The 54,808-nt window shown below is 67.5% G+C and carries 53 protein-coding genes and 1 pseudogene (1 of these 54 cut by a window edge); 25 read left to right on the forward strand and 29 right to left on the reverse strand.

Annotated elements, in window-relative coordinates:
• From ACCC97_RS13230 to ACCC97_RS13245, 4 genes and pseudogenes are all read right to left on the reverse strand, one after another.
• Window positions 1-301: pseudogene (locus ACCC97_RS13230) on the reverse strand (hypothetical protein); the annotation flags it as partial.
• Window positions 302-425: 124 nt separating this feature from the next.
• On the reverse strand, window positions 426-1,400 hold the full coding sequence (locus tag ACCC97_RS13235; protein ID WP_413333234.1) for a Bug family tripartite tricarboxylate transporter substrate binding protein: 975 nt from the start codon (window positions 1,398-1,400) through the stop codon (window positions 426-428).
• A 57-nt stretch (window positions 1,401-1,457) separates the two neighbouring features.
• Entirely contained in the window at window positions 1,458-2,402 is a 945-nt protein-coding gene (locus ACCC97_RS13240) for a hydroxymethylglutaryl-CoA lyase (RefSeq protein WP_413333235.1), read from the reverse strand.
• Entirely contained in the window at window positions 2,395-3,561 is a 1,167-nt protein-coding gene (locus ACCC97_RS13245; protein ID WP_413333237.1) for a CaiB/BaiF CoA transferase family protein, read from the reverse strand. The genes ACCC97_RS13240 and ACCC97_RS13245 overlap by 8 nt, the downstream gene beginning before the upstream one ends.
• A 132-nt stretch (window positions 3,562-3,693) precedes the next feature.
• Here ACCC97_RS13245 and ACCC97_RS13250 point away from each other — a divergent pair, with 132 nt between their 5' ends.
• The 7 genes from ACCC97_RS13250 (at window position 3,694) to ACCC97_RS13280 (ending at window position 8,727) form a co-directional block, all read left to right on the forward strand.
• Window positions 3,694-4,593 (forward strand): LysR family transcriptional regulator, encoded by a 900-nt coding sequence (locus tag ACCC97_RS13250; RefSeq protein ID WP_413333239.1) that lies wholly within the window; start codon window positions 3,694-3,696, stop codon window positions 4,591-4,593.
• 47 nt (window positions 4,594-4,640) lie between these two features.
• Window positions 4,641-5,381 (forward strand): glutamine amidotransferase, encoded by a 741-nt coding sequence (locus tag ACCC97_RS13255; RefSeq protein WP_413333241.1) that lies wholly within the window; start codon window positions 4,641-4,643, stop codon window positions 5,379-5,381.
• Between the two features lie 107 nt (window positions 5,382-5,488).
• Window positions 5,489-6,127, forward strand: a complete 639-nt coding sequence (locus ACCC97_RS13260; RefSeq protein ID WP_413312158.1) for a CDP-alcohol phosphatidyltransferase family protein — start codon at window positions 5,489-5,491, stop codon at window positions 6,125-6,127.
• A gap of 26 nt (window positions 6,128-6,153) precedes the next feature.
• Complete coding sequence (locus ACCC97_RS13265; protein ID WP_413333243.1) at window positions 6,154-6,735, forward strand: glutathione S-transferase family protein; 582 nt, start codon at window positions 6,154-6,156, stop codon at window positions 6,733-6,735.
• 12 nt (window positions 6,736-6,747) lie between these two features.
• Entirely contained in the window at window positions 6,748-7,389 is a 642-nt protein-coding gene (locus ACCC97_RS13270; RefSeq protein WP_413333245.1) for a histidine phosphatase family protein, read from the forward strand.
• A gap of 55 nt (window positions 7,390-7,444) precedes the next feature.
• Window positions 7,445-8,407, forward strand: a complete 963-nt coding sequence (locus tag ACCC97_RS13275; protein ID WP_413333246.1) for a DnaJ C-terminal domain-containing protein — start codon at window positions 7,445-7,447, stop codon at window positions 8,405-8,407.
• Between the two features lie 2 nt (window positions 8,408-8,409).
• Window positions 8,410-8,727: a chaperone modulator CbpM gene (locus ACCC97_RS13280; RefSeq protein WP_413333248.1), complete on the forward strand. Its 318-nt coding sequence runs from the start codon at window positions 8,410-8,412 to the stop codon at window positions 8,725-8,727.
• 2 nt (window positions 8,728-8,729) lie between these two features.
• On the opposite strand, the gene ACCC97_RS13285 is transcribed toward ACCC97_RS13280, so the two are convergent.
• Window positions 8,730-10,463, reverse strand: a complete 1,734-nt coding sequence (locus ACCC97_RS13285; RefSeq protein ID WP_413333250.1) for a dipeptidase — start codon at window positions 10,461-10,463, stop codon at window positions 8,730-8,732.
• Window positions 10,464-10,523: 60 nt separating this feature from the next.
• Between ACCC97_RS13285 and ACCC97_RS13290 the strand changes: the two genes are divergently transcribed.
• Complete coding sequence (locus ACCC97_RS13290; protein ID WP_413333251.1) at window positions 10,524-11,096, forward strand: DNA-3-methyladenine glycosylase I; 573 nt, start codon at window positions 10,524-10,526, stop codon at window positions 11,094-11,096.
• Window positions 11,097-11,177: 81 nt separating this feature from the next.
• On the opposite strand, the gene ACCC97_RS13295 is transcribed toward ACCC97_RS13290, so the two are convergent.
• From ACCC97_RS13295 to ACCC97_RS13315, 5 genes are all read right to left on the reverse strand, one after another.
• Entirely contained in the window at window positions 11,178-11,531 is a 354-nt protein-coding gene (locus ACCC97_RS13295; protein WP_056522489.1) for a hypothetical protein, read from the reverse strand.
• Window positions 11,532-11,695: 164 nt separating this feature from the next.
• Complete coding sequence (locus ACCC97_RS13300; protein WP_413312163.1) at window positions 11,696-12,574, reverse strand: isocitrate lyase/PEP mutase family protein; 879 nt, start codon at window positions 12,572-12,574, stop codon at window positions 11,696-11,698.
• 3 nt (window positions 12,575-12,577) lie between these two features.
• Window positions 12,578-14,032, reverse strand: a complete 1,455-nt coding sequence (locus tag ACCC97_RS13305; RefSeq protein WP_007834558.1) for a bifunctional 2-methylcitrate dehydratase/aconitate hydratase — start codon at window positions 14,030-14,032, stop codon at window positions 12,578-12,580.
• A gap of 14 nt (window positions 14,033-14,046) precedes the next feature.
• The gene (prpC, locus tag ACCC97_RS13310; protein ID WP_007834557.1) at window positions 14,047-15,204 is read right to left on the reverse strand and encodes a 2-methylcitrate synthase; all 1,158 of its coding nucleotides are present in this window, start codon (window positions 15,202-15,204) and stop codon (window positions 14,047-14,049) included.
• The gene (locus ACCC97_RS13315; RefSeq protein ID WP_042673565.1) at window positions 15,201-15,605 is read right to left on the reverse strand and encodes an acyl-CoA thioesterase; all 405 of its coding nucleotides are present in this window, start codon (window positions 15,603-15,605) and stop codon (window positions 15,201-15,203) included. The genes prpC and ACCC97_RS13315 overlap by 4 nt, the downstream gene beginning before the upstream one ends.
• A 109-nt stretch (window positions 15,606-15,714) precedes the next feature.
• Here ACCC97_RS13315 and ACCC97_RS13320 point away from each other — a divergent pair, with 109 nt between their 5' ends.
• Entirely contained in the window at window positions 15,715-17,211 is a 1,497-nt protein-coding gene (locus tag ACCC97_RS13320; protein WP_413333254.1) for a short-chain fatty acyl-CoA regulator family protein, read from the forward strand.
• Here ACCC97_RS13320 and ACCC97_RS13325 read toward each other — a convergent pair.
• A complete protein-coding gene (locus tag ACCC97_RS13325; RefSeq protein ID WP_413333256.1) occupies window positions 17,153-17,965 on the reverse strand; it encodes a hypothetical protein in 813 nt (270 codons plus the stop codon). The two genes, ACCC97_RS13320 and ACCC97_RS13325, sit on opposite strands and share 59 nt — an antisense overlap.
• 81 nt (window positions 17,966-18,046) lie before the next feature.
• Window positions 18,047-20,389 (reverse strand): 5-methyltetrahydropteroyltriglutamate--homocysteine S-methyltransferase, encoded by a 2,343-nt coding sequence (gene metE / locus ACCC97_RS13330; protein ID WP_413333258.1) that lies wholly within the window; start codon window positions 20,387-20,389, stop codon window positions 18,047-18,049.
• Window positions 20,390-20,488: 99 nt separating this feature from the next.
• Here metE and ACCC97_RS13335 point away from each other — a divergent pair, with 99 nt between their 5' ends.
• Both ACCC97_RS13335 and ACCC97_RS13340 read left to right on the forward strand, forming a co-directional pair.
• Window positions 20,489-21,415, forward strand: coding sequence for a LysR family transcriptional regulator (locus tag ACCC97_RS13335; RefSeq protein ID WP_007834548.1), 927 nt, complete (start codon window positions 20,489-20,491; stop codon window positions 21,413-21,415).
• Window positions 21,416-21,470: 55 nt separating this feature from the next.
• The gene (locus ACCC97_RS13340) at window positions 21,471-21,911 is read left to right on the forward strand and encodes a hypothetical protein (RefSeq protein WP_413333260.1); all 441 of its coding nucleotides are present in this window, start codon (window positions 21,471-21,473) and stop codon (window positions 21,909-21,911) included.
• Here the strand turns inward: ACCC97_RS13340 and gcvA are convergent.
• A complete protein-coding gene (gene gcvA / locus ACCC97_RS13345) occupies window positions 21,812-22,795 on the reverse strand; it encodes a transcriptional regulator GcvA (protein ID WP_413333262.1) in 984 nt (327 codons plus the stop codon). The genes ACCC97_RS13340 and gcvA overlap by 100 nt on opposite strands.
• Before the next feature lie 160 nt (window positions 22,796-22,955).
• On the opposite strand from gcvA, the gene ACCC97_RS13350 reads away from it, so the two are divergent.
• On the forward strand, window positions 22,956-24,239 hold the full coding sequence (locus ACCC97_RS13350) for an MFS transporter (RefSeq protein ID WP_413333264.1): 1,284 nt from the start codon (window positions 22,956-22,958) through the stop codon (window positions 24,237-24,239).
• A 144-nt stretch (window positions 24,240-24,383) separates the two neighbouring features.
• Here the strand turns inward: ACCC97_RS13350 and mmsB are convergent, their stop codons facing one another.
• Genes mmsB through ACCC97_RS13370 form a run of 4 tightly spaced genes read right to left on the reverse strand, consistent with a single transcriptional unit; the run spans window position 24,384 to window position 29,160 of the window.
• A complete protein-coding gene (mmsB, locus tag ACCC97_RS13355) occupies window positions 24,384-25,280 on the reverse strand; it encodes a 3-hydroxyisobutyrate dehydrogenase (protein ID WP_413312174.1) in 897 nt (298 codons plus the stop codon).
• A gap of 44 nt (window positions 25,281-25,324) precedes the next feature.
• Complete coding sequence (locus ACCC97_RS13360; protein WP_413333266.1) at window positions 25,325-26,440, reverse strand: enoyl-CoA hydratase/isomerase family protein; 1,116 nt, start codon at window positions 26,438-26,440, stop codon at window positions 25,325-25,327.
• Window positions 26,441-26,469: 29 nt separating this feature from the next.
• The gene (locus tag ACCC97_RS13365) at window positions 26,470-27,624 is read right to left on the reverse strand and encodes an acyl-CoA dehydrogenase family protein (protein ID WP_007834531.1); all 1,155 of its coding nucleotides are present in this window, start codon (window positions 27,622-27,624) and stop codon (window positions 26,470-26,472) included.
• A gap of 12 nt (window positions 27,625-27,636) precedes the next feature.
• Complete coding sequence (locus ACCC97_RS13370) at window positions 27,637-29,160, reverse strand: CoA-acylating methylmalonate-semialdehyde dehydrogenase (protein WP_413333268.1); 1,524 nt, start codon at window positions 29,158-29,160, stop codon at window positions 27,637-27,639.
• Window positions 29,161-29,337: 177 nt separating this feature from the next.
• Between ACCC97_RS13370 and ACCC97_RS13375 the strand changes: the two genes are divergently transcribed.
• Window positions 29,338-30,291 (forward strand): LysR family transcriptional regulator, encoded by a 954-nt coding sequence (locus ACCC97_RS13375; RefSeq protein ID WP_007834527.1) that lies wholly within the window; start codon window positions 29,338-29,340, stop codon window positions 30,289-30,291.
• A 30-nt stretch (window positions 30,292-30,321) separates the two neighbouring features.
• Entirely contained in the window at window positions 30,322-31,488 is a 1,167-nt protein-coding gene (locus tag ACCC97_RS13380) for a pyridoxal phosphate-dependent aminotransferase (protein WP_413333270.1), read from the forward strand.
• Here the strand turns inward: ACCC97_RS13380 and ACCC97_RS13385 are convergent.
• Genes ACCC97_RS13385 through ACCC97_RS13395 form a run of 3 tightly spaced genes read right to left on the reverse strand, consistent with a single transcriptional unit; the run spans window position 31,485 to window position 34,526 of the window.
• A complete protein-coding gene (locus ACCC97_RS13385; RefSeq protein ID WP_007834523.1) occupies window positions 31,485-32,888 on the reverse strand; it encodes an amino acid permease in 1,404 nt (467 codons plus the stop codon). The two genes, ACCC97_RS13380 and ACCC97_RS13385, sit on opposite strands and share 4 nt — an antisense overlap.
• Before the next feature lie 25 nt (window positions 32,889-32,913).
• Window positions 32,914-33,306 (reverse strand): RidA family protein, encoded by a 393-nt coding sequence (locus tag ACCC97_RS13390; protein WP_413333273.1) that lies wholly within the window; start codon window positions 33,304-33,306, stop codon window positions 32,914-32,916.
• A 20-nt stretch (window positions 33,307-33,326) separates the two neighbouring features.
• Window positions 33,327-34,526, reverse strand: coding sequence for an aromatic amino acid transaminase (locus tag ACCC97_RS13395; protein ID WP_193386559.1), 1,200 nt, complete (start codon window positions 34,524-34,526; stop codon window positions 33,327-33,329).
• A 194-nt stretch (window positions 34,527-34,720) separates the two neighbouring features.
• Here ACCC97_RS13395 and ACCC97_RS13400 point away from each other — a divergent pair, with 194 nt between their 5' ends.
• Entirely contained in the window at window positions 34,721-35,209 is a 489-nt protein-coding gene (locus tag ACCC97_RS13400; protein WP_007834520.1) for an Lrp/AsnC family transcriptional regulator, read from the forward strand.
• A gap of 32 nt (window positions 35,210-35,241) precedes the next feature.
• Here ACCC97_RS13400 and ACCC97_RS13405 read toward each other — a convergent pair whose 3' ends face one another.
• The 3 genes from ACCC97_RS13405 to ACCC97_RS13415 form a co-directional block, all read right to left on the reverse strand.
• Window positions 35,242-36,636, reverse strand: coding sequence for a CoA transferase (locus tag ACCC97_RS13405; protein WP_007834519.1), 1,395 nt, complete (start codon window positions 36,634-36,636; stop codon window positions 35,242-35,244).
• A 75-nt stretch (window positions 36,637-36,711) separates the two neighbouring features.
• Window positions 36,712-37,350, reverse strand: coding sequence for a 3-oxoacid CoA-transferase subunit B (locus ACCC97_RS13410; protein WP_007834518.1), 639 nt, complete (start codon window positions 37,348-37,350; stop codon window positions 36,712-36,714).
• Between the two features lies 1 nt (window position 37,351).
• The gene (locus ACCC97_RS13415; protein WP_007834516.1) at window positions 37,352-38,152 is read right to left on the reverse strand and encodes a CoA transferase subunit A; all 801 of its coding nucleotides are present in this window, start codon (window positions 38,150-38,152) and stop codon (window positions 37,352-37,354) included.
• A 93-nt stretch (window positions 38,153-38,245) separates the two neighbouring features.
• Between ACCC97_RS13415 and ACCC97_RS13420 the strand changes: the two genes are divergently transcribed.
• Window positions 38,246-38,812: a LuxR C-terminal-related transcriptional regulator gene (locus ACCC97_RS13420; protein WP_007834514.1), complete on the forward strand. Its 567-nt coding sequence runs from the start codon at window positions 38,246-38,248 to the stop codon at window positions 38,810-38,812.
• 110 nt (window positions 38,813-38,922) lie between these two features.
• Entirely contained in the window at window positions 38,923-39,306 is a 384-nt protein-coding gene (locus ACCC97_RS13425) for a hypothetical protein (protein WP_413333275.1), read from the forward strand.
• A gap of 61 nt (window positions 39,307-39,367) precedes the next feature.
• Here the strand turns inward: ACCC97_RS13425 and ACCC97_RS13430 are convergent, their stop codons facing one another.
• The 3 genes from ACCC97_RS13430 to adh are packed head-to-tail and all read right to left on the reverse strand — an operon-like array spanning window position 39,368 to window position 41,510.
• Window positions 39,368-39,640: a tripartite tricarboxylate transporter substrate-binding protein gene (locus ACCC97_RS13430; RefSeq protein ID WP_413333277.1), complete on the reverse strand. Its 273-nt coding sequence runs from the start codon at window positions 39,638-39,640 to the stop codon at window positions 39,368-39,370.
• Window positions 39,607-39,990 (reverse strand): DUF779 domain-containing protein, encoded by a 384-nt coding sequence (locus ACCC97_RS13435; protein ID WP_413333279.1) that lies wholly within the window; start codon window positions 39,988-39,990, stop codon window positions 39,607-39,609. Before ACCC97_RS13435 ends, ACCC97_RS13430 begins: the two co-directional genes overlap by 34 nt.
• Window positions 39,990-41,510 carry an aldehyde dehydrogenase gene (adh, locus tag ACCC97_RS13440; protein WP_413333281.1) on the reverse strand — a complete coding sequence of 507 codons (1,521 nt, stop codon included), beginning with the start codon at window positions 41,508-41,510 and terminating at the stop codon, window positions 39,990-39,992. The genes ACCC97_RS13435 and adh overlap by 1 nt, the downstream gene beginning before the upstream one ends.
• A gap of 214 nt (window positions 41,511-41,724) precedes the next feature.
• Between adh and ACCC97_RS13445 the strand changes: the two genes are divergently transcribed.
• The 3 genes from ACCC97_RS13445 to ACCC97_RS13455 all read left to right on the forward strand — a co-directional run bounded on the left by ACCC97_RS13445 (window position 41,725) and on the right by ACCC97_RS13455 (window position 46,312).
• Window positions 41,725-43,596: a sigma-54-dependent Fis family transcriptional regulator gene (locus tag ACCC97_RS13445; protein WP_413333283.1), complete on the forward strand. Its 1,872-nt coding sequence runs from the start codon at window positions 41,725-41,727 to the stop codon at window positions 43,594-43,596.
• Window positions 43,597-43,693: 97 nt separating this feature from the next.
• The gene (locus ACCC97_RS13450) at window positions 43,694-44,536 is read left to right on the forward strand and encodes a class I SAM-dependent methyltransferase (RefSeq protein WP_086012109.1); all 843 of its coding nucleotides are present in this window, start codon (window positions 43,694-43,696) and stop codon (window positions 44,534-44,536) included.
• Window positions 44,537-44,710: 174 nt separating this feature from the next.
• A complete protein-coding gene (locus ACCC97_RS13455; RefSeq protein WP_413333285.1) occupies window positions 44,711-46,312 on the forward strand; it encodes a glucan biosynthesis protein in 1,602 nt (533 codons plus the stop codon).
• A 25-nt stretch (window positions 46,313-46,337) separates the two neighbouring features.
• Here ACCC97_RS13455 and ACCC97_RS13460 read toward each other — a convergent pair whose 3' ends face one another.
• Entirely contained in the window at window positions 46,338-46,748 is a 411-nt protein-coding gene (locus ACCC97_RS13460) for an FKBP-type peptidyl-prolyl cis-trans isomerase (RefSeq protein WP_007834494.1), read from the reverse strand.
• A gap of 145 nt (window positions 46,749-46,893) precedes the next feature.
• Between ACCC97_RS13460 and eat the strand changes: the two genes are divergently transcribed.
• From eat to ACCC97_RS13485, 5 genes are all read left to right on the forward strand, one after another.
• Window positions 46,894-48,321, forward strand: coding sequence for an ethanolamine permease (gene eat, locus ACCC97_RS13465; RefSeq protein WP_413312196.1), 1,428 nt, complete (start codon window positions 46,894-46,896; stop codon window positions 48,319-48,321).
• Between the two features lie 3 nt (window positions 48,322-48,324).
• The gene (locus ACCC97_RS13470) at window positions 48,325-49,719 is read left to right on the forward strand and encodes an ethanolamine ammonia-lyase subunit EutB (RefSeq protein WP_413333288.1); all 1,395 of its coding nucleotides are present in this window, start codon (window positions 48,325-48,327) and stop codon (window positions 49,717-49,719) included.
• Complete coding sequence (eutC, locus tag ACCC97_RS13475) at window positions 49,716-50,504, forward strand: ethanolamine ammonia-lyase subunit EutC (RefSeq protein WP_007834489.1); 789 nt, start codon at window positions 49,716-49,718, stop codon at window positions 50,502-50,504. The genes ACCC97_RS13470 and eutC overlap by 4 nt, the downstream gene beginning before the upstream one ends.
• A gap of 193 nt (window positions 50,505-50,697) precedes the next feature.
• Window positions 50,698-51,960 (forward strand): HAD family hydrolase, encoded by a 1,263-nt coding sequence (locus ACCC97_RS13480; RefSeq protein ID WP_007834479.1) that lies wholly within the window; start codon window positions 50,698-50,700, stop codon window positions 51,958-51,960.
• Window positions 51,961-52,036: 76 nt separating this feature from the next.
• A complete protein-coding gene (locus tag ACCC97_RS13485) occupies window positions 52,037-52,618 on the forward strand; it encodes a peroxidase-related enzyme (RefSeq protein ID WP_007834477.1) in 582 nt (193 codons plus the stop codon).
• A gap of 106 nt (window positions 52,619-52,724) precedes the next feature.
• Here ACCC97_RS13485 and ACCC97_RS13490 read toward each other — a convergent pair whose 3' ends face one another.
• Window positions 52,725-54,476, reverse strand: coding sequence for a phosphoethanolamine transferase (locus tag ACCC97_RS13490; RefSeq protein ID WP_413333290.1), 1,752 nt, complete (start codon window positions 54,474-54,476; stop codon window positions 52,725-52,727).
• A 46-nt stretch (window positions 54,477-54,522) separates the two neighbouring features.
• Window positions 54,523-54,808: the 3' portion of a phosphatase PAP2 family protein gene (locus ACCC97_RS13495; RefSeq protein ID WP_007834473.1), read on the reverse strand. It continues 305 nt past the right edge of the window; 286 of the gene's 591 nt are visible here — the last part of the coding sequence; the start codon falls outside the window, past its right edge; the stop codon is at window positions 54,523-54,525.

A 54,808-nucleotide genomic window follows, 5' to 3' on the forward strand; every position in this document is an offset into this window, starting at 1 on the left:
GTTCCTGCATGCCGGCGGGGTAGCGCGGAATGATGGCGGGGCCCGACGGCGGGTTGGCGGCCACCTGGGCGGGCGGCGGGGTGGATGGCGCAGCGCCTTGCGGTGGCGCGTAGTCGGGCCGGCGGTTGGGGACGGGCACCGGCGCTTCCAGGATCTGCACCTGGCGCGACTGCTTGCTACCCGCCGGGCATTCGACGTTGGTGTACGAGATGGCCCCATTGGCATCGGTGCAGCGAACCACTTCCGCGTGCGCGCCTGCCGCGGTGGCGAAGATCGACAGGAAGAGTGCCAGGGAACGCATCGGTGAATGGGCCAGTGAGGTGAGGTCGGGTCGGGTTGCAGGTCGGCTGCGAAAGATGCACCAACTGTAGCCGCACCCTGCCCGCCTTGCGAGCCCCCGGCACCCGCCCCCACTCACGGCATCGTCATTCCGGCTGGATGCCGGCCGCGCGAATCACCTGGCCCCACTTCTGCGACTCGGCCGCCTGGAACTGCGCGAGCCCCTCGGGCGTGCTGGTCACGGCCTCGCCGCTGGTGGTGGTCTGGTAGGCGACTACGGCGGGCGCGGCGGAGACCTTGATCATCATCTCGTTGACCTTGTTCGTCACGGCCGCGGGCGCGCCCGGCGGCAGGTACACGGCCGTCCAGTACGACATGTCGTAGCCCTTCACGCCGGCCTCTTCCACGGTGGGCAGCGCCGGCACGGCGGCAAGTCGCTTGTTGCCGCTGACAGCCAGCGCGCGCAGCTTGCCGCTCTTGACCTGCGGCAGTGCGGTGGGCGCATCGGCGAACATGAAGTCGACCTGCCCGCCCAGCAGGTCGGTGATGGCCAGCGGGTTGCTCTTGTAGGGCACGTTCACCATGTCGATGCCGGCCATCTGCTTGAGCAGTTCGCTGGCCACGCGGCTCGACGAACTGCCGCTGCCGAAATTGAGCTTGCCGGGCGACTTCTTCGCCGCGGCCACGAGATCTGCCACCGACTTGATGGGCGACTCGGCATTCACCAGCAGCAGCATGTGGCCTTTGGACAGCAGCGTGACCGGGGTGAAGTCTTTCACCGGGTCGTAGGGCAGCTTCTTGAACAGGTGCTCGTTGGCCGCGTGGGTAGTGTTGGTGGTCATGAGCAGGGTGTAGCCGTCGGGCGCGGCCTTGGCCACGTACTGCGCGGCAATGAAGCCGCTGGCACCGGCCCGGTTGTCCACGATGACGGGCACCTTGTACTCGGCGCCCAGCGCCTGCGCCATGCTGCGCGCCTGCTGGTCGGTGCCGCTGCCGGCGCCGAAGGGCACGACGATGGTGATGGGCTTGCTCGGGTACGGCTGCGCGTGCACCGGGCCGGCGGCCAGCACGGCCGCGCAGAGCGCCGAGACGGCGCAGAGTCGGGAGAAGAAAGTCGGCATGTCGTTGTCTCTTGTGGAATGTTTTTTTCTTCGGCTTGCAAGGGGGCCGTCAAGCGCTCAGTGCCGGAACCGGCCCAGCGTGCCGGCCCGCATGAGTTTGCCCGGCAGCGGATGGCTGACGATTTCTTCGGCCAGCTGCGCGCAGCCGATGAGCGCGTCGAGGTCCACGCCGGTCTCGATGCCCATCTCCTCGCACATGAAGGCCAAGTCTTCGGTGCAGATGTTGCCGGCCGCACCGGTGTGGCCCGCGAACGGGCAGCCGCCCAGGCCGGCGCAGGCGCTGTCGAAGGTGTCGATGCCCATCTGCAGGCCCATCAATGCATTGGCCATGGCGGTGCCGCGCGTGTCGTGCAGGTGCAGGCCCAGCCGCAGCTCGGGCCAGCGCTCGCGCACGGCGCCCACCACCGCGGCAATGGCGTTGGGCTGCGCCCAGCCCACGGTGTCGGCCAGCCGCAATATCGGCAGGCGCAGGCCGAACTCGGCCATGGTGTCGAGCATCTGCGCCACGCGCTCGACCACGGTGGCCGGGGCGATCGTGCCTTCGAGGTTGCAGCCGAAGGCCGTGGTGACGATGCCGCGCGTGACCGCAATGCCGTGATCCACGCAGAACGCCAGCGTTTCGCGCTGGGCCTCGCGCAGCGCGGCCAGGCCCTTGCCGTTGTTGCGCACCGAAAAGGCCTCCGACGCGCTGGTGCCGATGGTGCCTTCGATGTCGAGCTGCGTGCGCATGGCGCGCTGCATCCCGCGCAGGTTGAGCCACAGGCCCGAGTAGCGCACGCCTTCGCGCTTGCGGATCGACTGGGCGACCAGTTCGGCGTCGGCCATGCCGGGCACGCGCTCGGGGTTGACGAAGGACACGCATTGCACCTCTTCGAGCCCGGTCTCTGCCAGCGCCTCGATGAGGCGCACCTTGTCGGCTGACGCGATGGGGCCGGCCTCGATCTGGAAGCCCTCGCGCGGGCCTTCCTCGTGCAAGTGAACGCGGCGCGGCAAATCAGACATGTGCGGCTCCCTGGTCTTTCTGTGGCGGTATGGCGGGCGCGCCGAACTCCGCGTTGTGCTGGCCCAGCCGCGGCGCCGCCGCGCGGTGCCGCGGCCGCGCGCCGTCGATCGACAGCGGCAGCGCGGTCAGCCTGAAGTCTTCGCCCGGCACGGCCTGCAGCATGCCCAGTGCCTCGACCTGCGGGTGCGCGATGGCCTCGGGCACGGTGTGCACCGGCGCGCAGGGCACGCCGGCCGCGGCGAAGCGCGCAGCCCAGTCGTCGCGGGTGCGTGCGCGCAGCAACGGCACGATCTGCTCGAACAGTGCCGCCTTGTGGCGCAGCCGCTGGCGGTTGGTGGCAAAGCGCTCGTCGCCGGTCCAGTCGCCGCGGCCGAGTTCGTGTGCGAATTTGGCGAACAGCCGGTCGTTGCCGCAGCACACGAGCAGCGGCGCGTCGGCGGTGTCGAAGGATTCGTAGGGCACAAAGCCCGGGTGGCCCGAGCGGTGGCGATCGGGCAGGCGGCCTTCGTTGGCATAGGCGTCGGCCTTCTGACCGGTCCAGACCAGCGCCGTCTCGAGCAGCGAGGCGCTCACCACGCCGCCCTTGCCGGTGACGTGGCGCCGCTGCAGCAGCGCCAGCGCGCCGATCACGGCCCACATGCCGGTGCCCTGGTCGCACACCGAGGCGCCGGTGCGCAGGGGCGGGTCTTCGGGGCCGCCGTTGATGCTCGACAACCCGCTGAAGGCCTGTATCAGCGGCTCGTAGCCCGGCTGCATGGCCAGCGGCCCGGCGTGGCCGAAGGCGGAGATCTCGCAGTAGACGAGGCGCGGATGGCGCGCACACAACGCCAGTCCGTCGATGCCCATCGATTGCGTGACGCCCGGGCGCAGGTTGTGGATCAGGATGTCGGACTCGCCCGCCAGCCGCTCGAACACCGCCATGCCGTCGGCGCCCTTGAGGTCGATGGCCACCGACTTCTTGCCGCGGTTGAACACATGAAAGTTGAGCGCGTCGCCGTGCCGGAACGCGGGGCCCATGTGGCGCGCGTCGTCGCCGCCCTCGGTGCGTTCGAGCTTGACCACGTCGGCCCCCAGGTCCGCAAGGATCGCCCCCGCGAACGGCCCGGCCAGCACCTGTCCGAGTTCGAGCACCCGGATGCCTTCCAGTATTTTTTGCATGTCTCGCGCCTGTTGCCAGGCCCGTTGTCTCGTTTCAGTGGCGCCAGTCTGGGCTTCCCGCATTGATCTGGGAAGACGAATATTTCTATATCTGTGATAACTTGGATGGATCAATCCACAAGGGATGCACCGATGCGAATCGACATCACGCTGCAGCAGCTGGAGGCCTTCGCCGAAGTGGCGAAGACCTCGAACTTCCGCGCCGCCGCGCTGGCGCTGCATGTGTCGCAGCCCGCGCTGAGCCGCACCATCCGCATCGTCGAAGACCTGGCCGGCGCGCGGCTGTTCGACCGCGACACGCGCCACGTGGAACTCACGCCCGCCGGGCGCGAGCTGCTACCGATTGCGCTGCGCATCCTGGAGAACTTTCACAGCTCGTTCAGCGAGCTGTCGCAGTTTCTCGAAGGCCGAAGCGGCCACCTGACCATTGCGTCGCTGCCGTCCACGGGCGCGGCGCTGCTGCCGAACGCGATCGTGGAATTCCGCTGCAGCCACCCGCAGGTAGAGTTCTCGCTGATCGAAGGGCCGGCGGAGCTGGTGCGCTCGGCCGTGGACGAAGGCCGGGCCGACTTCGGCATCAGCGTGCGCCCCGGGCCTCAGGAACCGATGCTGTACCGCCACCTGATCGACGACCCGTTCATGCTGCTGTGCCGGCGCGACGATCCGCTGGCGGCGCGGACGACGGTGGCATGGTCGGTGTTCGCGACGCGGCCCTTCATTGCCAGCGGCTTTCGCAGCAGCATCCGCCCGATCACCGACGCGGCCTTTCTCCAGCGCGGGCTGCAGGTGGTGCCGGCGCTGGAGTACCCGAGCGTGGCCGCGGCCGGCGCGCTGGTGGCCGCGGGTCTGGGCATCACGGCGCTGCCGCGGCTGGCGCTGCAGCTCACGCGCAACGACGACCTGGTGACGGTGCCGCTGCAGCGCCCAGCCATGTCTCGGCCCATCGGGCTCATCACGCGCGCGGGCCGGTCGCCCTCGCCGGTGGGCCGGGCCTTCATGGACCTGCTGCACAGCAGGGAAGCCTCGCGCTGAAACCGCACGTCGAAACCTCGCTTTCGGTCTGCGGCATGATCGGGGGCATGGAAAAAACGCCCCCGAATCCGCTGGTCATCGTCAAGGTTGGAAGCACTTTCGAAGCCCTTCGCGCAGAGCGCGGCGACTTCGAGAACTGGATTGCCGACGGGCTGGACACGCAGGCGCTGCCGATCCTGGTGATCGACCCGCGCCGCGGCGACACACTGCCCGACGCGGAAGCGGTCTCCGGCGTGGTGGTGACCGGCTCGCACGCAATGGTGTCGCACCGCGAGCCCTGGAGCGAAACCACCGCCGCGTGGCTCGCGCAGCTGGTGGCGCACGACACGCCCGTGCTCGGCATCTGCTACGGCCACCAGCTGCTCGCGCATGCGCTCGGCGGCGAAGCAGGCAATCATCCGGCGGGCGTGGAGGTCGGCACCGTCACGGTCACCCTCGAAGAGGCGGCCGCCACCGACCCGCTGTTGCGCGGCCTGCCCGCGCAGTTTCCGGCGCACGTGGTGCACTGGCAGAGCGCGCTTCGCCTGCCCAAAGGCGCGGTGCGGCTGGCCGGCAACGACCACGAGCCGGTGCACGCCTTCCGCATCGGCAAGCACGCCTGGGGTGTGCAGTTCCACCCCGAGTTCGACGGCGAGGCCATGCGCGGCTACATCGACCTGCTGGCCGACGACCTGGCTTCCGCCGGCGTCGATCCGGCCGCGCTGCGCGAGCGCGTAGGCCCTACCGACGCGGCGGCCGGGCTGCTCGGGCGCTTCGCGCGGATTGTCGAAGCGCACCACGGCAGCTGAGCTTCGGCGGCCCGAAAGCGCCGCCGGGCCGTCGGACCGCGACTACAGGAAGCGCCGCGCGCTTCGGTTAAGGTGCGGTCCATTCGCCGTTTGCCAACCCTTCTTTCATGACCACTCCTTCCACCGCGCCAGCCCGCAAGCATTTTTCGATGATCCGGGGGTTCCACCTCGCCGATGCGTTCACGCTCGGCAATGCGGCCTGCGGAGTGGGCGCGGTGTTCCTGGCGATGGCCTTCATGGCGAGCCATTCGCTCGCGCAGTTCCTGTGGGCGGCAGCGCTCGCGCCGGCCGCCTTCATCTTCGACGTGCTCGACGGCCGCATCGCGCGCTGGCGCCAGACCCAATCGGCCCTCGGGCGCGAGCTCGACTCGCTCGCCGATGTGATCTCGTTCGGCGTGGCGCCCGCCGCGCTCGGCTTCGCGGCCGGGCTGAGCGGCGGCTGGGACTGCGTGATCCTGATCTATTTCGTGGGCTGCGGCGTGAGCCGGCTCGCGCGCTACAACGTCACGGCCGAAGCCCTGTCGGCCGGCGCCGACAAGGTGAAGTATTTCGAGGGCACGCCCATCCCGACCAGCGTGGTGCTGGTGGGCGTGCTGGCGTACGCGGCCTGGCAGGGCCGCATCGGCGACGCGCTGTGGGGCGCCGCCTGGGCCGTCGGCCCGTGGCAGCTGCATCCGCTGGTGTTGCTGTTCGCCTTGTCGGGCACGCTCATGATCAGCAAGACGCTGCGCATCCCCAAGTTCTGACCGTTCAACACGAAGGAAACACGCCGATGACGATGAAGCTGTATTTCGACCCTCAGAGCCGCTCGCAGGTTGCCAGATGGATGCTCGACGAAGCCGGCGTCGACTACGAGATCGTGACCACGCTCATCAAGGACAAGGCCCACAAGACGCCCGAGTTCCTGAAGATCAACCCGGCGGGCAAGCTGCCGGCGCTGGTCGACGGCCGCACGCGCGTCTTCGAGAACGCGGCCATCTGCATGTACGTCGCCGAGAAGTTTCCCGGCAAGCGGCTCGCGCCTTTCCCCGGTTCACCAGATCGTGGCCGCTACCTGTCGCTGATGGTCTATTCGACCTCGCAGCTGGAGCTTGCGATGGGCGACAGCCTGCTGAAGATCCGCAGCAACAACAGAGCGCGCGGCTGGACGGACTTCGAGGCGGCCAAGGACGCGGTCGAGCGCGAACTGGGCGATGGCCCCTACCTGTTCGGCGCGCAGTTCACCGCGGCCGACGTGATGATCGGCTCGATGCTCATCTGGCACCGCGCGTTCGGCGGCATCCTGAACCGGCCCAAGCTCGACGCCTACGTCAACCGGCTGCAGGGCCGCCCCAAGGGCATGAAGTTCGGCTGAAAGCGACACGCCATGTCACAAACCACGTCCGTTCACATCGGCACCGGCGGCCTCGATCAGCTCGTCCGCATCGCCGAGACGCAACCGCTGTCGCCCGACTGCGATCACTTCTACTTCCTGCGCCATGGCCAGACCGGGCGCAATGCGCAGCGCATCTTCCAGGCGGTGGACGAACCCCTGAGCGAGCTCGGCCTGCAGCAGGCCGCGCGCGCTGCCGGGCTGCTGGCGGGCGAGCCCATCCGCACCGTCGTGTGCAGCGATGCGCGGCGCGCGAACGACACCGCCCACGCCGTTGGCACGGCGCTGAAACTGGTGCCGGCCGCGCAGGCAGCGCTGCGCGAGCGCAACTTCGGCGCGCTGATCGGCACCTCGTCCGCCAACATCGACTGGGCCTGCGAGCCCGAGGGCGGCGAGACGCTCACGCAGTTCGTCGCGCGCACGCGCGCCGCCCTCGACGAGGCACTGCGGCTGCCCGCCCCGGTGCTGGTGGTGGCGCACGGCGGCACGCTCTATGCGCTGGCTGCACTGCTGGGTGTACCTATCGACCTCGGCCTGCTCGGCAACGCACAGCCATTGCGTTTCGAGCGCACAGGCCCCACATGGGGCGTAACGCCGCTGCTGCGGCAAACTGACGGAAACGCAGCCCTGGCTTAACCAACCCCGGCGCCCCGGGCCCTGATGCCGTCCACACAACGAACTGCCACACACCATGGAATTCAAGGACTACTACAGCGCACTGGGCGTCGACCGCACCGCGTCCGACGACGAAGTGCGCAAGGCCTACCGCAAGCTCGCCCGCAAGTACCACCCCGACGTCAGCAAGGAGTCCGACGCAGAGCAGCGCATGCGCGACATCAACGAGGCCAAGGACGTGCTGGGCGACAAGGAAAAGCGCGCGGCCTACGACGCGCTGGCCGACCGTGTCGCACGCGGCGGCCACCCCGAGGGCGGCTTCCAGCCGCCGCCGGGCTGGGACCAGGGCTTCGAGTTCCACCGCGGCCCGCGCCAGGGCCCGGCCGACCACGCGGACTTCAGCGAGTTTTTCTCGTCGCTGTTCGGCGAGGCCGAGCGGCGCGACGCGGCGCGGCGGAACTACAAGGCGCGCGGCGAAGACCATCATGCGGCCATCGAGATTGCACTCGAAGACGCGCTCAACGGCGCCGAGCGCGAGATCACGCTGCGCGCCCAGACCGTCGACGCTCAGGGCCACCCGCAGTGGCAGAACCGCACGCTCAGCGTGAAGATCCCGCCGGGCGTGCACCCGGGCCAGTTCATCCGCCTCGCGGGGCAAGGCATGCCCGGCCACGGCGGCGCGCCGCCGGGCGACCTGTATCTCGAAGTGCGCATTGCGCCGCACAAGCTGTACCGCGTGGAAGAGCGCGACCTGTACATGACGCTGCCCGTCACACCCACCGAGGCGGCACTGGGCACGCAGGTGCAGGTGCCGACGCCGACCGGCGGCGTGGTCGAGGTGACCGTGCCGCGCAATGCGCGCAACGGCCTGAAGCTGCGGCTCAAGGGCCGGGGCCTCGCGGGCAAGACGCCCGGCGACCTGTACCTGCTGCTCGACATCGCCCTGCCGCCGGCCGACAGCGACGATGCGCGCAAGGCCTACGAGCAGCTGGCGCAAGCCACGGCATCGTTCCACCCACGCCAGCATCTGGGAGTCTGAGCATGGTGAACTTCACCCTTACGACCGCCACCGCCATCAGCGCCTCGCAGCCGCTCGCGGCGAGCGAACTGGCGCACGCCGTCGGCGCCGACACCGCCTGGATCGTGCAACTGGTCGAGGTCGGCATCCTGCAGATCGAAACGGCCGAGACCCAGCCCGAGCGCTGGCAATTTTCCAGCACAGACCTGCAGCACGCGCTCGAAGTGCGCCGGCTGGAGCGCGACTTCGGCGTGGGGCTCGATGCCGCCGCGCTGATCCTCGACCTGGAGCACGAAGTGCGGCGGCTCAAGGCCGTGCTGCAGGCACACGGCCTGCGCTGACGCTACTGCATCTGCTGCAGGTTGCCGATGCGCACCAGCATCTCGGTGAACATCTGCATGTCGGCGTCGAGGTCGGGCACTTCCTTGTATTCCTTGGCGTTGTGCGCCGTGTACTTCTTGCCTGGCATGGCGGGACCGAAGTTGATGGCGTTGGGCATCAGCTTCGCAGTGGTGCTGCCGGCCGTGGGCACGGGCTTGGCTTCAAGGCCGGTGGTGTCACCGTAGATGTCGAGCAGCGTCGACAGCCATGCGCCCTTGGGGTCGCGCGCCATCCAGTTGCCCTGGTCGTAGACCACATCGAGCTTCACGTTGTTCGCGCTCGCCCAGGCGTTGACCTTCGAGGTGACCTGCGCCTTCAGTTCGTCGGGCGTGCGGCCGCGCGGCATGCGCACGTTGACCGTGACCTCCAGCCTGCCATCGTTGCCCATGCGCACGAGGTTCGGCGACAAGGTCAGCGGGCCCATGAAATCGTCGGCGTAGCCCAGGCCCATCTTCTCGCCGAGGTAGCCGGTGCCGTAGAGCGCGTCGATGTACTTCGCGGCCTTCAGGTACTGGTTGGCGGCCAGCGGCACGCCAGACTCCTCCAGGAACAGTGCAAGGCGCGGCAGCGGGTTGACGCCTTCTTCCGGGCGCGAGCCGTGGGCCGAGACGCCTGTCACCTTGAGCTCGATGCTGTCGGCGCCGCGTGCGATGTCGATGGCGAACTTGCCGCCCTGCGCTTCGTACTTCTGCAGGAAGGCCGGCTTTGCTGCTTCGAGCTTTGCGAGCACGCCTGCAAGGTCGCCGCCTTTGAGCGTGGCGGTTGCCGTCTGCGAGATCGCGTTGGCCGATGCGGCGCCGGCCATGGCCGTGATCGCCGTCGATGCGCCATCGGCCGTTTCCGCCGGGAACAGCACCTTCAGCGCGCCCGAGCCCTTCTCCGCCACCACGGCCGGGTACTTGCTGTCGAGCACGATGTTGTAGGCCGGCAGCTGCGTCTTCGCGCGGTAGTACTGCATGGCGTCGCCACCGGTTTCCTCGGTGGTCTCGATCATCAGGCGGATGCTTCGCTCGATGGGCAGGCCGCTGTCCTTCACGGCCTTCATCGCGTAGAGCACGGCGGCGATGGAGCCCTTGTCGTCGATGGTGCCGCGGCCATAGAGGAAGTCGCCCACGCGGGTCATCTTGAACGGGTCGAGCCGCGTGCCGTCGTCGAGCACCCATTCGGACAGCACCGCAGGCACCACATCGGCATGCGTGAGGATGCCGAATTCTTCCGTACCCTTGCCCTTGAGGCTGACTTCGAAGATGCGGTTGTCGACATTGCGGTAGGCAAGGCCGAAGTCGCCCGCCATCTTCTCGACCAGCTTGCCGAACTCGATGATCGGTGCGCTCTCGTGGGGCGGAACCTGCACGTTGCGTACCGTCGGAATCGCCACCATGGTGCCGATGCTCGCGATCACGGCCTGCTGGTTCTGCAGGCGGTTGTACAAGCCGAGCAGGCGCGCGATGTTGACGAGGTCGTCCCCGGCCAGCGGTTTCTTCGCGCGATAGGCGGCCACGCTGGCTTGCAGCGCGGGGTTGCTCCTGGTTGCCTGCGCGAGGAAGGCATTGAAATCGGCCGGGGCCTTGCCGGCTTGCCATGCGGCGGCGAGCTGATCGAGCTGGGGCTTCCTGAGTGCTTCGGCGTGCACGCTCGCACCAAGGCCGAGCACGACCATCGACAGGGCCGACAATGAAAATCGAAAATGCTGCATCAGGGTGACCTCCTCATTCTGAAAAACATTCCCGACGATAGCCGAGCGAAATACCGAACGATGAACAACAGCAACGCCAAGATCCGCTGCGCATGGGCCCAGACCGACCCGCTGCTGGCCGCCTACCACGACGCCGAATGGGGCGTTCCCGAGCGCGACAGCCGTGCGCTGTGGGAAAAGCTGATGCTCGACGGCTTCCAGGCCGGCCTCTCGTGGCTCACCATCCTGCGCAAGCGCGATGCGTTCCGCAAGGCCTTCAAGGGCTTCGTGCCGGAGAAGATCATCAAGTTCACCGAGGCCGATGTCGAACGGCTCATGCAGGACGCCGGCATCGTGCGCTCGCGCTCGAAGATCGAAGCCACCATCGGCAATGCGCGCGCCTACCTTGCGATGCAGGCGGCGGGCGAAGACTTCTCGGAATTCATCTGGGGCATGGCTGGCGGCAAGCCCATCGTCAACCGCACGGGCAGCGTGCCCGTGAAGACGCCGCTGTCGGAAGACATTTCGGCTGCGCTCAAGAAGCGCGGCTTCAAATTCGTCGGCCCCGTCATCGTCTACGCGTGGATGCAGGCCACGGGCATCGTGGACGACCATGCGCACGACTGCCATCGGCACGAGGCCAAGCTGAAATGACGCAATAAAAAAACCGGGCCACGCTTTCGCATGGTCCGGTTTTGTCTGGCTGCTAAGTGAAGCGGCTTGCGCCGCGACAATTTACAGGCCGGCTTGGCGCGTGAAGGCCAGGCCCTTCGCTTGCGCGGGGATCACGCTGCCGGCGAAGGTTTCGGGGCGCAGGTTCTGGCCCGGTGCATGTGCAGCGGCAACAGCTTCATTGCGGACGGCGGCGCGGTCGGCCGAAGCAGTCAGCGCGGGCGTTGCGGTCGAAGCAGCGCCGTCGTTGTCGCCATATGCATTGCCGGCGCGGGCCGCAGCAACTGCCTGGGGCGCCACGTCGGCGCGGCTGTAGCCGGAAGTCAGGGGCTGCACGCCTTCGTAGCTTTCTGCGTGAGCGCCAGCAGCGGCGAGCAGGGACAGAGCGGCGGCGGCGAGGATGTTCGAGGTCTTCATTTCAATTCCTTATTCATTGGGCCTTTGGGTGCCTCAAGTGTGCATCACGATTACTAGGGCAAACCCCTATACAACCGAATCGCAGTGTTCATGAAATCGAAACAATGACGAGGAACTTTCTGACGAAGCTAACTCAACCGCCTTCTTCGCCGTCAAAACTGCGGCTAATTCGTGTACTTTTTCTCTAGCTCATCAAGCAATGGCTTGCCGACCAGGCGCTGCCTTTCAGCAAAAGGTGCTACCAGTGCCGGGTCTTCATCCAGCCGCCGGGTATCGCGCAGAACGGTCAACGCACGTTGCATGCCAGCCACCGCGCCCTGCAACGCGGCATTGGCGTAGAGCACGAAGCCATAGCCCAGCGCGCCCAGTTCCTGCGCGCCGAAGGTCGGCGTCCTGCCGCCGATCACCATGTTCATGAGCTGCGGCTTGCCGAGGCGCTGCGGCATGGTGCGCACTTCTTCGGCCAGCGTCACGGCCTCGACGAAGAGGATGTCGGCGCCGGCTTCGCCGAACTTCTGCGCGCGCTCGATGGCGGCCTCGAAGCCATGCACTGCCGCCGCATCGGTGCGGGCCATGACGAGCAGATCGCCGTCCTGCCGCGCATCGACCGCGGCCTTGATCTTGCCGAGCATCTCGCCTGTCTCGATCACAGCCTTGCCCGCGAAATGGCCGCAGCGCTTGGGGCTCACCTGGTCTTCGAGCTGGATGCAGTCGGCCCCTGCCCGCTCGAGCACACGCACCGTGTGCCGCACGTTGAGCGCATTGCCGAAGCCGGTGTCGGCATCGACCAGCAGCGGCAGGCTCACCGCGTCGCGGATGCGCGCCGTGTGCTCGGCGATCTCGTGCAGGCCCATGAAGGCCTGGTCGGGCAGGCCGAGGTGCATGTTGGTGACGCCCGCGCCGGTGACGTAGATCGCCTCGAAGCCGAGGTCTTCGATCACGCGGGCCGACATCGCATTGAACGCACCCGGCACCAGCACGCCGCGGCGCGCCTCGGCCAGGCGGCGCAATACCTTCTTCGGGGATTCGTTGTTCGCCCGCATGGTTCAGGCCGCGTACAGGTCGACGTACTCGTGCACCGGCATCGCCTCGAGCTTCTTCGCATCGAGCGACACATCGAGGATGGCCTGCTGCTGCTTCTGCGCGAAGCGGCGCGCAAGGTTGGTGCGGAACTTGGCTTCGAGCAGCGGAATGCCGTCGCTGCGGCGGCGCTTGTGGCCGATGGGGTACTCGACCACCACTTCGGCAAGGCTCGTGCCGTCCTTGAACGCCACCGTCAGCGCGTTCGCGATGCTGCGCTTTTCGGGGTCGTGGTAGTCGGCGGTGAAGCGGGGGTCTTCCACGCACACGATCCTGTCGCGCAGCGCGTCGATGCGCGGGTCATTTGCCACGCTGTCCTCGTAGTCGCCGGCAGTGAGGCGGCCGAAGATCATCGGCACCGCCACCATGTACTGGATGCAGTGGTCGCGGTCGGCCGGGTTGTTCAGCGGGCCCTGCTTGTCGATGATGCGGATGCAGGCCTCGTGCGTGCGGATGGTCACCCGCTCGATGTCGTCCACGGTCTTGCCGATCTTGTGCAACTGCGCATGCAGCGCCATGCCAGCCTCCACCGCCGTCTGGCTGTGGAACTCGGCCGGGAAGCTGATCTTGAAGAGCACGTTCTCCATCACGTAGCTGCCGTACGGGCGTTGAAACTTGAAGGGTTGCCCCTTGAAAAGCACGTCGTAGAAGCCCCAGGTCTTGGCGCTGAGCACGCCCGGGTAGCCCATCTCGCCCGTCTTCGCGATCAGCGCGAGGCGCACCGCGCGGCTGGTCGCGTCGCCCGCCGCCCAGCTCTTGCGGCTGCCGGTATTGGGCGCATGGCGGTACGTGCGCAGGCTCTGGCCATCGACCCATGCGAGCGACACGGCGTTGACGATCTCGTCGCGCGTCAGCCCCAGCAGGCGCGCCACCACGGCCGTCGATGCCACCTTGACCAGCACCACGTGATCAAGCCCGACCTTGTTGAACGAGTTCTCCAGCGCGAGGCAGCCCTGGATCTCGTGCGCCTGGATCATGCCGGTGAGCACGTCGCGCATGGTCAGCGGCTTGCGCCCGGCAGCCACGGCGTTGCGGCTGAGCCAGTCGGCCGTGGCGAGGATGCCGCCGAGGTTGTCGCTCGGGTGGCCCCACTCCGCCGCAAGCCAGGTGTCGTTGAAGTCGAGCCAGCGGATCATCGTGCCGATGTTGAAGGCGGCCTGCACCGGATCGAGCTGGTACGGCGTGCCCGGCACCTTCGCGCCGTTCGGCACCACCGTGCCCGGCACGATCGGGCCGAGCAGCTTGGTGCAGGCCGGGTACTCGAGCGCCTCGAGGCCGCAGCCGAGCGTGTCGATCAGGCAGTGGCGCGCGGTTTCGTACGCCAGCGCGCTCGTGATCTGCTGGTGGGCAAGCACGTAGTCGACGATGTCGACCAGCACCTGGTCGGGTTCGGGGCGGATGTTGCTGATGTGTGCGGACATGGAGAAAGAGGCTTTCAGCGGTTGGCGATGGGAACGAAGGTCTGGTCTTCGGGACCGGTGTAGTTGGCGCTCGGGCGGATGATCTTGTTGTCCTGCCGCTGCTCGATGATGTGCGCGGCCCAGCCGCTGGTGCGCGCAATGACGAACAGCGGCGTGAACATTGCGGTCGGCACGCCCAGCATGTGATAACTCACGGCGCTGAACCAGTCGAGGTTGGGGAACATCTTCTTCGCGTCCCACATCACCTTTTCGAGCCGCTCGGCAATGTCGTACATGCGGGTGGAACCGGCCTCCTCCGACAGCTGCTTCGCCACGCACTTGATGACCACGTTGCGCGGGTCCGACACGGTGTAGACCGGGTGGCCGAAGCCGATGATCACTTCCTTCGCCTCGACGCGGCGACGGATGTCGGCCTCGGCCTCATCGGGAGTGTCGTAGCGCTTCTGGATCTCGAAGGCGACCTCGTTGGCGCCGCCATGTTTGGGCCCGCGCAGCGCGCCGATGGCGCCGGTGATGGCCGAGTACACGTCGGAGCCCGTGCCCGCCACCACGCGCGCGGTGAAGGTCGAGGCGTTGAACTCGTGCTCCGCATAGAGGTTGAGCGAGGTGTGCATCGCGCGCTCCCAGCTCGCCGAGGGTGCGCGGCCGTGCAGCAGGTGCAGGAAGTGCGCACCGATGGAGTCGTCGTCGGTCTCCACCTCGATGCGCCGCCCCTGCGTCGACCAGTGATACCAGTACAGCAGCATCGAACCGAGCGATGCCATCAGCCGGTCGGCGATGTCGCGCGCGCCGGGCAGCGAGTGGTCGTCTTTCTCGGGCAGCACGCAGCCGAGCGCAGAGACGCCGGTACGCATCACGTCCATCGGATGCGCGCTGGCGGGCAGGCGCTCCAGCGCTTCCTTCACGCTCGCGGGCAGGCCGCGCATCGCCTTCAGCCGGCCCTTGTAGGCGCGCAGCTCGGCGCTGCTGGGCAGCTTGCCGTGCACCAGCAGGTGCGCGATTTCCTCGAACTCGCAGACGTCGGCAATGTCGAGGATGTCGTAGCCGCGGTAGTGCAGGTCGTTGCCCGTGCGCCCCACGGTGCACAGCGCGGTGTTGCCCGCGGGCACGCCCGAGAGCGCGACGGATTTCTTTGGCTTGAAGCCGGTGGGGCTTGCGGTGTCTGTGGTCATACGATCTCCTCGGAAATTGCTTCGGCGAGGCGCGCCATGCGCCTCGGGCGTCCGGCGGCGTCGACCGCCACCATCTCGAACTCGCCTTCGAGCACGCATGCAAGCGCCTCGGTAGCCACGTCCTGCACGCAGCCGCGCACACGCACGGTGAGCGAGCTGCGGCCGGCGCGCGAGACGTGCGTTTCGAGCACCAGCGTGCTGCCCAGGCGCACCGGCGCATGGAACATCACCTCGCGGCAGCGCGCCATCACCACGTCGCCGCGCACGAAGCTCCGGCCGCCCAGGAAGGCAGCCTTAGACATCAGCTGCAGCGCCTGGCCGCCAAACAGCGTGCCGTAGTGGTTGGTGTGTTCCGGGAACACCACCTCGATGAGACGGACCGAGCCGCGAGTGCCTTGCATGATTCGCAATTTACGCAAGATCGTGCCCATAATGAAGACCTGAATTGGCGAATGATTGCGAAGGAAACGCGGTCAGATTTGCGAATCTTGCGAACAACGGACACAGACGATGAAGAAGACCTTCATGGGCGTGCGGCTGCGAAGCCTGCGCGAGGAGCGCGGCCTGAGCCAGCTCGCGCTCGCACAGCAGCTGGGCCTGTCGCCCAGCTACCTGAACCAGATCGAGCAGAACCAGCGGCCGCTCACGGTGCCGGTGCTGCTGCGCCTGCATGCCACGCTGGGCGTCGACATCCAGGCCTTCTCGGAAGACGAGGAAGCGCGGCTCATCGCCAGCTTGCGCGAGGCGCTGGCCGACAACCCAGGCGGCGACGCGGTCGCGCTGGCCGAGCTGCGCGAGGTGGCCACGCAGATGCCGGCCGTGGGCCGCGCGCTGGTGGCCCTGCATCAGCGGCACCGCGATGCGATGGAACGGCTCGAAGCGTTGGCGGGCGAACTGGGTGACGGCCGTGGCGATCTCGCACGCTTGCCTCAGGCGCGGCCCATGCCCTTCGAGGAAGTGCGCGACTTCTTCTTCGCGCACCAGAACCACATCGCACCGCTCGACGACGCGGCCGAGGCCTTCGCCGCGCAATGGCGCCTGCGCGAAGGCAACCCCGGCGACCGCCTCGCGCGCCGGCTGCTCGAAGCGCACGGCGTGCAGGTGGTGCCCGCCGAAGATGGTGAAGCCGGTGCGCTGCGGCGCTACGACCCGGCCTCGCGCGTGCTCCGGCTCTCGCCTCACCTGGAGCCCGGGCAGCATGCATTCCAGCTCGCCACGCAGCTCGCCTTCCTGGAGCTCGGCGACATGCTCGAAGCGCTGGTGGCGACCGCGCCGCTGTCCAGCGACACGGCCCGTTCGCTCACGCGCATCGGCCTGGCCAACTACTTCGCCGCGGCGCTTCTGCTGCCCTACAGCGAGTTCCTCGAAACCGCCGAGCTGCTGCGCTACGACATCGACCAGCTGGCGCGCCGCTTCGGCGTGGGCTTCGAGACCATCTGCCACCGCCTGAGCTCGCTGCAGCGGCCCGATGCGCGTGGCGTGCCCTTCTTCCTCATCCGCGTCGACCGCGCGGGCAACATCTCGAAGCGGCAGTCGGCCACGCATTTCCACTTCTCGAAGACGGGCGGCACCTGCCCGCTGTGGAACGTGTACGAGGCCTTCGCGCAGCCCGGGCGCGTACTCACGCAGCTCGCGCGCATGCCCGACGGGCGCGCCTACCTCTGGATCGCGCGCACGGTGTCGCACGGCTACCGCGGCTACGGTTCGCCCAACAAGACCTTCTCGATCGGGCTGGGCTGCGACATCAGCCATGCCACGCAGCTGGTCTATTCGAAGGGTATGGACCTGCGCGACCCCGACGTGCCCACGCCCATCGGCGCGGGCTGCAAGGTGTGCGAACGCGAGACCTGCCCGCAGCGCGCGTTTCCGTTCGTGGGCCGGCCGCTGGCCGTGGACGAGAACCAGAGCCGGTTCATGCCCTATGCGGCAGCACCGGCGGCAGGCGCGATCAGGAGCGCGGCCAGGCGCGCACCAGCGTCCGGAGCGCGACCGCGCCGCTCCCCTTGACCTCTGCGCGGTAGGTGCCCACCAGGGCCTCGCGCTCGACTGCCGCCTGGGGGTCGTTGCGCCAGGCCAGCAATGCGGCCACGTCCGCATCGGGCAGCGCGGCGAGCTGTGCCTGCGTCACCTGCTTCTCGAATTCGCGCGCCACGATCATCAGGTTGCGTGGGCGCGTCGACGTTACGCCGCGCGACCACAGCGTGTCGAGTGCCATGTCCAGTGTGCGGTCCGGCAGCGAGCTGAGCTGGCCGCCGTTGCCGCGCGCGAGCTGCTTGACCACCGCGCTCATCAGCAACTGGCTCGAGAAGTCGATCTCGCGCACCTCCGCCACGGCCATGCGTTCGAGCAGTTCGGTGCGCACCGGATCGGCGGGCTTGGCGCGCTCGCGGCTGAAGAACTCGGCCTTGCCGGCCTCGGTCATGGCGGCGTAGTCGGTGCGCAGTTTCACGAGATGCGCCACGGCGGCCAGCACCTGCGGGCCGGGAGCGGCACCGCCGTTGCCGGCCAACGCTACTTCCTGCTGGATCGCGGCCACGGAGGCCCTGGTGTTGAACGCACGGCCGGCGGCAGTGTCCAGCGCCTTGAGTGCCTTGTCGGCAATGGCCTGGTCATCGGGCTCCAGCAGTTCCCTCGCACCACGCGCGACGGCACCGGGCGCATAGGACGCTTCATAGCGCGCCTGCACGCCTTCGAACTGCAGCAGCGCTTCCGCGCGGTTCTGCGCCCAGCCCATCACGGGGGCCAGGAGCAACAGGAGCAACAGGGAGAAACGGAACGGGAAGAGACGGTCTGGGCAAAGCATGCCACCATTATTGGCGCGCCCGCATTGCCCCTCCTCACCTCAAGCGGGAACCAGTTCCTTTCGCAGCAGCTTCGCTGCGGCCACCATGTTCGACAGCGCCGCCTCGGTCTCGGGCCAGCCGCGGGTCTTGAGGCCGCAGTCGGGGTTGATCCAGAGGTTCTCGTGCGGCACCACGCCCGCGGCCTTGCGCATCAGGCGCACGATCTCGTCGACCGAGGGCACGCGCGGCGAGTGGATGTCATACACGCCCGGGCCGATCTCGTTCGGGTAGCGGAAGCCACCCGCATCGTTCTCGCCGCCGAAACCTCGCAGGAGTTCCATGTCGGACCGGCTGGTCTCGATGGTGATCACGTCGGCGTCCATTGCCGCGATCTCCGGCAGGATGTCGTTGAACTCCGAATAGCACATGTGCGTGTGGATCTGCGTCTCGTCGCGCACGCCTGAAGCGCTGATGCGGAAGGCGCGCGTGGCCGACTTCAGGTACGCAGGCCAGCCGGCGCGGCGCAGCGGCAGTCCTTCGCGAATCGCGGGTTCGTCGATCTGGATGATGCCGATGCCCGCGCCTTCGAGGTCGACCACCTCGTCGCGGATCGCCCAGGCAATCTGCTCGCAGGTGGTGGCGCGCGGCTGGTCGTCGCGCACGAAAGACCACTGCAGGATGGTGACGGGGCCGGTCAGCATGCCCTTCATCGGCAGCTTCGTCAGGCTCTGCGCATAGGCGCTCCACTCCACTGTCATCGCCGCCGGGCGCGCCACGTCGCCGAAGATCACCGGCGGCTTCACGCAGCGCGAGCCGTACGACTGCACCCAGCCGTTGGCGCTGAAGGCGAAGCCGTCGAGCTGCTCGCCGAAGTACTCGACCATGTCGTTGCGCTCGGCTTCGCCATGCACCAGCACGTCGATGCCCAGTTCCTCCTGCTTGCGCACGGCGAGTGCGATCTCGGCGCGCATCTTCTCGCGGTAGCCGGCGGCGTCGAGCTCGCCGCGCTTGAAGGCGGCGCGCGCGGCGCGGATGTCCGGCGTCTGCGGGAACGAGCCGATGGTGGTGGTCGGCAGCGCCGGCAAGGCGAAGCGCGTGCGCTGCACCGGTTGGCGCAGCGCAAAGACCGACACGCGGCTGTCGTCGCCGGCCACGCTGCGCGCCAGGCGCAGGGCCACGTCGGCGCGGTGCACCCGCGGACTGGCTCGGCGTGCCGACACTGCCGCGCGGGCGGCCACCAGTTCGGTTGCGACCGAGGCTTCATCGCCGTCGATGGCCGCGCGCAGCACGCGCAGCTCGTCGAGCTTCTCGATGGCGAAGGCGAGCCACGACTTGAGCTCGGTGTCGAGCTTCGTCTCGGCCTCGAGGTTGAAAGGCACATGCAGCAGCGAACACGAAGGCGCGATCCACAGCTCGCCCTTGTGCTTCTCCGCCACTGGCCTGAGCTTGGCCAGCGCGGCATCGACGTCGGTACGCCAGATGTTGCGGCCATCGACCACGCCGACAGACAGCACCTTGTGCGCCGGCAGCCAGTCGGCCACGCCCGTCAGTTCCTGCGGCGAACGCACGGCGTCCACGTGCAGGCCCGCCACCGGCAGCTGGCAGGCCAGGCGCAGGTTGTCCGACAGCGGCGAGAAGTACGTGGCCAGCAGCAGCTTCGGCGCGCTGCGGGCCAGTTGCCAGTAGGCGCGCTCGAAGGCGTTGCGCCACGCGTCGGGCAGGTCGAGGCCGAGGATGGGCTCGTCGATCTGCACCCATTCCACGCCCTGCTGCTTCAACCGCCGAAGCACCTGTTCATAGACGGGCAGCAGCGAGTCGAGCAGCGAGAAGCGGTCGAAGCCGGCTTCCTTTTCCTTGCCGAGGTACAGGAAGCTCAGTGGCCCGAGCAGCACGGCCTTGACCGCGTGCCCGGCCTGCTGCGCCTGCGCCACTTCGTCGAACAGGCGCGTCGACACGAGCTTGAACTGCGTGGCCGCATCGAACTCGGGCACGAGGTAGTGGTAGTTGGTGTCGAACCACTTGGTCATTTCCAGCGCGAAAGTGCCTTCGGCGTGGTTGCAGCTGTCGTCGTGTACGTGGCCGGCTTCGCTTTCCACGCCGCGCGCCATCGTGAAGTAACGCGAAAGTTCGGGTTCGCCGCCATGAAAGCCGAAGCGCGACGGCTCGCAGCCGAGCAGCTGGATATGGTTGGCCACGTGGTCGTAGTATGCAAAGTCGCCGACCGTCACGAAGTCGAGTCCCGCATCGCGCTGGGCCTGCCAGTGGCGCGCGCGCAGTTCTTCGCCGACCGCTTCGAGCGAGGCGCGATCGATCTCGCCGCGCCAGTGCTTTTCGAGGGCGAACTTGAGTTCCCGGTGGGCGCCCATGCGCGGAAAGCCGAGGGTGTGGATACGGGTGGTCATTTGCAAGTAGTAATCGCTGATCTTGGGAGCCTGCAATGGTCGGCGTTTGGGGCATATGATTCAAACGAAACCTTTTGCCCATTCGATTGAATAATTTTCATGTCGCAGTCGACCCTCGAAATACGCCACCTGCGCACGCTCATCGCGCTGCGCGACACCGGCAGCCTGGTGCGCGCAGCGCAGCTGCTCAACCTCACGCAATCGGCGCTGTCGCACCAGATCAAGCTGCTCGAGGACCGCTACGGCGCGCAGCTGTTCGAACGCAAGTCGGTGCCGCCCCAGTTCAGCACCACCGGCCTGCGGTTGCTGCAGCTGGCCGACACCGCCCTGCCGCTCATCGAGGAAGCCGAGCGTGACGTGGCCCGGCTCGCGCTGGGGCGCAGCGGGCAGCTGCGCATCGTGGTCGAGTGCCACACCTGCTTCGACTGGCTGATGCCGGCGATGGACGCGTTCCGCCAGCGCTGGCCCGAGATCGAGCTTGACATCGTCTCCGGCTTTCACCCCGACCCGATCGCGCTGGTACTGCAGAACCGCGCCGAGGTGGCGATCGTGTCCGAGGAAGACCCCGACGAAACCGTCGACTACCACGCGCTGTTTCGCTTCGAGATCATGGCGCTGCTGGCCAACGACCATCCACTGACAGCCAAGGCGTATCTGACGGCGCGCCACTTCGCCAACCAGACGCTCATCACCTACCCCGTGCCCGACGACATGCTCGACATCGTGCGGCAGGTGCTGGCGCCGGCGGGCGTGGAGCCCGCGCACCGCCGCACCACCGAGCTCACGGTGGCGATGCTGCAACTGGTGGCGAGCGGGCGCGGCGTGGCGACGCTGCCGCTGTGGGCGGTGCAGAACTACCTCGACCGCGGCTACGTCACGGCTCGCCGCGTGGGCAGCAAAGGGCTGACGGGGCGGCTCTACATGGCGTGCACGCGGGGCACGTCGGGGCAGCCATGGCTGGCGGACTTCGTGCGCATCACGCGCGAGAGTTGCTTCAAGAGCCTGCCGGGGATCGAGCTGCTGTAGCAATGGCACTGCAGAATCGCGACTTCGCATCCACACTCGAGGACAGGAAGACCCGATGGCTCTGAAGAAAGAAGGCCGCTACTGGTACGGCGATGGTTCGGAAGACACCCAGGCCGAAATGCAGCGCTACAGCCAGGCCAACGCCTACCCGGCCACGCGGTTCGCGGCATCGGCATGCAGCTGCGGTCGACGCGTCTTCAAGCTCGAGACCGACGAAGACACGGGCGCGGCGCGGCGCACCTGCACGGCCTGCGGCAACGTTCACCTGATGGGCGACAGCGCCGAATACGCAGACGAAGCCGAGTTCGAGAACCACGAATGCGTCTGCGGCGCCGAAGCCTTCGAGCTGCTCTCGGGCGTAGCACTCCATGCCGACAGCACCGACGTGCGCTGGTACTACCTCGGCTGCCGCTGCACCAATTGCAGCCTCGTCGGTGTCTTTGCCGACTGGAAATGCGAAGGCGGGGACGCCGGCGACTTTCTCGCCGCCGTCTGACCGCGGCGCATCGCCTCGCCGATCCAGGCGCGGAAGGCCGCCACCTTCGGCCGATCGTGGCTGGCCTGCGGGTACACGAGGTAATAGGCGAAGTCTTCCAGCCATGCGGCCCTGAAGAGCCGCACCAGCCGGCCTTCTGCGACGTCGTTCGCCACCAGGGCCGCGGGCAGCAGGCCGACGCCCTGCCCCGCCTGCACCGCGCCCACCAGCAGCCCCGCATCGTCGAACGACGGCCCGCGGGCCGGGCCGGTGTCAGCAACGCCCTGTGCCTCGAACCACATGTGCCAGCCCTTGCGTTCCGCGTCGTTCACGCGCGGCCATTGCAGCAGGTCGGCCGGCTTCTTCGGCTTGCCGTGCTCGGCGACCAGCGCGGGCGCGGCGACGGCAACCATCTCGACCGTGAGCACGCGCTGGCTGGCAAGCCCGGGGTACCGGCCCATGCCGTGGCGGATGGCCACATCGATGCCGTCGCGCGAGAAATCGGCGAGCGTGTTGCTGGCCCGCACCTGCAGGTCGATGCCGGGATGCGCTTTCTGGAATGACTTGAGGTGCGGCACGAGCCAGGCGGCAGCGAAGAACGGCGTGGCGCTCACGGTGAGCAGGCCGGTGTCCGCAGGCACGGCCACCTTTTGCGTGGCGTCGCTGATCTGCCTGAAGGCATTGCGCACCGGCGGCAGGTAGGCCTGGCCCGCATCGGTCAGGAAGATGCCGCGGTTGACGCGGCGAAACAGCTCCACGCCGAGGTGCAGCTCCAGCGTCTTGACGAGCTGGCTCACGGCACCCGGGGTCACGCACAGTTCGTCCGCGGCATTCTTCACCGAGAGATGGCGTGCTGCGGCCTCGAAGGCGCGCAGAGCGTTGAGCGGTGGGAGTTGATGCTCCATGGTTTAGCCAATCTGATCCGAACCGGTCAGAAATTCTGGTTTGCGAAGCGATCCTCGAAGCAGGAATATTGGCACACGCAGGGAAAGAAGAAAACCGATCTGATTCGCCACTCGCAACTATGAATTCAAATATTCTGATCCATCCAATGGAGGCCATCCGTTGAGCAACGGGGGCCTCTTCCGAGGCTGGCTGGTGGTCGCGGGCGCCTTCGCCGTGACCTTGGTCGGCTTCGGCAGCGCCTACACCTTCAGCGCCTTTCTCGAATCGCTGCAGAAAGACTTCGGCGCCTCGCGCGGCTCGGTGTCGCTGGTGTTCTCGCTGGCGGGCTTTCTCTACTTCGGCCTGGGCGTGCTGAGCGGGCCGCTGGCCGACCGCTGGGGTTCGCGGCGGCTGGCCGTCGCCGGCATGGTGCTGGTCGGGCTGGGGCTGGCCGTTGCGGGGCAGGCGCAGAGCCTCACGCAGATCTACCTGGCCTACGGGCTTGGCGTCGGCCTCGGGGTTGGCGCGTCGTATGTGCCGGTGCTGGGCGCGGTGCAGCGCTGGTTCGTCAGGCGGCGCGGCTTCGCGTCGGGGCTGGCGGTGAGCGGCATCGGCGTGGGCACGCTGGTGATGCCGCCGCTGGCGTCGCTGTTCATCCAAACCCTGGGCTGGCGGCACGCCTACCTGGCACTCGGCGGGCTGGCGGTGGTGGTGGGCGTGGGCATGGCACTGCTGATAGAAAACGACCCGCGCGACCGGGGGCTCGGCCCCGACGGCGATCCGCCGCAGCCGCTGGCCGCTTCGGCCGGGCCCGAAGGCTTCACGGTGCGCGATGCAGTGCGCTCAAGGCGCTTCGCCGGCCTGTATGCGGCCTGCCTCATCAGCTCGTTCGGCCTGTTCGTGCCCTTCGTGCACCTCGTGCCCTACGCCCTGGACCACGGCGTGCCCAACGCCTCCGCGGTGCTGCTGCTGGGCGCCATCGGCGTCGGCAGCACGGCCGGGCGATTCTTTCTCGGTGGGCTGGCCGACCGCATGGGGCGTGCGCAGACCATGCTGCTGATGTCGACGGGCATGGCCCTGTCGCTGCTCGTGTGGGCGGCGTCCAGCGGCTTCCCGGGGCTGGCCGTGTTCGCGTTCTTCTACGGCGCGTTCTACGGCGGTTTCGTCGCGCTGCTGCCGGCGCTGGTCATGGACTACTTCGGCGGCCGCAACATCGGCGCGATCATCGGGGTGCTCTACACCAGCGTGGCCTTCGGCACGCTGGTCGGCCCCGCCGCCGCGGGCTTTGCCTTCGACATCAGCCGCAGCTACATGCTGCCGATCCTGTCCAGCGTGGGCGCCAACCTCGTGGCGGCCGGCATCATGTGGGCGATGTCGCGGATGGACGCTTCTGCAAAGCTCGCCCCGGCCGCCTCGACGCGGGGTACAGTCGGGAATGACCCAACCGCCGCCCGCCGCTCCTAGCCAGCCTCCCGAGGCAGCTCCCGCCGAAATCACGGAGAACCAGGCAGTCATGCGTGCCTGGGCGCTTTTTGCGGTGCTCTTCGTGGTGGTGATCGGCCTGTTGTGGGCCCTGCACTCCCACTACGGCTGATCACAGAGCCCGCTTCAGGAAGCCTTCTGCACCAGCTTCAGCACGCTCGAGAAATCGAGCGCGCCGTGGCCGGCGAGGCTGTGTGCGGCATACAGGCTGCGCGCCAGCCCACCCAGGGGCGTGGCCGCGCGCACGGCGGTCGCGTTCTCTTGCGCCAGGCCCAGATCCTTGAGCATCAGGTCGGTGCCGAACCCCCCCGCGTAGTTCTTCGAGGCGGGCGACGTTTCCATCACGCCCGGCATCGGGTTGTACTTTTCCAGCGCCCAGTTGCCGCCCGAGCTGCGGCGCATGATCTCCGACAGCACCTTGGGGTCGAGCCCGTTGGCCACACCCAGCGCCAGCGCCTCCGAGGTGCCGATCATCAGGATGCCCAGCAGCATGTTGTTGCAGATCTTCGCGGTCTGCCCCGCGCCGGCCGCGCCGGCGTGGAAGATGTTGGCGCCCATTTTTTCGAGCACCGGGCGCGCGCGCTCCAGGTCACCCGTCTCGCCGCCGACCATGAAGGTCAGCGTGCCGGCCATCGCACCGCCGGTGCCGCCCGATACGGGCGCGTCGATCATCGCAACGCCCTTGGCGGCAGCGGCTTCGGCCACCTTGCGCGAGGTGGCTGCGGCGATGGTGCTGCTGTCGATCACCAATGTGCCGGCGCGGATGCTGTCGAGCAGGCCGGGTTTGCCGCCACTGCCGAGGAACAGCCCCTCGACGTGCGCGCTGGCCGGCAGCATGCTGATGACCACCTCGGCATCGGCCACCGTCTCGGCCGCCGATTTGGCAATGGGCAGGCCTTCGGCGCCGAATTTCTTGCAGGCCTCGGCCGAGAGGTCGAAGGCGCTGAGCGTATGGCCTGCCTTGAGCAGGTTCATGGCCATCGGGCCGCCCATGTTGCCGAGGCCGATGAATGCGATCTTCATATGTCTTGTCTCCGTTGTTCTGTGCAGGAATCTATGCGTGTGGATCAGACCAGCGACGCCAGCTCGACCGGCATCTCGCCGCGCGGGCGCAGATGATCTTCGATGAATGCTGGCGTGATCTCTTCGAGCGTCGCGGGGCTCCAGCGCGGATTGCGGTCCTTGTCGACCAGCACCGCGCGGATGCCTTCGGCGAAGTCCTTGTGCGCGCAGAAGCCGAGCGAGGCCCAGTATTCGAGACGGAACACCTCGGCCAGCGACATGCGCAGAACTCGCTGCCACAGCTCGAAGCTCAGCGCGGCCGAGCTGGGTGCGCCTTTGGCGAAGGTCTTGGCTGCGGTCTGCAGCCATGTGTCATCGCTCTGCAGATCGCGCAAACGCCTTGCGATGTCGAGCAGGTCGTCGCCCGCCATCAGCGCATTGATGGTGTCGTATTGCTCGCGCACCTTCGATGGCGGCATCTCGGTGCCCTCGCCCGCCTTGGCGAGGATGCGCGACAGCGTGGCGCGGTCGGCCTTGTTCTCGCCGGCCCATTTCGTCGAAGCGACGGCTTCCAGCACCTCGCCCTTGCGCTCCTGCGGCACCAGCACGTCGGCCAGCCCGCAGAAGATGGTGTCTGCCGCGTTGATGTTCGCGGCAGTGAGTGCGAGGAACAGGCCCGTGCGGCCCGGCGTGCGGCGCAGGAACCAGCTGCCGCCCACGTCGGGGTACAGGCCGATGTTGATCTCGGGCATGGCGATGCGGCTTTGCAGCGTCATCACGCGGTGCGAGGCGCCAGCCAGCAAGCCCACGCCGCCGCCCATCACGATGCCGTGACCCCAGCACAGGAAGGGCTTGGGGAAGGTGTGGATCAGGTGGTCCAGTTCGTACTCTTCGCGGAAGAAGTCTTCGGCGTAGGTGTTGCGCTCGGGGCCGCAGTCGAGCAGCGTCTGGTAGAGTTGGCGCAAATCGCCGCCGGCGCAGAAGGCTTTCTCGCCCGCGGCCTGCAGCAGGACGCCGACGATGCCTGCGTCCTTCGCCCATTCGCGCAGCTTGGGCGTGAGCAGGCGAACCATGTCCACGGAGAGCGCGTTGAGCGAAGCCGGCGCGTTGAGGGTGGCAACGCCGAAGCGCTGGCCGCCGGCGGTCTTGATTTCGTCGAAGAGAACTACGGAGTCGGTCATTGTCTTGAGAGGTTCTGGATGCGAAAACTTCAGCGGATATCGCTGTCGCCCTCCAGCAATTTTCGCGCAACGATCACACGCATGATCTCGTTGGTGCCTTCGAGGATCTGGTGCACGCGCGCATCGCGCACCAGCCGCTCCAGCGGAAATTCGCTCAGGTAGCCATAGCCGCCATGCAGCTGCAGCGCGTCGTTGCAGACGTTGAAGCCCGCATCGGTCGCAAAGCGCTTGGCCATCGCGCAATAGGTGCTGGCGTCGGCATGCCCGGCGTCGAGCTTCGATGCCGCCAGCCGCACCATCTGCCGCGCCGCCACCAGTTCGGTCGCCATATCGGCCAGCTTGAACTGCAGCGCCTGGAAGCTCGCGAGCGGCTTGCCGAACTGCTGGCGCTCGTGCAGGTAGCGGCGGGCCGCGTCGAGCGCCCCCTGCGCCGCGCCCACCGAGCAGGTCGCGATGTTGATGCGCCCGCCGTCGAGCCCCTTCATGGCAATGCGAAAGCCCTCGCCCTCCTTGCCCAGCAGGTTCTGCGCGGGAACGCGCACGTTGTCGAAGTTGATGCTTCGCGTGGGCTGGCTGTTCCAGCCCATCTTGTGCTCCTTCTTGCCGTAGCTGACGCCGGGCGCGTCGGCCGGCACCGCGAAGGCCGAGATACCGCTGGCGCCCGCGCCGCCCGTGCGCGCCATCAGCACCAGCACGTCGGTCGAGCCCGCGCCCGAGATGAAGGCCTTGCCGCCGTTGATGACGTACTCGGCGCCCCGCAGCTCGGCGCGCGTCTTCAGCGAACCCGCATCGGAGCCCGCGCCCGGCTCCGTCAGGCAGTACGACGCGAGCTTGCGCCCGCTCGTGAGTTCTTCGCCCCACTGCTGCGCCACGGCATCGGTGGCCCAGGTGCCGAGCATCCACGTCGCCATGTTGTGGATCGTGATGAAGGCCGTGGTCGAGGGGTCGACCGCGGCCATCTCTTCGAACACCAGCGCCGCATCGAGCCGCGGCAGTCCGAGGCCGCCGATGCGCTCGGGCGCATAGAGTCCGCAGAAGCCCAGTTCGCCGGCCTTGGCGATGGCCTCCTTCGGGAAGACGGCCTCCGCGTCCCACTGCGCCGCATGGGGCGCGAACTCGGCCTGCGCAAAGTCGCGCGCGCTTTGCGCGAAAGCGCGCTGCTCTTCGGAAAGTTCGAAGTCCATCCGGCGGACTTCTTACTTGAGGCTGATCGTGGTGTTGACGCCGTGCGAGACGGTGCTGTCGTCGAACCAGCGCGCCGTCACCGTCTTGGTCTGCGTGTAGAACATGATGACCTGCTTGCCGTACGGCCCCAGGTCGCCGAGCTTCGAGGCGCGCGAGCCGGTGAACGAGAACATCGGGACCGGCACCGGAATCGGCACATTGATGCCGACCTGGCCCACGTCGATGTCTTCCTGGAACCGGCGGGCGGCCGCGCCCGACTGCGTGAAGATCGCCGTGCCGTTGCCGTTCGGGTTGCTGTTGATCAGCTCGATGGCTTCGTCGATGGTCTCGGCGTCGGCGATGCACAGCACCGGGCCGAACACTTCCTGGTCATAGATCGACATGCCGGGCTTCACGCCGGTGAAGATCGTCGGGCCGACGAAGTTGCCCTTCTCGTAGCCGGGCACCGTGGGCTTGCGGCCGTCGAGCACGAGCTTGGCACCATCGGCCTCGCCGCGTTCGATGAGACCGTTCACGCGGTCGTAGGCAGCGCAGGACACCAGCGGCCCCACGTCCACGCCCTTCTCGGTGCCCGCACCGATCTTCAGCGTCCTGGCCTTCTCGATGAGTTCGGGCACCCAGTTGCGTGCCTCGCCCACCAGCACCGCGACCGACACGGCCATGCAGCGCTGGCCGGCTGCACCGAAGCTGGCGCCGGCCAGTGCGTTGAGCGTCTGCTCCTTGTTCGCGTCGGGCATCACGATGGCGTGGTTCTTCGCACCCATCATGCATTGGGCGCGCTTGCCGGCCAGCGTGGCGCGGTTGTAGACGTGCGTGCCGACCTTGGTCGAGCCGACGAAGCTGATCGCCTTGATGTCCTTGTGGTCGCAGATGCCGTTGACCACCGCTTCGCCGCCATGCACCACGTTGAGCACGCCGGGCGGAATGCCGGCTTCGAGTGCCAGTTCGCACAGGCGCATGGTGACCATCGGGTCCTGCTCGGAAGGCTTCAGCACGAAGGTGTTGCCGGTGACGATGGCCATCGGGAACATCCACAGCGGGATCATGGCCGGGAAGTTGAACGGCGTGATGCCGGCGCACACGCCCAGCGGCTGCAGCAGCGTGTAGGTGTCGACGCCGTTGGCCACGTTGTTGGCCAGCTCGCCCAGCTGCAGGTTGCCGATGTTCGATGCGTGCTCCACTACTTCGAGGCCGCGGAACACGTCGCCTTCGGCGTCGGGCAGCGTCTTGCCCTGCTCGGCCGTGAGGATGGCAGCCAGCTCGCTCATGTTCTCGCGGATGAGCTGCTGCAGCTTCAGGAAGATGCGGGCGCGCGCGCCGATGGGGGTTTTGCGCCAGGTCTTGAAGGCCTCCTTGGCGGAGGCCACGGCAGCGTCGAGCTCGGCTTGCGTGGCGAAGGGCACACGGGCCAGCACCTGCTGCGTGGCCGGGTTGACGACATCGCGCCATTCGGTGGTCTTCGACTCGACGAGCTTGCCGCCGATCAGCAGCTTGACGGTGGCGACTTGCGTCGAGGGGGTGGTGGTGGCGTCCATGGGGTTTGTCTCCTGTGAATCTCGGGAAGCGATGCCGGTCGGGGGCCGGTACAGCGTGCATCCTAGCTTTGCATATTTGCCATGACAATAGACAAATCTGCACCTTGGTTTTGCATAAATGCAGAATGCGGAACAAGACGCAGAGGATGCAAACCTCCATCGAGAACCCGAACACACATGGACTGGGACAACCTGCGCTACTTCCTCGAACTCGCCCGCTCCGGCACGCTGATGAGCGCCGCGCGCCGCCTCGAGGTCGACCACACCACGGTGGCGCGCCGCATCCAGGCGCTGGAGAAGGAGGTCGGCGCCCCGCTGTTCTCGCGCGAAGCGGGCGGCCACCGCCTTACCGAGGCCGGCCGGCGGCTGCAGCCGCAGGTCGAGGCGATGGAGAGCGCCTTCCAGGCCGTGGAGAGCACCGCGCCGGCCTCGCAGGAGGGCCTGTCGGGGCTGGTGCGCATCGGCGCCACCGAGGGCTTCGGCACCGTGGTGCTCGCACCGCAGCTCGCGCTGTTCGCGCTGCAGCATCCGAAGCTCACCATCGACCTGCTCGCGATGCCGCGGCTCGTGCACCTGTCGCGGCGCGAAGCCGACATCGTGATCTCGCTCGAACGGCCGGCGCGCGGACCGGTGGTCGTCACCAAGCTCACCGACTACACGCTGCGGCTCTATGCGTCGAAGAAGTACCTGGCAGCGCACAAGCCCATCAGGACGCGTGAAGACCTGCGCGGCCACACCTTCATCAGCTACGTAGACGACCTGCTGTTCAGCAAGGAGCTGCAGTACCTGGACGAACTGCACCGCCCTGACAGCTTCGCGCTGCGCAGCACCAGCGTGCTCGCGCAGCACAGTGCGGTGGCGGCGGGCGCGGGCATCGCGGTGCTGCCGGCCTTCATCGCCGAGAACGACAGCGCGCTGCGGCCCGTGCTGCCGGGGCAGGCGAACTTCACGCGCACCTTCTGGATGTCGATGCCGGAGGAAACCAAGCACCTGGCGCGCATGCAGGCGGTGTGGAGCTTCCTGCGCGAGACGGCGCAGGCCCGGCAGGCGCTGTTGCTCCCGGCCCCGCCCGGCGATGAGAATGGCGCGTCGCAGCAGCGGCCGGCCCGTTCGCGCAGGCCGGCCCCGTAGCAAGCCAACCCCGACACGGAGATTCGCCCCATGCCACGCCACCGCCCCGCCCGCCTGGAACACATCGCAGGCATCGGCGTCGACCGCATGGGCGCGATCGCCGACGACGCGGACGGCCCGCGGTTCCTGCGGCTGGAAAACCTCGACGTCGACATCCCGCCCGCCCCCGATGCCATCGCGCGCACCGTGCGTGCCGCCTCGGAAGACGCCGACAACAGCTACCTCCCGTTCGTCGGCCAGTCCCGGTTGCGCGAGATCGCGGCGCGGCATGTGTCCGCGCTCTCGGGCGTTGCCTACGACGCACGCAACTGCGTGATCTCGGCCGGCGGGCTCTCGGGCATCCTCAACGCGCTGCTCGCAACCGTCGAGGTGGGCGACGAAGTGCTGGTCACCGATCCGACCTACGCCGGCCTGCTCAACCGCATCCGGCTCGCCGGCGGCACGCCGAAGTACGTGCCCTTTGCATTCAACCCCGGCGGCGAATGGAAGCTGGACCGCGCCGCGCTGCAAACGGCCATCGGCCCCCGCGTGCGCGTGATGCTGCTGATGTCGCCGTCGATGCCGACGGGCGGGTACTTCGACGCGGACGACTGGCGCACCATCGCCGCGCTGTGCGTGCGGCACGACCTGACGCTGATCCTCGACACCGCCATGGAACGCCTGCTGTACGACGGCCGCGAGGTCATCCACCCCGCGGGCCTGCCCGGCATGGCCGAACGCACGATCACGGTGGGTTCATCGGCCAAGGAGCTGCGCATGATCGGCTGGCGCGTGGGCTGGACCGTGGCACCCGAGAGCTACATGCCGGACCTCGTGGCCGTGTCGCTCGCGAACGTGGTGGTGCCCGTGGGGATTGCGCAGGACGCGGTGGCCACGGCGCTGGCGCAATCGGCGCACACGCTCGCGCCGTATGTGGGCGAACTGGAGCGGCGGCGCGACACGGTGCTCGATGAACTCAAGGGACTGCCGGTCGGCGTGCCCGCGGGCGGCTGGTCATTGCTGCTGCGTGCGAGCGACTTCGGCATCGACGGGCAGACGCTGTCGGAGCGCCTGCTGAAGCATCGCGTGTGCGCCACCGCGATGAAGGGCTGGGGCGAGACGCATGGCGCGCAGTACCTGCGCTTCGTGTTTTCCAACGAGCCGGTCGAACGGCTGCGCGGACTGGGCGAGAAGGTGCGCGCCGCGCTGGACGCCTAGCGGCGTGCCCGGGCCGGCAGCGCCGCACCGCCGGAAAGCGGGCGGTACCAGGCCAGGTACACCACCACCAGGACGGCCAGGAACGGAAGGCCCACCAGCAGCGTCAACCTGAACATCGGCGTGAAGTATGTGGTGACCAGGATCGCCAGCACCAGCCCCGCGCCCAGCAGCGTGAGCCACGGAAAGCCCCACATGCGGAAGCCTGGGCCGGGGCGCCCTTCCTTCACCCAGCGGCGGCGAAAGAACCAGTGGGTCGCGAAGATCATGAACCAGGTGAACAGGCCGCCGAACATGGCGATGGCCATCATCAGCGCGAACGACTGCTCGGGCGCGACGACGCTCAGCGCGGTGGCGATGGCAATGCCGGCACAGGAGATCGCCAGCGCGTCGACCGGCACGCCGTTGCCGCGGATGCGGCCGAAGCGCTTGGGCGCATGACCGGCGCGCGACAGGCTGAACATCATGCGCGTGGCGATGTAGAGCAGGCTGTTCATGGCCGACAGTGCGGCAATCAGCACCACGAAGTTGATCACCGCGGCGGCGCCGGGAATGCCGATGATTTCCATCACCTTCACGAACGGGCTCTTGTCGGCGTTGGTGGCGTTCCACGGCACGATGGCCAGCATCAACGCGATCGATGCGAGGTAGAACACCGCCAGGCGCAGCATGGTGGCGCGGAAGGCACCGGTCACCGCGCGCTCCGGGTCCTTGGCTTCGCCGGCGGCGACGGCGATGGTCTCGACGCTCATGTAGCTGAAGATGGCGACCACGACCGCCACCCAGGTGCCCCACACGCCCTTGGGAAAGAAGCCTCCCTGCACGGCGTAGTTGTCCAGGCCGATGCCGGCGGGGCGCGAGCCGAACACCACGTAGGCGCCGATCAGGATGAACAGCACGATGGCCACGATCTTGACCATCGAGAACCAGTACTCGACGAAGCCGAAGGCCTTCACGCTCATGGCGTTGACCATGATCAGCAGTGCCGAGAACAGCACCACCCAGAGCCACTGCGGCGAGCCGGGAAACCAGTACGCCATGTACACGCCGATGGCCGTGACCTCGGTGCCCACTGCCAGCACCACGCAGGACCAGTAGACGTAGCGCACGATGAAGCCGGCCCACGGGCCGATGTAGTGCTCGGCGTAGGCGCCGAACGAGCCCGAGGTGGGATGCGCCACGGTCATCTCGGCGAGGCAGCCCATCAGCAGCAGCGCGATGAGGCCGCCGATCGCGTAGCTCACGAGCACGCTGGGGCCGGCCAGGCCGATGGCGAAGCCGCTGCCGAGGAACAGGCCGGTGCCGATGGCTCCGCCGATCGCGATCATCGCCATCTGGCCTGCGGAAAGCTCCTTCTGCAGGCCCTTTTCCCTGTTCGATATTTCCTGAAAGCTGCTGGACATCGTCATCTCCTCGTATTTTGGAAGGTCATGCGGATGCAGGAGGCTCGGGGATCACGGCGTAGGCCACGATCTCGAGCTTCATGCCGGGCACCACGAGGCCGTTGACGCCCATGCTCGACCGGTTGGGGTAAGGCTCCTCGAAGAACTCGCGATAGACCGCGTCGATGGCCTTCATGTCCTGCACGTCGGTCATGTAGATCAGCACCTGGGTCACGTCGTGCAGCGTGCCGCCGGCAGCATGGAGCGCGCGGCGCAGGTTGGCGAAGGTCAGGCGAGCCTGATCGTCGACGGCGCCGGTGTCGATGCTGCCGTCGGAGCGCACGGGGCCGTGCGCGGTGAACAGCAGGCCGGCCGATTTCACGGCCCAGGAAAACGGCTGGCTCAGCGCGGGCAGGCCGACGTCGATGATCTCTTTCATGGTATTCCTCGCCGGCTGTGTCATCGGCCCAGCACGGCGGCCATGGACGCCGCCACGTGATCGACGTTGCCGTCGGTCAGGCCCGAGATGCACATCCGGCCCGAGCGGACCAGGTACACCGCGTGCTCGTCGCGCAGGCGGGTCACCTGCGCTTCGTTCAAGCCCGTGTAGCTGAACATGCCGCGCTGCGTGAGCAGGTAGTCGAAGTTGCGCCGGCCCTGGAATCTTTCGTCCAGCGCGGCGTGCAGGCGCTCGCGCATGGCGCGGATGCGCTGGCGCATCTGCGCGGTTTCCTGCGTCCACAGCGCGAACAGCTCGGCGCTGCGCAGCACCGTGGCGACGATGCGCGCCCCATGGGTGGGCGGCGTCGAGTAGTTGGCGCGCACCGTGGCTTTCAGCTGTCCGAGCACCGTCTGCGCCGTGGCGCTGTCGGCGCACACCACGCTGAGGCCGCCGCAGCGTTCGCCGTACAGCGAGAAGTTCTTGGAGAAGGAATTGGCCACGAAGAATTGCAGACCCGCGTCGGCGAGCGCGCGCAGCGCGAAGGCGTCTTCGTCCAACCCGTCGCCGAAGCCCTGGTAGGCGATGTCGACGAACGGGATCAGGCCGCGGTCGCGCAGCACCGGAATCAGCGCCTGCCACTGGGCCGGCGAGAGGTCGACGCCGGTCGGGTTGTGACAGCTCGCGTGCAGCAGCACGATGCCGTGGCGCGGCAGGGTCGCGAGCCTGGCCAGCATCTCGTCGAAGCACAGGCCTCCGGTGGCCGGGTCGTAGTAGGGGTAGGTGTTGACGGCCAGGCCCGCGCCTTCGAACAGCGCGCGGTGGTTCTCCCAGGTGGGGTCGCTGACCCAGACCTGGGACTCGGGGAAGTAGCGGCGCAGGAAATCGGCGCCCACCTTGAGCCCGCCCGAGCCGCCGAGGGTCTGCAGCGTGGCGATGCGGCCGCTGGCCACGGCCTCGTGCCCGGCACCGAAGAGCAAGCGCTGCACGGCCTGGCGGTAGTCCGCCACGCCTTCGATCGGCAGGTACGGACGCGGGCCGATGCCGTCGAGCAATGCGGTCTCGGCCTTGCGCACGGCTTCCATGACGGGCAGCCGGCCCGCGCCGTCGAAGTAGATGCCGATGCTGAGGCTGACCTTGTTCGTCCGCGGATCTTTCTGGAAGTCTTCCATCAAGGACAGGATGGGGTCGCCGGCATAGGACGGAACGTGGGCGAACAGGGGGGGCGGTGACATGGACATGGTCGTGGGGGCTGGAGCTTCTGGAGGGGGCAGGAAAAGCGCAACCGGGACCGGTCTTGCTTCTGAATTTCACGCAATGCTATGCATCAAATCCACAAATAACGTAGTGTTGAACCCTACATATATCAATTTGAGGTATGTTTATTCGAATTTTTCAATTTGAAGAAATAATTATGCAAACCGACCTCGATTTGACCGACCGAAAGCTGTTGAAGGCGCTGCAAGACAACGCACGGCTCACCACGGGCGAGCTCGCACAGATGACGCAGCTGTCGCAATCGCCCTGCTGGCGCCGCATCAAACGCATGGAAGAAAGCGGGCTGATCGCCGGCTACCAGGCCCGGCTCAGCCGTCGCGCGCTGGGGTATGGGGTCATGGCGTTCGTGATGATCGGCATCGACCACCAGAACGACGCCCGCTCCACCGAGTTCGAGGAGGCAGTCCAGGCCATTCCCGAGGTAGTGATGTTCCACGGCATCTCCGGGCCCGAGGATTTCATGCTGGTGGTCGTGGCACGCGACCTGGACCACTACTCCACGCTGCTGCAGACCCGGCTGCATCGGCTGCCCGGCGTGCGGCAGGTGCGCACGAGCTTCTCGCTCCAGGAATTCAAGGGCTTCGAGGGGCTGCCGATCCCCGCCCCAGCGCAGGCCGGGGAGTAGACGCGCGCCCCTCGCCCAGTGATGCGCAGCGCCTACCCGGTCGTGACGGCCGGCCACACCGGCGCATCGCTGCCCGGCGGCATCGACGGCCGCGGCCATGCCGCAGGCGTTCGCGGCAGCTGCGCACTGTGGCGCAACGCCGCGAGCTCACCAAAGCCGGAAGCCGAGGTCTCGACGTACGGCTTGATATCGGGCCTCGCGATCGACAGCCCATTCGGCACGCGCCCCAGCCCGCGCAGCCACTGCCCCGTCTGTGCCAGCGACACCTGCACATGCCAGCTGCCGCCTTCCCGCTGCTGGCGCCAGAGCGCCGCAGCGGCGCCGAAGGCGATCAGGTAGCCGGTGGCCTCGTCGAGGATCTGCATGGGCAGCGGGCGCGGCTTGCCGTCGCCTGCAGCCTCGCCCTCGGCATGGTTGAAGCCCATGGCAGTCTGCACCAGCGAATCGAAGCCGCGCCGGTCAGCCCACGGCCCCTGCGTGCCGTAGGCCGTGAGCGAGACGCAGACGATGCCCGGCCGCTCGCGCGCCAGCGCCTCGGGGCCGAAGCCCAGCGCCTTGATGCCGCCGGGACGGTAGCCCTGCACGAAGACGTGTGCGTCGGCGACGAGGCCGTGCAGCACGGCGCGACCTTCGTCGGTGCGCAGGTCCACGTGCGCCGAGAGCTTGCCGCGGCTGGTGTCGGCGATGGCTTCGATGTTCGGCAGTTGCGGCGAATTGACCAGCATCACGTCGGCGCCATAGGCCGCGAGCGCGCGGCCGCCGACCGGTCCCGCGAGGATGCGCGTGAGGTCGAGCACACGCAGGCCGCTCAGCGGACGCTGGTCTTCGCGCAGCGGCGGCAGTGCGAGCGGTGGCGCATCGCCGATGCGCTCAAGCGTGAAGAGCGGTTGGGCCGCGATAGCCTGCCCTTGCGGCGTCGCATCCCACTCGTCGAAGCGCCGCAGCGCGGTCGCCACCAATCCCAGTGCCGAGGCCGCCTCTTCGAAATCGAGCGCGCGCCAGCCGGCCATCGCAGCCTCGGCGTCGGCGCGGGTGGCGGTGGCCGGGTCCAGCTTCATCAAGCGCAATGCACCGTCTCGGTGGTGCGCGAAGTTCGCATGCACGCGCACCCAGCCGTCCGCGCAGCGGTACAGCCCCGAGAAGGCGTCCCACGGGTCGGGCACGCGGCCGTCGAGGCTGAACCAGCCGGTGCAGTCGAGTGCCGCATGCTGCATGTCGACGCCGACCTGCTGCCGCGCCGTGCCGCGCCGGTGCCCCAGTTCGCAGGCCGCGAGCGCGGCCGCCGCGATGGTGCTCTGCGCCGCTGCGCCGACCGCGAAGGACGACGGCAGCACAGGGTCGGCGCCCGTCAATCGCGCGAACACCAAGGCTTCGGCGGGCAGGCCCGCCTGCTGCCAGATGTCGCCCAGAACTTCGCTTGCATTCATTCCGTCTCTCCAGGAAAAAAGGCAGGGCCCGCTTGCGCGGCCCTGCCCTTTGTCGTCGTTGCGTTCGCAGCCTTGTTACTGGATCAGCTTCGCACCCGTCTTGGCCTGCAGCGTATCGAAGCTCACGCCCGGCGCCAGCTCGACGACCTTCAGGCCTTCGGGCACCACGTCCATCACGGCCAGGTCGGTGATGATGCGGTCGACCACGGCCACACCGGTCAGCGGAAGCGTGCACTGTTCGAGGATCTTCAGGTCCTCGGTGCCGTCCTTCTTCTTGGCCACATGCTCCATCAGCACGATCACGCGCTTCACGCCGGCCACGAGGTCCATCGCGCCGCCCATGCCCTTGACCATCTTGCCGGGGATCATCCAGTTGGCGAGGTCGCCCTTCACGCTCACCTGCATCGCACCGAGGATCGACAGGTTGATCTTGCCGCCGCGGATCATCGCGAAGCTGTCATGGCTGCCGAAGATGGCCGAGCCGGGCAGCGTGGTGACGGTCTGCTTGCCGGCGTTGATGAGGTCCGCGTCGACGTTGTCCTCGGTCGGGAACGGGCCGATGCCGAGCATGCCGTTCTCGCTCTGCAGCCACACTTCCTTGGTGCCGGTGTGGTTGGCCACCAGCGTCGGAATGCCGATGCCGAGGTTGACGTAGAAGCCGTCTTCGAGTTCTTGCGCGGCGCGGGCCGCCATCTGGTCTTGGGTCCAGGGCATCTCAGGCTCCTTCTTTCTTGTTGACGACCTTGGCTGGCACTTCACTGCCGGCAGCGGCCTGGGCGATGGCGGTCTGAGCCTCGACCTTGGCGGCGACGGCATCGACCGAGGCGCTCACGGTGCGCTTCTCGATGCGCTTCTCGGGCTTGGCGTTGAGCACGATGCGGTGCACGTAGATGCCCGGCAGGTGGATGTCGTCGGGGGCCAGTTCGCCCACCTCGACGATCTTCTCGACCTCGACGATGCAGATCTTGCCGGCCATGGCGGCGGCCGGGTTGAAGTTGCGCGCCGTGAGGCGAAAGCGCAGGTTGCCCGACTTGTCGGCCACGTGGGCCTTCACCAGCGCCACGTCGGGCACCAGCGAGCGTTCCATCACGTAGGTTTCGCCGTCGAACTCGCGCAGCTCCTTGCCCTCGGCCACCTGCGTGCCCACGCCGGTCTTGGTGAAGAAGGCCGGGATGCCCGCGCCGCCGGCGCGCAGCTTCTCGGCCAGCGTGCCCTGGGGCGTGAATTCGAGGGCCAGTTCGCCCGCGAGGTACTGGCGCTCGAACTCCTTGTTCTCGCCGACGTAGGACGCAATCATTTTCTTGATCTGGCGCGTCTCCAGCAGCTTGCCGAGGCCGAAGCCGTCGACGCCCGCGTTGTTCGACACGACGGTGAGGTTCTGCACGCCGGAGTCCTTCAGCGCGTCGATCAGCGCTTCGGGAATGCCGCACAGGCCGAAGCCGCCGACCGCGAGCATCTGCCCGTCGGCGACGACCCCCTTGAGTGCCGCGTCCGCGGTGGGATAAATCTTGTTCACTCGGGCTCCTTGATGGGTGAATGGAGAGAGGTGGGAAAGCCCTGAACGATACTACCTACTCGCATACGTAGTATTTCGTAATGGTGACCCCCGATGCCCGAGATCGATTACCGGCTGGCCTTTGAACACGCGCCCGTCGGCATGGTGGTGTCGAGCAACCGCACCATCGTGGCCTGCAACGTTCGCGTGTGCGAGATTTTTGGCGCAACGCCCTCCGCATTGGTCGGGCATTCGTTCAGCATCCTGTACCCCAGCGTGGTCGAGTTCGAGCGCATCGGCAAGCGCATGGAGCCCTTTCTGAATGCCAGCGGGCACTACGCCGACAACCGCATGATGAAGCGCCTGGGCGGACTGCACGGCGCCATCGCAGGCGAGACCTTCTGGTGCCACGTCACCGGCCACGCCATGAACCGCGCCGCGCCGCACGAGGCCGGCATCTGGACCTTCGAGGACCTGGGCTCGCGCCGCGCCGTCAAGGCCGAACTCACGCCGCGCGAGCGCGAGGTGGCGGCGCAGGTGATGCGCGGGCTGACCTCGAAGGAGATCGGCAAGGCGCTGGGCATCAGCCACCGCACGGTGGAACTGCACCGGGCCCGGCTGATGCGCAAGTACGCGGCCGCGACCACCGCGGAACTGGTGCAGAAGCTGATCGCGGGCTAGTCAGCGAGCTCGATGCGCATGCGGAGCATGTCGCGCAACACGATGCCGTCCTGCTTCTGCACAACAGCGCAGTGCCCACACCATGGCCGCGCAGTTCATCGCGCACCGCAATGTTCATGATTTCTGCTTGCTTTCTAGTTCGGTCATTGGTCGCCGGCGCCGGATTCTCACGCCGCACGCAAGCCTCGCCGATCCAAAAGAGCCGCCCGAAGTTCCGGCCAGTTGCCGCCTCATCGTTGCGAAAACAGAAACGCCGTGTCGTCGAAACGCCCGCGCCGCTGCGCCCTGCGAAGCCTATCGTGGAGGTCATCAAGGGCGCCAAGCCCACAACCAAACAGGAGTCCGAAATGTCCACACCCATCCATTCCGAACGCAGCCTTCTGCTGCAGACGCAAGCCTCCGTCGCCCGCGCTCATGCGCTCGCCGTGCGGAAGCTGCCCGTCGCGATGACGCTCTCTGCGATCATCCTGTCGATCATCAACGTCAAGCTGTAGCCGGTCGTGCCCGTATTTCGAATCAGTCGGGCTTGATGTCCGCCGACTTGATCACCTTCGACTACGCCGCCAGCTCCTGGTCGACGAATTTCGCGAGCGTCGGCAGGTCCATGTAGGTCGCGAAGGCGCCCTGTTCGTCCACCTTCTTGCGGAAGGCTTCGCTCTCCACGATCTTCCGGAGTTCCGCGCTGAGCCTGTTGACAACCTCGGGCGGCGTCTTCGCTGGCGCGAGCACCGCGAACCACGATTCGACCTCGTAGCCCGGCAGCCCCGCCTCGGCCGAGGCCTTTTGCAGCAGCCCTACTTCGCCTCCTCGGCTTCCAGCACGGCCCATTCCGCGTCGGTGAAAAGCCGCGAGCGCGTCAGGAAGCGCACGCCCTCGGGGCCTTCCAGCGAGAACATGCCGCCGCGCCCCGGCACCACGTCGATGATGAGTTGCGTGTGCTGCCAATACTCGAACTGCGGCCCGCTGATGTAGAGCGGCATGCCGCCGATGTGCCCCAGCAGCCGGTCGTAGTCGCCCACGATGAACTCGCCCTGGGCATAGCACATGGGCGCGCTGCCGTCGCAGCAGCCGCCCGACTGATGGAACATCAGCGGGCCGTGCTTTTCGGCGAGCCTGTCGATCAGCGCGAGCGCGGCATCGGTCGCGGTGACACGCAGGACGTCGCCGGTGGTGCTCATCAGAAGAAGCCCAGCTTGTTCTCGCTGTAGCTCACCAGCAGGTTCTTGGTCTGCTGGTAGTGGTCGAGCATCATCTTGTGGTTCTCGCGGCCGATGCCCGATTGCTTGTAGCCGCCGAAGGCCGCGTGCGCCGGGTAGTGGTGGTAGCAGTTGGTCCACACGCGGCCGGCCTGGATGCCGCGGCCCATGCGGAAGGCGCGGTTCATGTCGCGGCTCCACACGCCGGCGCCCAGGCCGTAGAGGGTGTCGTTGGCGATGGAAAGCGCCTCTTCCTCGTCTTTGAAAGTGGTGACCGACACCACCGGGCCGAAGATCTCCTCCTGGAAGATGCGCATCTTGTTGTGGCCCCGGAACACGGTCGGCTTCACGTAGTAGCCGTCGGCCAGGTCGCCCTCGAACCGCTGGCGCTCGCCGCCGATCAGCACCTTCGCCCCCTCCTGCCTGCCGATGTCGAGGTACGACAGGATCTTCTCTAGCTGCTCGCCGGAGGCCTGCGCGCCGATCATGGTGGCCATGTCGAGCGGGCTGCCCTGCTTGATGGCTGCCACTCGCTTCAGCGCACGCTCCATGAAGCGGTCGTAGATCGACTCCTGGATGAGCGCGCGCGACGGGCAGGTGCAGACCTCGCCCTGGTTCAGCGCGAACATTGCGAAGCCCTCGAGCGCCTTGTCGAAGAAGGCGTCGTCCTTGTCCATCACGTCGGCGAAGAAGATGTTGGGCGACTTGCCGCCCAGCTCCAGCGTGACCGGAATCAGGTTCTGGCTCGCGTACTGCGAGATCAGCCGGCCGGTGGTGGTCTCGCCGGTGAAGGCGATCTTGCCGATGCGGTTGCTCGACGCCAGCGGCTTGCCCGCCTCCACGCCAAAGCCATTGACCACGTTCAGCACGCCCGGCGGCAGCAGGTCGCCGATGACCTCCAGCAGCACGAGGATCGACACCGGCGTCTGCTCGGCCGGCTTCAGCACCACGCAGTTGCCGGCCGCCAGCGCGGGCGCCAGCTTCCACACGGCCATCAGGATCGGGAAGTTCCACGGAATGATCTGGCCGACCACGCCGATGGGCTCATGGAAGTGGTAGGCGAAGGTTTCGTGGTCGATCTCGCTGATGCCGCCTTCCTGCGAGCGCACACACGAGGCGAAGTAGCGGAAGTGGTCGATGGCCAGCGGCAGGTCGGCCGCGGTGGTTTCGCGGATGGGCTTGCCGTTGTCCCAGGTCTCCGCTGCCGCCAGGATGGGCAGGTTCTCCTGCATGCGGTCGGCAATCCTGTTGAGGATGTTGGCGCGCTCGGTGGTCGAGGTGCGGCCCCAGGGGCCCTTGGCCTTGTGCGCGGCGTCGAGCGCACGTTCAATGTCGGCCGCGGTAGAGCGCGGCACTTCGCAGAAGACCTTGCCGGTGACGGGCGTGATGTTCTCGAAATACTGGTTGTCCGCCGGCGCGACCCATTCGCCGCCGATGTAGTTGCCGTAACGCTTCTTGAACGGCACCGCGGTGCCGAATTTGCCCGGTTCGAGCATGTCCATGACTTGTCTCCATTTGCTGCTGGCGGCGCCGCGACATGCGGCGACCTGCTTGAGCAATCGCAAGCCGCATACCCGGCCGGATCGGTACATTCCCTGGGTACTTCCTCCTGGGCATCGCATGCCGCAGGGGGGTTTTCATTCGCAATATGCGACATGTCCGCGCGAACATGGCGACTAGGATGTCGCACAAGGCGAAAACCTCTCGGAGACACGCATGAGCGCAGCGCAGTTGCCGTCGATCAAAGTGGCGCAGGCCCGCGAACTGTTCTTTGGACAAGGCTGCGATCCCGCACCGTGGATCGCCCCGCACATCTCGCGCTCCTGGCAGCGCTGCCGGCCGGTCGGCCACCAGGCCACGGACCCCGAGCCGATGGCGCTGGCCCTGCTGCGCGAACGGCGCGAGCAGGCCATGCGGCTGCTGAACTGCGCGCAGCCCGAGCTCGACGGCCTGGCCGAGCATGCGGTCGGCAACGGCTGCGTGGTGATCCTGTCGGATGCCAGCGGCCTGATTCTCGAGGAGGTCGGCAGCGCCGACTTCCTGCCCAAGGCCGAGCGCATCGCGCTGCAGCCCGGCGTGGAATGGTCGGAGCGCAACCGGGGCACCAACGCCATCGGCACGGCGCTGGCGGAGCGCGAGGCGCTGATGGTGCTGGGCGCCGAGCACTACCTCGCGCAGAACGGAACGCTCGGATGCGCGGCAGCGCCCATCTTCACCGGGCGCGGCGAACTGGCGGGCGCGCTCGACATCTCGGGCGAGACGGTGCGCGTGAACACGCATGCGCTCGGCCTGGTGCGCATGGCGGCGCAGCAGGTCGAGCACCGCATGATGCTGGCCGAGGCCAACGGCCACGTACTGCGCTTCCATGCGCGCCCGGCGCTGATCGGCACCGCGCGCGAAGGGCTGATGGTGATCGAGGGCGGGCGCATCGTCGCGGCGAACCGGGTGGCGCTCGAGCTGTTCGGGCGCTCGTGGGACGGTCTTCTCGAACTGGACGCCGAGGCCTTTCTCGGCGCGAACTGGCCGCGCATGGAACACCGGCGCAGCCTGCTGACGCTGCCGGGCGGCAGGCAGATCGCGACCGTGATGGAGCGTTCGCATGCGGCCGGCGGTTCGCGCACGCCCACGCGGCGCGCGGTGGCCGAGCCCGAAACCGACGATGTGCAGCCTCTGCTGCACAAGGCCGTGCGGGTGCTGAACGAAGGCGTCTCCGTGCTGGTCAACGGCGAGACCGGCAGCGGCAAGGAGGTTTTCTCGCGCCGGCTGCACGCCGCGAGCCGCCGCAGCACGGGCCCCTTCGTGGCGGTGGACTGCGCCTCGCTGCCCGAGACGCTGATCGAGTCCGAACTGTTCGGCTACGAGGAAGGCGCCTTCACCGGCGCGAAGCGCAAGGGCATGGGGGGCCGCATCCGCGAAGCGCATGGCGGGGTGCTGTTCCTCGACGAGATCGCGGAGATCCCGCTGGCCCTGCAGACGCGCCTGCTGCGCGTGCTGGAGGAGCGCGTGGTCACGCCGCTGGGCGGCGGCCAGGGCGTGGCGGTGGACTTCGACCTGGTCTGCGCCACGCACGGCCACCTGCCGGCGCTGGTGGAGGCCGGACGCTTCCGCGCCGACCTGATGTATCGCGTGGCGGGGTTCACCGTCGCCCTGCCTCCCTTGAGCCGGCGCGACGACCGGCACGCGCTGATCGCGCGGCTGTTTCTTGAAGCGGGCGGCGCGGCCAAGCACTTGCAGCTGGAAAACGACGCACTCGAAGTGCTGGCCGCCTACCGCTGGCCGGGCAACGTGCGCGAGCTGCGCAGCACGCTGCGCGCCATCGTGGCACTGGCCGATACGGGCGACTCGGTGACGGCGAGCGCATTGCCCGCGCACCTGCTGGGCGCGCAGCCTACCGTCTTGCCCGACGACCCGCTCGAGTGCGCCCCTGCGCATGCCGAGCCGCTGCAGGCCATCACACGCCACGCCATCGACGAGGCGTTGAAGGCCTGCGAGCACGACGTGGCGAAGGCCGCGCGCCGCCTCGGCGTTCACCGCAGCACCATCTACCGCCATCTCGCACGCCAGCGCGGCAAGCCTTCCGGGCACTGACAGGGCGGCCGGTGGAGGCCGCCCGCACAACCAAAGACTGACTTGCCCCGCCATGCCGCAGCGGCCAGACTTTGCGCATGGCCTCGCCCTCGCATTCATGACCACCAGAAAAAAGGCACAGCGCCTCTCGGCCGTCCCTTCCACCTTGCGGATTCCCCTCGCTGCGCGGGCCTCGGGCGACGCCATCTTTCCGCAGATGGCCGTGCGGGACGCCTACGCCGCCGGCATCCTGGAGCAGATCCGCGACGACGGCAGCGCGCTGCCGGAAGACCGGGCGACCATCTACGGCATCCTCTGGCGCACGCGGCGCTTCCGCAGCCTGGCCCAGGACTTCCTCAAGGAGCACCCCGGAGCACGCGTGGTGAACATGGGCTGCGGCCTGAGCCATTACTTCCAGTGGCTGGACGACGGCAAGTCCCGCATGACCGACGCCGACCTGCCCGAAGTGCTCGAACTGCGCCGCGAGTTGATCCCCGAAGCCAACGAACGCCACGACCTGCGCGAACTCGACCTGACCGCGCCCGGCTGGTGGGAGCAACTGGGCCTGCCGCGCAGACGCAATGCGCGGCCGGTGTTCCTGTTCACCGAAGGCGTGCTGATGTACCTGAAGCCCGAGCAAGTGCAGGCGGTGCTCGCCACCTTCGGCGCACGCGCGCCTGCGGGCTCGATGCTGGTCTTCGACGCCCTGTGCTGGCTCGCGGTGGGCCACGCGAAGCAGCACCCTTCGGTGCGCGCGACCGGCGCGGAGTTCCACTGGGGCATCCATCGGCCGGCCGAGCTGACGCAACCCCATCCGCGCCTGCGGCTGGCCGCCACCTACGGCGTGCTGGAAGGCGCCGGCCTGCCCTACACGCTGTTCGCGCCGATGGTGATGCTGTTCCTGGGCGTACCGCTGTATGCGCTCTACGCGTTGAAGACGGGGAACGAGGCCGATACATAAACGCACAATTTCGTGAATTGCCGGCTTTGTCCGGCCCGGCTTGCGCTGGATGGCTGACGCGGTTCGATCCCTCGCCGGGCCAAGCTCGCCGGTGTTCCCATTCGCGGAAAATGCGCTGTCGTTTCCGCCGCTTTCCCTTCTTTCCCCCAAAGATTCGCAACCCTCAAGAAACACATGCTTGATCGCCGATCCTTCCTTGCCGCCGGCGGAGCCGCTGCCGCACTCGCCGCCCTCGGACTGCCCGAAGAGGCACTGGCCGCCAACGGACTGCAACTGAGCCAGCCCGCTCCCTTCTCCTTCGACGCGCTGGTCGCACAAGCGAAGTCGCTCGCCGCAAGGCCCTATGCGGCCGCGGCGCCGCTGGCCCCCGAGGTGCTCGATCGCATCGACTACGACGCGCACGGCAAGATCAAGTTCGACGTCGCCAACGCTCTGTTCCGCGACGGGCCCGGCGCGTTCCCGGTCACCTTCTTCCACCTCGGCCGCTTCTTCCAGACGCCGGTGCGCATGCACGTGCTCGAGAACACCGACGGCGATGCGTTCGCCCGCGAGGTGCTCTACAGCCCCACCTACTTCTCAATGCCGCCCGACAGCCCCGCGCGCGCGCTGCCGCCGGGCGCGGGCTTCGCGGGCTTTCGCCTGCAGGAGAGCCGGCTGGGCGACCAGGCCAAGCTCGACTGGCAGAAGAACGACTGGGTCGCGTTCCTCGGCGCCTCGTACTTCCGCGCCATCGGCGAGCTCTACCAGTACGGGCTGTCGGCGCGCGGCATTGCGCTCGACGTGGCGGTGCCCGACAAGCCCGAGGAATTCCCGAGCTTCACGCGCTTCTACTTCGAGACGCCGGCCGCGAACAACACCACCTCGATGACGGTCTACGCGCTGCTCGAAGGACCGAGCGTGACGGGCGTGTTCAAGTTCGTCATGCAGCGCACCAAGGCCGTGATCATGGACATCGACGCGCGCATGTTCCTGCGCCGCGACGTGTCGCGCCTGGGCCTGGTGCCGCTCACGTCCATGTACTGGTACTCGGAAACCATCAAGCCCACGGCCATCGACTGGCGCCCCGAGGTGCACGACTCCGACGGCCTCGCGATCTGGAACGGCGCGGGCGAGCGCATCTGGCGCCCGCTCAACAACCCGACGCAGACGCGCGCATCCGCGTTCGCGGACACCAAGCCGCGTGGCTTCGGCCTGCTGCAGCGCGACCGTGCGTTCGACCATTACCAGGACGGCGTGGGCTACGAGAAGCGCCCGAGCCTGTGGATCGAGCCACTGGGCGACTGGGGCGAAGGCTCGGTGCAACTCGTCGAGATTCCGACCGACGACGAGATCCACGACAACGTCGTCGCCTTCTGGGTGCCGAAGGCCGATGCCAAGGCGGGCGCGAGCTACAGCCTGCAGTACCGGCTGCACTGGACTGACCAGGAGCCGTTTCCGTCGCCGCTCGCGCGCTGCGTGGCCACGCGCATCGGCCGCGGCGGACAGCCGGGCCAGCCGCGACCGCAGGGCGTGCGCAAGTTCATGGTCGAGTTCGTCGGCCAACCGTTGACCACCGTGCCCTTCGGCGTGAAGCCCGAGGTGGTGCTGACGGCGGCGCGCGGCAAGTTCTCGTACATCTTCGCCGAGGCTGTGCCGAATGGCGTGCCGGGGCACTGGCGCGCGCAGTTCGACTTCACGCCCGAAGGCAACGAGCCGGTCGACATGCGGCTCTACCTGAAGACGGGGGACAAGACGCTTACGGAAACCTGGCTGTATCAGTACCAGCCGGGAGTCTGACTGCGGGCGGGGCTGCAGCCTGAAATCAGCGCTTGGTAACCGACACCAGTTCCACTTCGAAATTGAGCGTGGCGTTCGGCGGAATCACGCCGCCCGCGCCGCGCGAACCATAGGCAATCGACGGCGGGCAGGTCAGCTTGGCCTTGCCACCCGGCTTCATCTTCTGCACGCCTTCGGTCCAGCACGGGATCACGCCGTTGAGCGGAAACTCGGTGGGCTCACCGCGCTTGTAGGAGCTGTCGAATTCCTTGCCGGTATCGGGGAAGGTGCCGCGGTAGTGCACCTTGACCGTGTCGGTCGCGGCAGGCGAGGCACCGGTGCCTTCCTTGAGCGACTGGTAGACCAGGCCGCTGGGCGTGGTCACCGGCGCGGATTGCGCAAAGGCGGCGGGAGCGGCGAGAACGGACACGAGTGCGGCGCAGAGAAGAGACTTCACGAAAGACCTCGGAGGTTGAAAGTCGTCGATTATGGCCAGCGGCCGGCCAGGCCTGTAAGGGGATATTCGGGACCGATGCGCGTGTTGGAACAGCCCTTGCTTTGCGGAATGTGCACTGTCAACATCCACGAAGAGAGGAAGCCGCATGAACTCCACCGCAGCCGCCAGCACGGGCACGACGCCCGCCCATTCAGGCACCGGTCATCTCAAGAAAGTGCTCGGTCCCGTCCAGCTCTGGGGCATCGCGGTGGGCCTCGTCATCTCGGGTGAGTACTTTGGTTGGAGCTACGGCTGGAACACGGCCGGCACACTCGGCTTCCTCGTCGCCACGGTGCTGGTGGCCACGATGTACACCACCTTCATCTTCAGCTTCACCGAGCTCTCCACCGCCATTCCGCATGCGGGCGGGCCCTTCGCCTATGCGCGGCGCGCCTTCGGTCCGAACGGTGGTTTCGTCGCGGGCTTTGCCACGCTGATCGAATTCGTCTTCGCGCCGCCGGCCATCGCGCTGGCCATCGGTGCGTATCTCAACGTGCAGTTTCCGGGCATCAACCCGAAGTGGTTCGCGCTGGGCGCGTACGTGATCTTCATCGGACTCAACTGGATCGGCGTGGGCATCGCGGCGGCCTTCGAGCTGTTCGTCACCATCCTGGCCATCGTCGAGCTGCTGGTCTTCATGGGCGTGGTCACGCCGGGCTGGACCATGGCCAACTTCGTGGCCAACGGCTGGGCCGGCGGCAGCGTGCTCAACGGCGCGGCCATCTCGGGCATCTTCGCCTCCATTCCGTTCGCGATCTGGTTCTTCCTCGCCATCGAGGGCGCGGCCATGGCGGCCGAGGAGGCGCGCGATCCGCACCGCACCATTCCCATCGCGTACACCACGGGCATCGTCACGCTGGTGGTGCTGGCCTTCGGCGTGATGATCTTCGCGGGCGGCGTGGGCGACTGGCGCAAGCTCGCCAACATCAACGATCCGCTGCCACAGGCCATGAAGGCGGTGGTGGGCGACAACAGCGGCTGGCTGCACATGCTGGTGTGGATCGGGCTGTTCGGGCTGATCGCCTCGTTCCACGGAATCATCATGGGCTACTCGCGCCAGATCTTCGCGCTGGCGCGCGCGGGGTACCTGCCGCGCTACTTCGCCGGGCTGAGCCCGCGCTTCGACACGCCGCACCGCGCGCTGCTGGCCGGCGGCGTGATCGGCGTGGTCGCGATCTTCAGCGACGAGTGGGTGCAGTTCGGCGGCCAGACGCTCACCGCCAACATCGTGACCATGGCCGTGCTCGGCGCCATCGTGATGTACCTGATCTCGATGGCAGCGCTGTTCAAGCTGCGCCGCACCGAGCCCAACCTGCTGCGCACCTACCGCGCGCCCTTCTATCCCGTGTTCCCGGCCATTGCGCTTGGGCTCGGCGTCGTGTGCCTGGGCGCAATGGTGTGGTTCAACGGCATGCTCACGCTGCTGTTCATCGTGCTGATGGCAGCGGCGTACGGCTACTTCCTGCTGACCTCGGCGCAGCGCAAGGCGGCCGCGCCCGACGAGATGCTGTCTTCCTCGAAGACCGCCGCCTGACAGATGCTGTACCGCACCACCATCGACAGCCATGTCTTCGCCTTCGACGACTTGCGGCAGGTCATGGCCTTCGCGAGCCCGGCGCGTTCGGGCGACTACCTCGCGGGCATCGGCGCGGCCACCGCGCAGCAACGCATGGCCGCGCGCCACGTGCTGGCCGAGACGCCGCTCAGGCAGTTCCTGACCGAAGCATTGATTCCATACGAGAGCGACAACATCACGCGCCTCATCATCGACGGCCACGACGCGCAGGCGTTCGCGCCGGTCGCGCATCTCACGGTCGGCGACTTGCGCAACTGGCTGCTGTCCGAAGCGGCCACCACCGCCACGCTCACCGCGCTGGCACCGGGCCTCACGCCCGAGATCGTCGCGGCCGTGTCCAAGCTCATGCGCAACCAGGACCTGGTATCGGTCGCGAAGAAATGCAGCGTGGTCACGCGCTTTCGCGACACCATCGGGCTGCCCGGCCACTTGGCTGTGCGGCTGCAGCCCAACCACCCGACCGACGACCTGCGCGGCGTGGCGGCCTCCACGCTCGACGGGCTGCTCTACGGCGCGGGCGATGCGGTGATCGGCCTCAACCCCGCTTCCGACAGCATGCCCGTGCTGGGCCAGTTGCTTCGCATGCTCGACGAGGTGATCCAGCGCTTCGAGATTCCCACGCAGAGCTGCGTGCTCACGCACGTGACCAACACGCTCAAGCTTGCCGAGGCCGGCGCGCCGGTGGACCTGGTGTTCCAGTCGATCGCGGGCACCGAGAAGGCCAACCTCTCGTTCGGCGTGACGCCCGAGTTGCTCGACGAGGCCTATGCCGCGGCGCTGTCGCTCAAGCGCGGCACCATCGGCGACAACGTCATGTACTTCGAGACCGGCCAGGGCAGCGCGCTCTCGGCCAATGCCAACTTCGGTGTCGACCAGCAGACTTGCGAGGCGCGCGCCTATGCGCTGGCGCGGCGCTACAAGCCCTTCCTCATCAACACGGTAGTCGGCTTCATCGGGCCGGAGTACCTGTACGACGGCAAGCAGATCATCCGCGCCGGGCTCGAGGACCACTTCTGCGGCAAGCTGCTGGGCCTGCCCATCGGCTGCGACATCTGCTACACCAACCACGCCGAGGCCGACCAGGACGACATGGACACGCTGCTCGTGCTGCTGGGCACGGCGGGCATCAACTTCATCATGGGCATCCCGGGCGCGGACGACGTGATGCTCAACTACCAGAGCACCTCCTTCCACGACGCGCTCTTCCTGCGCGAAACGCTGGGCCTGAAGCGCGCGCCCGAATTCGAGGCCTGGCTGCAGCGCATGCAGATCACCAACGCGGCCGGGCAACTGGCGCCGCCTGCTGCCAACCGGCTGCTGGCCGACATGAGCGGGCTGTCCGCGCTCGCGTCATGAGCGATTCACCGGTCACACCCAACCCCTGGGCGCAATGGCGCTCGGCCACGCCCGCGCGGCTGGCGCTGGGCCGCGCCGGCGCAGGCATGCCGACCGACGAGACGCTGCGCTTCGGCTGGGCACATGCGATGGCACGCGATGCCATCCATGCCGCGCTCGACGTCGATGCGCTCGAAGCCGCCTTGCGATCGCAGCACTGGGAGGTGGCGCGCGCACGCAGCCGTGCAGCGGACCGCACCGAATACCTGCGCCGCCCCGACCTCGGCCGGCAGCTCGACGAGGACGACGCCACGCGCCTGCTCGTCGACGGCCGCTACGGCTGCGATGTCTGCGTCGTGATCGGCGACGGGCTCTCCTCGCTCGCTGTCGCCCGCCATGCGGCGCCGCTGCTGGCCGCATTGCGCTCGCACCTGCCGGCCGACACCAGCTTCGCCCCGGTGGTCATCGCCACGCAGGCACGCGTGGCGCTGGCCGACGAGGTGGGCGAGCTGTTCGGCGCGGCGCTCTCCGTCATGCTGATCGGCGAGCGCCCCGGCCTGAGCTCGCCCGACAGCCTCGGCATCTACCTCACGCATTCGCCCAAGCGCGGCCGGCACGACGCCGAGCGCAACTGCATCTCCAATGTGCGGCCCGAAGGCCTGTCCTATGAAACCGCCGCGTTCAAGCTGGCATGGCTGATGCGCGAATCCCTGCGCCGCGGGCTGACCGGCGTCGGGCTCAAGGACGAGAGCGATCTCGCAGTGCTGAAGCAACCCGGTGCGGTGAGGCCGGGGCTGCCCGGCTAGACGCCTTCCAATTCCCGGCGTGTCGAAGCTGGCGTGGAGATCGGCGGGCCGCGGCGAGCGTCGAGGCGGCAGGAGGCAAGCGTGAGCTCATGCGGTGGGCTGGCACGGCTGATGCGTAGGTCGACGCGGAAGTGTCACCAGCGCCGCATACGCTTGGTGCTTCCCATCCACACCGCACAACAACAGGGAACGCATGCAACGCCGCCTCATTCTCCTTACCCCCCTCGCCACCGCGCTCGTCGCCACCGGCTGCGCCAGCCTCTCGCCCGCCAAGGGCTTGTCGCCCGGCCACTGGGACGCCTTCAACCGCGCGCAGATCGAAGGCCTGATCGCCGGCCTCGGCAAGGACAGCCCCGGCTACAACGCCGCCAGGCCGCCCTACGTCGTCTTCGACTGGGACAACACCAGCGTCTTCCTCGACATCGAGGAAGCCTCGCTGATCTACCAGCTCGAGAACCTGGTGTTCGGCGCCACGCCCGCGCAGCTCGAGGTGGCATTGCGCAAGAACATTCCGAAGAAAGACTTCCTCCCGCCGTTCAACAACGCGGCCGGCGGGTCGGTCAACATCGACCTGGTGGTGCCCGACATCGTGGCCAGCTACACCTGGCTCTATCAGAACTATGCCGGCCTCAAGGGCAGCCAGCCGCTGGCGGCCGTGAAGCTGAATCCGCACTACATCGCGTTCACCGCCAAGGTGCGCTATCTCTACGAAGCCATCGGCGACACCTTTGACCACGACACGGCCTACCCGTGGGTGACCTACCTCTTCGCCGGCATGACCGAGGCGCAGGTGCGCAAGCTCACGGCCGACACGGTGGCATGGCAGCTGAAGGAGCCGATCGTCAAGGTCAAGTGGACGTCGCCCGCAGCCCTGCCGGGCCGCGCCGGTGTGGTGTCGGTGAGCTGGAAGAACGGCCTGCGGCTGCAACCCGAGATACAGGCGCTGTACGCCGCCTTCCGCAACGCGGGCTTCGACGTGTGGGTGTGCTCGGCCTCGTTCGTCGATGTCATCAAGGAAATCTCGTCGAACCCCGCCTTCGGCTACAACAACCCGCCCGAGCGCGTGCTCGCGATGGAACTGGAGCGCGATGCCAATGGCGTGATCCAGCCCGAGTTCCGCCGCGGCTACGACCAGACGCAGGGCCCGGGCAAGACGAAGAACATCCAGCGCTTCCTGGTCGCCAAGTACGGCTACGGCCCGAGCTTCGTGGCCGGCGACAGCGAAGGCGACCAGAACATGATGGCCGACTTCGCCGACACGAAGAAGGTGCTGATCGTGAACCGCCTGCGCGACCCGAAGACCGACATCGGCAAGTTCTCGGCGATGGCGGTGCAGAACTACGGCAAGGCCGACACGCGCTATCTGCTGCAGGGGCGCAATGACAACACCGGCGAGTGGGTGCCGTCGCAATTGCACACGCCGCTGGGTGCGACGCAGGGCAAGGCACTCAAGTAGAAGAAGGAGTGGTTCCACGTCTGCGGTGCGGCTTGCCTATGATGGCTCCATCAAAGCAACCCGCACCGGAGACAACATGGCCGCAGAGCGCTATCCCCTCGCCGAACTGAAAGACCTGCCCGAAGACATCCGCACCGCGATCCTCGCCGTGCAGGAAAAGGCGGGCTTCGTGCCCAACGTGTTCCTCGCCCTCGCACGCCGGCCGGCCGAGTGGCGCGCCTTCTTCGCGTACCACGATGCGCTGATGCTCAAGGAAGAAGGCTCGCTCACCAAGGGCGACCGCGAGATGATCGTCACCACCACCAGCGCGGCCAACAAATGCCTGTACTGCGTTGTGGCGCATGGCGCGCTGCTGCGCATTTACGAGAAGAAGCCGCTGGTGGCCGACCAGGTGGCGGTGAACTACCGCAAGGCCGACATCACGCCGCGCCAGCGCGCCATGCTCGACTTTGCGATGAAGGTCTGCGAGCGCTCGCACGAGATCGACGACAGCGACTTCCCGCCGCTGCACGCGCACGGCTTCGACGACGAGGACATCTGGGATATCGCGGCCATCACCGCCTTCTTCGGCCTGAGCAACCGGCTGGCGAGCTTCAGCGGCATGCAGCCGAACAACGAGTTCTTCCTGATGGGGCGGCTGCCGCGCGAGAAGAAGTGAGCCTGATTTGATGCGGGGTCCGTTCAGGGCGTATGCACAGGGCACCGGGTAGTCCCCTGCGCGAATGTCCCTGGGCCATCAACCGCAGGCAAGCTCCGATAGAAGCTCAGCCCTTACCGCGACAAGAAGCCAGTGCATCCAGCGCCGGCTTGTAGGTAGGCGTGGCGACGTCCATCACGCCCAGCACCGTGTGGTACAGGTTGTCGTGGGTGAGCGGCGTGTCGAGCCCCGCCTCCATGCACGAACGCGAGAGCTTGCGCCGTTGGCTCATGCCTTCGCTGAACCACGTGACCATCGGCACGTGCTTCTGCGCCTCGGGCGCGAAGCTGTACGGCACGCCGTGCAGGAACAGGCCGTATTCGCCGAGCGACTCGCCGTGGTCGCTCACGTACAGCATCGCCGGGTCGTACTGCTTCGATTGGGCCTTGAGCCAGTCGATGGTCTGGCCTAGGAAGCGGTCGGTCTGCACGATCGAGTTGTCGTACACGTTCATGAGCTCGGCGTGGCCGCACTCGGCCAGCGCATTGGTCTTGCACTCGGGCAGGAAGCGCTTCACGTCGGGCGCCGAGCGCTTGTAGTAGGCCGGGCCGTGGCTGCCCATCTGGTGCATCACCAGCACGACACCCTTGGCGCGGCGCTCGGCCGGCAGCGCGGCAATGCGCTCGTCGAGGCCCTTGAGCATCACGTCGTCGAGGCATTCGTCGCCGTCGCACAGCGCCTTCTTGGTGGCGGCATCGAGGCCTTCGAAGGCCGAGGCGTTCGGCACGCGGACACACACACCCTTGCAGCCGGCCTGGTTGTCCAGCCAGAAAACGGCCAGGCCCGCAGCCTGCAGCACGTCGACCAGTGTCTCGTAGTCGTCCTTGCGCGATTCGTAGCCTTCCTTGCCCAGCGGCGAGAACATGCACGGCACGGAGGCCAGCGTGTTGGTGCCGCAGGAATGCACCTCGCGGTAACTCAGCACACCGCGCCTGGCGAGTTCGGGCGTGGTGTCGCGCGCATAGCCATTCAAGGCGAAGTGGTCGGCGCGAGCCGTCTCGCCCACCACCACCACGAACAGCGGTGGCTTGGTCTGGGCCGCATAGCTGGCGCCCAGCGCCGTGCCGGCAGTGATCGGAATCAGCTTGCCGCTGCGCTTGAACAGCGGCTTGATGAACAGCGAGCCCGTGGAATAGAGCGTCGCGATGGGGTTCATCATGTAGCGCAGATGAACGTTGTTGCGCATCAGCGGCGCCAGCTCGCGGTTCATGGACACCGCCGCGCCGAGCGCGACGAGCACCGACAGCAGCAACAGCGCGGCGTTGCGCCAGAGCTTCGACAGAAAGCGCATCGGTGTGACGCGCACCCGCCACAGCAGCCAGGCCGCGGGCAGTACCACCACGCCGACGTTGAAGGCCATGCGCCAGCTCAGCAGATCGCGCGCCTCGTTCGGATCGGTCTGCAGCGCGTTGGCGATCATGGTCGGGTCCATCACCACGCGGTACTGGAGCATGTAGTGCTGGACCACCGCGGCCAGCACGACCACGGCGAGCCACAGCGGCTTCATCCAGCGCGACCAGGCGGTCAGCGACAGCATGGCCGCCGAGCCGCACAGCGTGAGCAGGCTCATGGCCACGATGGTGGACATGTAGGTGCTCGGCGCACCGCCGATACGGGCCAGCTCGTTCCACAGCGGCCAGTTGGTGGTCAATACGAGGTAGAGGCTGAGCCAAAGAACGAGCACGGCGGCCGAACGCGGCTGCTTCAACCACAGGTTGAAGCGCTCCCACGACGTACCGGAGGCGGGTAAGTGCGGCGTTTTGGGGTCAGAAGTGCTCGCCCGCTGCAGGGGTGCGGGCTCGATTCGCGAAACAGACATGCGGCGAATGTAGCGAGTCCGCCTGAAGCGAGCCTGAATTGCCCCTTCAGTCGGTGTTCAGGCTGGCCCGGCGCAGTCGCATCTTCGCGCGCCTGCGCGCCATGAGCACGCCGGAAGCGGCCAGGCCCAGCGGCCGGCTGACGCCGCGCTCCACAATGACCGACACCACCGCGCCCAGCACCGCCGCCACGACGACATCGGAGGGAAAATGCAGGCCCAGGAACACCCGGCTCCACGCCACCACAACAGCCACCAGCAGCGCCGCCAGCATGGCTGCGCGGGAAGGCAGGCACCAGAGCGAAAAGGCGGCGGCAAAGGTTCCGGCCGCATGC

This window comes from Variovorax sp. Varisp85, from assembly GCF_047304045.1.
GTDB lineage: Bacteria > Pseudomonadota > Gammaproteobacteria > Burkholderiales > Burkholderiaceae_C > Variovorax.

What these genes read in the sequence shown, in the direction of transcription:
- ACCC97_RS13235 (WP_413333234.1), bottom strand. Translation starts at nt 1,400, where the DNA reads ATGCCGACTTTCTTCTCCCGACTCTGCGCCGTCTCGGCGCTCTGCGCG.
- ACCC97_RS13240 (WP_413333235.1), bottom strand. Translation starts at nt 2,402, where the DNA reads ATGTCTGATTTGCCGCGCCGCGTTCACTTGCACGAGGAAGGCCCGCGC.
- ACCC97_RS13245 (WP_413333237.1), bottom strand. Translation starts at nt 3,561, where the DNA reads ATGCAAAAAATACTGGAAGGCATCCGGGTGCTCGAACTCGGACAGGTG.
- ACCC97_RS13250 (WP_413333239.1), top strand. Translation starts at nt 3,694, where the DNA reads ATGCGAATCGACATCACGCTGCAGCAGCTGGAGGCCTTCGCCGAAGTG.
- ACCC97_RS13255 (WP_413333241.1), top strand. Translation starts at nt 4,641, where the DNA reads ATGGAAAAAACGCCCCCGAATCCGCTGGTCATCGTCAAGGTTGGAAGC.
- ACCC97_RS13260 (WP_413312158.1), top strand. Translation starts at nt 5,489, where the DNA reads ATGACCACTCCTTCCACCGCGCCAGCCCGCAAGCATTTTTCGATGATC.
- ACCC97_RS13265 (WP_413333243.1), top strand. Translation starts at nt 6,154, where the DNA reads ATGACGATGAAGCTGTATTTCGACCCTCAGAGCCGCTCGCAGGTTGCC.
- ACCC97_RS13270 (WP_413333245.1), top strand. Translation starts at nt 6,748, where the DNA reads ATGTCACAAACCACGTCCGTTCACATCGGCACCGGCGGCCTCGATCAG.
- ACCC97_RS13275 (WP_413333246.1), top strand. Translation starts at nt 7,445, where the DNA reads ATGGAATTCAAGGACTACTACAGCGCACTGGGCGTCGACCGCACCGCG.
- ACCC97_RS13280 (WP_413333248.1), top strand. Translation starts at nt 8,410, where the DNA reads ATGGTGAACTTCACCCTTACGACCGCCACCGCCATCAGCGCCTCGCAG.
- ACCC97_RS13285 (WP_413333250.1), bottom strand. Translation starts at nt 10,463, where the DNA reads ATGCAGCATTTTCGATTTTCATTGTCGGCCCTGTCGATGGTCGTGCTC.
- ACCC97_RS13290 (WP_413333251.1), top strand. Translation starts at nt 10,524, where the DNA reads ATGAACAACAGCAACGCCAAGATCCGCTGCGCATGGGCCCAGACCGAC.
- ACCC97_RS13295 (WP_056522489.1), bottom strand. Translation starts at nt 11,531, where the DNA reads ATGAAGACCTCGAACATCCTCGCCGCCGCCGCTCTGTCCCTGCTCGCC.
- ACCC97_RS13300 (WP_413312163.1), bottom strand. Translation starts at nt 12,574, where the DNA reads ATGCGGGCGAACAACGAATCCCCGAAGAAGGTATTGCGCCGCCTGGCC.
- ACCC97_RS13305 (WP_007834558.1), bottom strand. Translation starts at nt 14,032, where the DNA reads ATGTCCGCACACATCAGCAACATCCGCCCCGAACCCGACCAGGTGCTG.
- prpC (WP_007834557.1), bottom strand. Translation starts at nt 15,204, where the DNA reads ATGACCACAGACACCGCAAGCCCCACCGGCTTCAAGCCAAAGAAATCC.
- ACCC97_RS13315 (WP_042673565.1), bottom strand. Translation starts at nt 15,605, where the DNA reads ATGCAAGGCACTCGCGGCTCGGTCCGTCTCATCGAGGTGGTGTTCCCG.
- ACCC97_RS13320 (WP_413333254.1), top strand. Translation starts at nt 15,715, where the DNA reads ATGAAGAAGACCTTCATGGGCGTGCGGCTGCGAAGCCTGCGCGAGGAG.
- metE (WP_413333258.1), bottom strand. Translation starts at nt 20,389, where the DNA reads ATGACCACCCGTATCCACACCCTCGGCTTTCCGCGCATGGGCGCCCAC.
- ACCC97_RS13335 (WP_007834548.1), top strand. Translation starts at nt 20,489, where the DNA reads ATGTCGCAGTCGACCCTCGAAATACGCCACCTGCGCACGCTCATCGCG.
- ACCC97_RS13340 (WP_413333260.1), top strand. Translation starts at nt 21,471, where the DNA reads ATGGCTCTGAAGAAAGAAGGCCGCTACTGGTACGGCGATGGTTCGGAA.
- gcvA (WP_413333262.1), bottom strand. Translation starts at nt 22,795, where the DNA reads ATGGAGCATCAACTCCCACCGCTCAACGCTCTGCGCGCCTTCGAGGCC.
- mmsB (WP_413312174.1), bottom strand. Translation starts at nt 25,280, where the DNA reads ATGAAGATCGCATTCATCGGCCTCGGCAACATGGGCGGCCCGATGGCC.
- ACCC97_RS13360 (WP_413333266.1), bottom strand. Translation starts at nt 26,440, where the DNA reads ATGACCGACTCCGTAGTTCTCTTCGACGAAATCAAGACCGCCGGCGGC.
- ACCC97_RS13365 (WP_007834531.1), bottom strand. Translation starts at nt 27,624, where the DNA reads ATGGACTTCGAACTTTCCGAAGAGCAGCGCGCTTTCGCGCAAAGCGCG.
- ACCC97_RS13370 (WP_413333268.1), bottom strand. Translation starts at nt 29,160, where the DNA reads ATGGACGCCACCACCACCCCCTCGACGCAAGTCGCCACCGTCAAGCTG.
- ACCC97_RS13375 (WP_007834527.1), top strand. Translation starts at nt 29,338, where the DNA reads ATGGACTGGGACAACCTGCGCTACTTCCTCGAACTCGCCCGCTCCGGC.
- ACCC97_RS13380 (WP_413333270.1), top strand. Translation starts at nt 30,322, where the DNA reads ATGCCACGCCACCGCCCCGCCCGCCTGGAACACATCGCAGGCATCGGC.
- ACCC97_RS13385 (WP_007834523.1), bottom strand. Translation starts at nt 32,888, where the DNA reads ATGTCCAGCAGCTTTCAGGAAATATCGAACAGGGAAAAGGGCCTGCAG.
- ACCC97_RS13390 (WP_413333273.1), bottom strand. Translation starts at nt 33,306, where the DNA reads ATGAAAGAGATCATCGACGTCGGCCTGCCCGCGCTGAGCCAGCCGTTT.
- ACCC97_RS13400 (WP_007834520.1), top strand. Translation starts at nt 34,721, where the DNA reads ATGCAAACCGACCTCGATTTGACCGACCGAAAGCTGTTGAAGGCGCTG.
- ACCC97_RS13405 (WP_007834519.1), bottom strand. Translation starts at nt 36,636, where the DNA reads ATGAATGCAAGCGAAGTTCTGGGCGACATCTGGCAGCAGGCGGGCCTG.
- ACCC97_RS13410 (WP_007834518.1), bottom strand. Translation starts at nt 37,350, where the DNA reads ATGCCCTGGACCCAAGACCAGATGGCGGCCCGCGCCGCGCAAGAACTC.
- ACCC97_RS13420 (WP_007834514.1), top strand. Translation starts at nt 38,246, where the DNA reads ATGCCCGAGATCGATTACCGGCTGGCCTTTGAACACGCGCCCGTCGGC.
- ACCC97_RS13425 (WP_413333275.1), top strand. Translation starts at nt 38,923, where the DNA reads ATGTTCATGATTTCTGCTTGCTTTCTAGTTCGGTCATTGGTCGCCGGC.
- ACCC97_RS13430 (WP_413333277.1), bottom strand. Translation starts at nt 39,640, where the DNA reads ATGGGCCGTGCTGGAAGCCGAGGAGGCGAAGTAGGGCTGCTGCAAAAG.
- ACCC97_RS13435 (WP_413333279.1), bottom strand. Translation starts at nt 39,990, where the DNA reads ATGAGCACCACCGGCGACGTCCTGCGTGTCACCGCGACCGATGCCGCG.
- adh (WP_413333281.1), bottom strand. Translation starts at nt 41,510, where the DNA reads ATGGACATGCTCGAACCGGGCAAATTCGGCACCGCGGTGCCGTTCAAG.
- ACCC97_RS13445 (WP_413333283.1), top strand. Translation starts at nt 41,725, where the DNA reads ATGAGCGCAGCGCAGTTGCCGTCGATCAAAGTGGCGCAGGCCCGCGAA.
- ACCC97_RS13450 (WP_086012109.1), top strand. Translation starts at nt 43,694, where the DNA reads ATGACCACCAGAAAAAAGGCACAGCGCCTCTCGGCCGTCCCTTCCACC.
- ACCC97_RS13455 (WP_413333285.1), top strand. Translation starts at nt 44,711, where the DNA reads ATGCTTGATCGCCGATCCTTCCTTGCCGCCGGCGGAGCCGCTGCCGCA.
- eat (WP_413312196.1), top strand. Translation starts at nt 46,894, where the DNA reads ATGAACTCCACCGCAGCCGCCAGCACGGGCACGACGCCCGCCCATTCA.
- ACCC97_RS13470 (WP_413333288.1), top strand. Translation starts at nt 48,325, where the DNA reads ATGCTGTACCGCACCACCATCGACAGCCATGTCTTCGCCTTCGACGAC.
- eutC (WP_007834489.1), top strand. Translation starts at nt 49,716, where the DNA reads ATGAGCGATTCACCGGTCACACCCAACCCCTGGGCGCAATGGCGCTCG.
- ACCC97_RS13480 (WP_007834479.1), top strand. Translation starts at nt 50,698, where the DNA reads ATGCAACGCCGCCTCATTCTCCTTACCCCCCTCGCCACCGCGCTCGTC.
- ACCC97_RS13485 (WP_007834477.1), top strand. Translation starts at nt 52,037, where the DNA reads ATGGCCGCAGAGCGCTATCCCCTCGCCGAACTGAAAGACCTGCCCGAA.
- ACCC97_RS13490 (WP_413333290.1), bottom strand. Translation starts at nt 54,476, where the DNA reads ATGTCTGTTTCGCGAATCGAGCCCGCACCCCTGCAGCGGGCGAGCACT.